Annotated in this window: 38 protein-coding genes, 2 pseudogenes and 1 riboswitch; of the genes and pseudogenes, 9 read left to right on the top strand and 31 right to left on the bottom strand. The window is 39.3% G+C overall.

From position 1 onward, the window contains the following. Nucleotides 1–138 precede the first annotated feature (138 nt). Nucleotides 139–1,251 carry a helix-turn-helix domain-containing protein gene (locus IEU71_RS04340; RefSeq protein ID WP_036067561.1) on the top strand — a complete coding sequence of 371 codons (1,113 nt, stop codon included), beginning with the start codon at nucleotides 139–141 and terminating at the stop codon, nucleotides 1,249–1,251. A 294-nt stretch (nucleotides 1,252–1,545) separates the two neighbouring features. On the opposite strand, the gene hbs is transcribed toward IEU71_RS04340, so the two are convergent. The 16 genes and pseudogenes from hbs to IEU71_RS04260 form a co-directional block, all read right to left on the bottom strand. Then, a complete protein-coding gene (gene hbs, locus IEU71_RS04335; protein ID WP_004910092.1) occupies nucleotides 1,546–1,821 on the bottom strand; it encodes a non-specific DNA-binding protein Hbs in 276 nt (91 codons plus the stop codon). A gap of 176 nt (nucleotides 1,822–1,997) precedes the next feature. Further along, complete coding sequence (gene der, locus IEU71_RS04330) at nucleotides 1,998–3,308, bottom strand: ribosome biogenesis GTPase Der (RefSeq protein WP_004910091.1); 1,311 nt, start codon at nucleotides 3,306–3,308, stop codon at nucleotides 1,998–2,000. 72 nt (nucleotides 3,309–3,380) lie between these two features. Continuing rightward, a complete protein-coding gene (rpsA, locus tag IEU71_RS04325) occupies nucleotides 3,381–4,574 on the bottom strand; it encodes a 30S ribosomal protein S1 (protein ID WP_004910088.1) in 1,194 nt (397 codons plus the stop codon). 95 nt (nucleotides 4,575–4,669) lie between these two features. After that, nucleotides 4,670–5,347 carry a (d)CMP kinase gene (gene cmk, locus IEU71_RS04320; RefSeq protein WP_036066183.1) on the bottom strand — a complete coding sequence of 226 codons (678 nt, stop codon included), beginning with the start codon at nucleotides 5,345–5,347 and terminating at the stop codon, nucleotides 4,670–4,672. Nucleotides 5,348–5,359: 12 nt separating this feature from the next. Further along, complete coding sequence (locus IEU71_RS04315) at nucleotides 5,360–5,902, bottom strand: hypothetical protein (protein ID WP_004910083.1); 543 nt, start codon at nucleotides 5,900–5,902, stop codon at nucleotides 5,360–5,362. Nucleotides 5,903–5,977: 75 nt separating this feature from the next. Further along, nucleotides 5,978–6,565, bottom strand: coding sequence for an ECF transporter S component (locus IEU71_RS04310; protein WP_004910080.1), 588 nt, complete (start codon nucleotides 6,563–6,565; stop codon nucleotides 5,978–5,980). A 90-nt stretch (nucleotides 6,566–6,655) separates the two neighbouring features. Next, nucleotides 6,656–6,796: riboswitch (FMN riboswitch) on the bottom strand. Between the two features lie 28 nt (nucleotides 6,797–6,824). Then, nucleotides 6,825–7,574 carry a pseudouridine synthase gene (locus IEU71_RS04305; protein ID WP_004910078.1) on the bottom strand — a complete coding sequence of 250 codons (750 nt, stop codon included), beginning with the start codon at nucleotides 7,572–7,574 and terminating at the stop codon, nucleotides 6,825–6,827. An 8-nt stretch (nucleotides 7,575–7,582) separates the two neighbouring features. Then, on the bottom strand, nucleotides 7,583–8,167 hold the full coding sequence (scpB, locus tag IEU71_RS04300; protein ID WP_004910076.1) for an SMC-Scp complex subunit ScpB: 585 nt from the start codon (nucleotides 8,165–8,167) through the stop codon (nucleotides 7,583–7,585). Nucleotides 8,168–8,169: 2 nt separating this feature from the next. After that, nucleotides 8,170–8,937, bottom strand: a complete 768-nt coding sequence (locus IEU71_RS04295; protein ID WP_004910071.1) for a segregation and condensation protein A — start codon at nucleotides 8,935–8,937, stop codon at nucleotides 8,170–8,172. Further along, nucleotides 8,904–9,278, bottom strand: coding sequence for a hypothetical protein (locus tag IEU71_RS04290; protein ID WP_036066185.1), 375 nt, complete (start codon nucleotides 9,276–9,278; stop codon nucleotides 8,904–8,906). Before IEU71_RS04290 ends, IEU71_RS04295 begins: the two co-directional genes overlap by 34 nt. Nucleotides 9,279–9,281: 3 nt before the next feature. Next, on the bottom strand, nucleotides 9,282–10,178 hold the full coding sequence (gene xerD / locus IEU71_RS04285; protein WP_004910061.1) for a site-specific tyrosine recombinase XerD: 897 nt from the start codon (nucleotides 10,176–10,178) through the stop codon (nucleotides 9,282–9,284). After that, on the bottom strand, nucleotides 10,175–11,038 hold the full coding sequence (locus IEU71_RS04280) for a CvfB family protein (protein ID WP_004910057.1): 864 nt from the start codon (nucleotides 11,036–11,038) through the stop codon (nucleotides 10,175–10,177). Before IEU71_RS04280 ends, xerD begins: the two co-directional genes overlap by 4 nt. 58 nt (nucleotides 11,039–11,096) lie before the next feature. After that, a complete protein-coding gene (locus tag IEU71_RS04275; RefSeq protein WP_004910052.1) occupies nucleotides 11,097–11,546 on the bottom strand; it encodes a GatB/YqeY domain-containing protein in 450 nt (149 codons plus the stop codon). A gap of 105 nt (nucleotides 11,547–11,651) precedes the next feature. After that, nucleotides 11,652–11,837: a 30S ribosomal protein S21 gene (gene rpsU / locus IEU71_RS04270; protein ID WP_004899901.1), complete on the bottom strand. Its 186-nt coding sequence runs from the start codon at nucleotides 11,835–11,837 to the stop codon at nucleotides 11,652–11,654. A gap of 78 nt (nucleotides 11,838–11,915) precedes the next feature. Then, nucleotides 11,916–13,432, bottom strand: a pseudogene (locus tag IEU71_RS04265) (carboxypeptidase M32). A 42-nt stretch (nucleotides 13,433–13,474) separates the two neighbouring features. Further along, nucleotides 13,475–14,749 carry an MFS transporter gene (locus tag IEU71_RS04260; RefSeq protein WP_036066181.1) on the bottom strand — a complete coding sequence of 425 codons (1,275 nt, stop codon included), beginning with the start codon at nucleotides 14,747–14,749 and terminating at the stop codon, nucleotides 13,475–13,477. 134 nt (nucleotides 14,750–14,883) lie between these two features. On the opposite strand from IEU71_RS04260, the gene IEU71_RS04255 reads away from it, so the two are divergent. Both IEU71_RS04255 and IEU71_RS04250 read left to right on the top strand, forming a co-directional pair. Then, nucleotides 14,884–16,431: a PucR family transcriptional regulator gene (locus IEU71_RS04255; RefSeq protein WP_004910040.1), complete on the top strand. Its 1,548-nt coding sequence runs from the start codon at nucleotides 14,884–14,886 to the stop codon at nucleotides 16,429–16,431. Between the two features lie 98 nt (nucleotides 16,432–16,529). Beyond that, on the top strand, nucleotides 16,530–17,948 hold the full coding sequence (locus IEU71_RS04250) for an amino acid permease (protein ID WP_004910039.1): 1,419 nt from the start codon (nucleotides 16,530–16,532) through the stop codon (nucleotides 17,946–17,948). Nucleotides 17,949–17,993: 45 nt separating this feature from the next. Here IEU71_RS04250 and IEU71_RS04245 read toward each other — a convergent pair whose 3' ends face one another. From IEU71_RS04245 to IEU71_RS04220, 6 genes are all read right to left on the bottom strand, one after another. After that, complete coding sequence (locus IEU71_RS04245) at nucleotides 17,994–18,860, bottom strand: YitT family protein (protein WP_004910034.1); 867 nt, start codon at nucleotides 18,858–18,860, stop codon at nucleotides 17,994–17,996. A 3-nt stretch (nucleotides 18,861–18,863) separates the two neighbouring features. After that, nucleotides 18,864–20,639 (bottom strand): aspartate--tRNA ligase, encoded by a 1,776-nt coding sequence (gene aspS / locus IEU71_RS04240; protein WP_004910028.1) that lies wholly within the window; start codon nucleotides 20,637–20,639, stop codon nucleotides 18,864–18,866. Continuing rightward, a complete protein-coding gene (hisS, locus tag IEU71_RS04235; protein ID WP_004910024.1) occupies nucleotides 20,636–21,937 on the bottom strand; it encodes a histidine--tRNA ligase in 1,302 nt (433 codons plus the stop codon). The genes aspS and hisS overlap by 4 nt, the downstream gene beginning before the upstream one ends. 349 nt (nucleotides 21,938–22,286) lie before the next feature. Beyond that, the gene (locus IEU71_RS04230; RefSeq protein ID WP_004910022.1) at nucleotides 22,287–23,969 is read right to left on the bottom strand and encodes a glycoside hydrolase family 13 protein; all 1,683 of its coding nucleotides are present in this window, start codon (nucleotides 23,967–23,969) and stop codon (nucleotides 22,287–22,289) included. A 15-nt stretch (nucleotides 23,970–23,984) separates the two neighbouring features. Further along, on the bottom strand, nucleotides 23,985–25,328 hold the full coding sequence (locus IEU71_RS04225) for an SLC45 family MFS transporter (protein ID WP_004910019.1): 1,344 nt from the start codon (nucleotides 25,326–25,328) through the stop codon (nucleotides 23,985–23,987). A gap of 70 nt (nucleotides 25,329–25,398) precedes the next feature. Next, complete coding sequence (locus tag IEU71_RS04220; protein ID WP_004910013.1) at nucleotides 25,399–27,075, bottom strand: alpha-glucosidase; 1,677 nt, start codon at nucleotides 27,073–27,075, stop codon at nucleotides 25,399–25,401. Between the two features lie 116 nt (nucleotides 27,076–27,191). Between IEU71_RS04220 and IEU71_RS04215 the strand changes: the two are divergent. Next, a pseudogene (locus IEU71_RS04215) lies at nucleotides 27,192–28,184 on the top strand (LacI family DNA-binding transcriptional regulator). Between the two features lie 50 nt (nucleotides 28,185–28,234). Here IEU71_RS04215 and pgmB read toward each other — a convergent pair. The 9 genes from pgmB to IEU71_RS04170 form a co-directional block, all read right to left on the bottom strand. Next, on the bottom strand, nucleotides 28,235–28,906 hold the full coding sequence (pgmB, locus tag IEU71_RS04210; protein ID WP_036067555.1) for a beta-phosphoglucomutase: 672 nt from the start codon (nucleotides 28,904–28,906) through the stop codon (nucleotides 28,235–28,237). 2 nt (nucleotides 28,907–28,908) lie between these two features. Then, on the bottom strand, nucleotides 28,909–29,892 hold the full coding sequence (locus IEU71_RS04205) for an aldose epimerase family protein (RefSeq protein ID WP_004910005.1): 984 nt from the start codon (nucleotides 29,890–29,892) through the stop codon (nucleotides 28,909–28,911). Between the two features lie 56 nt (nucleotides 29,893–29,948). After that, a complete protein-coding gene (locus tag IEU71_RS04200) occupies nucleotides 29,949–32,207 on the bottom strand; it encodes a glycoside hydrolase family 65 protein (protein WP_004910000.1) in 2,259 nt (752 codons plus the stop codon). 94 nt (nucleotides 32,208–32,301) lie between these two features. Beyond that, nucleotides 32,302–33,654: an SLC45 family MFS transporter gene (locus tag IEU71_RS04195; protein ID WP_004909998.1), complete on the bottom strand. Its 1,353-nt coding sequence runs from the start codon at nucleotides 33,652–33,654 to the stop codon at nucleotides 32,302–32,304. Between the two features lie 210 nt (nucleotides 33,655–33,864). Next, nucleotides 33,865–34,821, bottom strand: a complete 957-nt coding sequence (locus tag IEU71_RS04190) for a LacI family DNA-binding transcriptional regulator (protein WP_036066178.1) — start codon at nucleotides 34,819–34,821, stop codon at nucleotides 33,865–33,867. After that, nucleotides 34,815–35,810, bottom strand: coding sequence for a LacI family DNA-binding transcriptional regulator (locus IEU71_RS04185; RefSeq protein ID WP_004909993.1), 996 nt, complete (start codon nucleotides 35,808–35,810; stop codon nucleotides 34,815–34,817). The genes IEU71_RS04190 and IEU71_RS04185 overlap by 7 nt, the downstream gene beginning before the upstream one ends. Nucleotides 35,811–35,872: 62 nt before the next feature. Continuing rightward, a complete protein-coding gene (locus IEU71_RS04180; RefSeq protein ID WP_004909991.1) occupies nucleotides 35,873–36,721 on the bottom strand; it encodes a sugar ABC transporter permease in 849 nt (282 codons plus the stop codon). A 2-nt stretch (nucleotides 36,722–36,723) separates the two neighbouring features. Further along, nucleotides 36,724–38,085 (bottom strand): carbohydrate ABC transporter permease, encoded by a 1,362-nt coding sequence (locus IEU71_RS04175; protein ID WP_004909989.1) that lies wholly within the window; start codon nucleotides 38,083–38,085, stop codon nucleotides 36,724–36,726. A gap of 61 nt (nucleotides 38,086–38,146) precedes the next feature. After that, nucleotides 38,147–39,379 carry an extracellular solute-binding protein gene (locus tag IEU71_RS04170; protein WP_004909987.1) on the bottom strand — a complete coding sequence of 411 codons (1,233 nt, stop codon included), beginning with the start codon at nucleotides 39,377–39,379 and terminating at the stop codon, nucleotides 38,147–38,149. A 354-nt stretch (nucleotides 39,380–39,733) separates the two neighbouring features. On the opposite strand from IEU71_RS04170, the gene IEU71_RS04165 reads away from it, so the two are divergent. From IEU71_RS04165 to IEU71_RS04145, 5 genes are read left to right on the top strand one after another with little or no spacing between them, the layout of a single operon-like run. Continuing rightward, nucleotides 39,734–40,837: an ABC transporter ATP-binding protein gene (locus tag IEU71_RS04165; protein WP_004910350.1), complete on the top strand. Its 1,104-nt coding sequence runs from the start codon at nucleotides 39,734–39,736 to the stop codon at nucleotides 40,835–40,837. Nucleotides 40,838–40,887: 50 nt separating this feature from the next. Next, complete coding sequence (locus IEU71_RS04160) at nucleotides 40,888–42,672, top strand: glycoside hydrolase family 13 protein (protein WP_004910347.1); 1,785 nt, start codon at nucleotides 40,888–40,890, stop codon at nucleotides 42,670–42,672. A gap of 10 nt (nucleotides 42,673–42,682) precedes the next feature. Beyond that, nucleotides 42,683–44,314 carry a glycoside hydrolase family 13 protein gene (locus tag IEU71_RS04155; RefSeq protein WP_004910344.1) on the top strand — a complete coding sequence of 544 codons (1,632 nt, stop codon included), beginning with the start codon at nucleotides 42,683–42,685 and terminating at the stop codon, nucleotides 44,312–44,314. 18 nt (nucleotides 44,315–44,332) lie between these two features. Further along, nucleotides 44,333–45,976, top strand: a complete 1,644-nt coding sequence (locus tag IEU71_RS04150; RefSeq protein ID WP_004910341.1) for a glycoside hydrolase family 13 protein — start codon at nucleotides 44,333–44,335, stop codon at nucleotides 45,974–45,976. Between the two features lie 19 nt (nucleotides 45,977–45,995). Next, nucleotides 45,996–46,142 carry a hypothetical protein gene (locus tag IEU71_RS04145; protein ID WP_004910338.1) on the top strand — a complete coding sequence of 49 codons (147 nt, stop codon included), beginning with the start codon at nucleotides 45,996–45,998 and terminating at the stop codon, nucleotides 46,140–46,142. The last annotated feature ends 69 nt before the right edge of the window (nucleotides 46,143–46,211 follow it).

Genomic DNA, 46,211 nt, shown 5'->3' with positions numbered 1-46,211 from the left:
TGAAAACACTCAACTGGCAATCACCACGAAAGGTTTTTCAGCAGTTTGCAGTGTTCGGTTAATTCTTGCAATCTACCGAATACATATCTTTTAGTTTCAATTTTCTGGTCATTATAAATGAATAAACTAGGAGTGTTGATGAATAACATTGCAAAACTAGCAAAAATATTAAATGCTGATGTCATCTTTTTGGATAGTGTCCAGCATACTACAAACTTTTTATACAAAAATAATCGTGATTCCAATAATGATATTCATGATTTTTTATTGAACAAACTAGATTTAGTGTTATCCCATTCGTATACGTCAGTTGATTATGATTTAGGACACGTTGTTGTATGTAAAATTAATCCAACTCAATTAATCTGCTTCTCATTTTTATACAAAAAAAACTTCACTGATGACAACGAACTAATACATTTACACTCATTACAGAATTTAAAAACGATTGCACAAATCATTTTTACAATGTACAACACTGTGGAAGCACCCGATGAAGACATTTATATTTTAAAAATTGATAACAAAAAACCTGTTAAGACTCGTCATTTTGTACCGTTTGATTCACAATTATTTTTTGACACAGAAACTGACATTATTAAAGCAATTGTGTACTCAAAAAAAGATCAGTTGAGCACAGCATTGGACAGCTTAGCAGAATTTAATCTAGTTGCTGAACATTTAACAGCTAACAATATTATTCGAGGAGAGAAGAATACTCTTATTTCTTACATATCAATTTTAAATCGTGCAATTATCCAATGGGGTTACCCAGCTAAATTAGCTTTTCAATTGCAATATAGTTTAGTGCAGGAAGTCGAATTATCACCACAATTTTTAAACTTTTTTCAAACCATTAAGGAAATTTCATGGCACTATTTCAGTGTGATTAAACAATATCGATTCAATAATTTTCTACCATTACACCAAAGAATTAAGCAATACATTAAACAACATATCAGAGAAAATATTACTCTAGACGACATTGCTACTGGATTAAATGCTTCGAAAAAAACACTAAATCCTGCTTTTAAAAAAGAATACGGTGTCACAATCACACAATTTATTCGACAGACTAAAGTCGAAACAGCCAAAGAACTCTTGATTGCTTCCAATCTGTCACTACTAGAAATTGCTGAATTGCTATCAATCTCAACAGCTACCTATTTTGTCAAAACATTTAAAAAAGTGACCGGTGTCACACCAAATCATTTCAGAAAACATTTTATTACTAGACCGCTCGACGACTAAAGATACTAGACTACAAAAAACGCATTCAGATTAAACTAAATGCGTTTGGAATATATCATAATTCGACTGAATTTATAAATCAGCTACATACAATAAGTTACGGTATCATATTAGATATTTATCTTAGTTACTTTAAAGTTATAGCAGCTTCGGTCTAAATTGAATCAAAGACAACACTGTGAATGCAGCTATTTTTTTACCAAAATAGTTTCATGGACACACGACTTAACAATATTTTTCATATAAAAAAGAGTAAGCTTACCAGAAGCTTACTCTTTTTAATTGGGATATATATTACTTAACGGCGTCCTTCAAGGCTTTACCAGGCTTGAATGCAGGAACCTTTGAAGCAGCGATTTCGATTTCTTCACCAGTTTGTGGGTTACGGCCCTTACGAGCTGCACGATCACGAACTTCAAAGTTACCGAAGCCAATCAATTGAACCTTTTCGCCCTTTTTCAAAGCTGCTTCAATTGATGCAAAGACAGCATCAACTGATGCGACAGCATCTTTCTTTGTCAAACCAGTTGCCTTTGCAACTGAATCTACTAATTCTTGCTTATTTGCCATGTTCTTTTCTCCTGAGAGTTATTTTATGATTGGCGCAAAGCGCCGTGTGAAATTTGTCGAAACATTATTTCATGTACTTAGAATAACACAAGAAAGCGCTTATGTGTAGTGTTATCAAGGGTCTTCAGCATTTCGTAATACTTACGTTACATAATTTCAATATTAATGAAATCAAATTACTTTCTTGCACGAACGATTAGCTTAATCGGTGTTCCCGTGAAGTCAAAGGCCTCTCGTATTTTATTTTCAAGGAAACGCTCATAAGAAAAGTGCATTAGCTCAACATCATTAACAAATATAACAAATGTTGGTGGCTGAACTGCTACTTGTGTCGCATAGTAAACACGCAAGCGTCTACCATTATCCGAAGGCGTCGGATTAATTGCAATAGCGTCCATAATGACATCATTCAAGGTTGACGATCCAATTCGCTTTCGATGGTTATCATCGACATCCTTTACCAACTGAGGCAATCTGTCTAAACGTTGTCCCGTTTTGGCTGACACAAAAACAATCGGTGCATAGTCCAAAAATTTGAATTCATCCCGAATCAAATTTTCAAAATCAGACATCGTGTGATCATCTTTTTCAATTGCATCCCACTTGTTTACAACAATAATCATCGCACGGCCAGCATCATGTGCAAAGCCAGCCACATGCTTATCTTGTTCTCGAATACCAGCTTCAGCATCAAGTACCATTAAGATAACGTTACTATCATCAATGGCTTTCATCGCTCGCATTACTGAATATTTTTCAGTATTTTCATAGATCTTACCACGTTTTCTCATACCAGCGGTGTCAACCATCACGAATTCATCACCATCTGGTGTCACAAAACGGGTATCGATAGCGTCACGTGTCGTGCCTTCAATGTCAGACACAATGACTCTTTTTTCGCCCAGCATTGCATTTACAATTGAAGATTTTCCGACGTTTGGACGACCAATAATACTGAATCTGATGGCTTCATCTTCTTGTTCAGCAGCTTCATCAGGAAAATGTTTAACTACTTCATCTAATAAATCACCAAGACCAATACCGTGAGAACCAGAAACTGGGAATGGATCCCCTAAACCGAGTGCATAAAAATCATAGATATCATTACGCATTTCTGGATTATCAACCTTGTTAACCGCTAGAACAACAGGTTTGTCGGTTTTATATAGCATTTTAGCGACAACTTCATCCGCCTCTGTCAAACCTTCTCTACCAGAAACAACCATGACAATAACGTCTGCTTCATCCAGAGCCAATTCAACTTGGCCCCTGATTTCAGCTAGAAACGGTGCATCACCAATTTCAATACCACCAGTATCAATCATTCGAAAATCGTAATTCAACCATTCAGCTGATGCATAAAGTCGATCACGGGTCACGCCAGGCATATCTTCTACGATAGCGATACGTTCTCCAGCCATACGATTAAAAATAGTTGATTTTCCGACATTTGGACGACCAACAATCGCTACTATTGGTGCAGACATATTAGCACCTCCTTTTATATTGCATTATCATAAAAAAAGAACTGGCGAACCAGTTCTTTTCAATAAGAATTCTTAGAACTTACCATCAAAAATGTCGCCCAAAGTTGCAGCTGAATCGTCCTCTTGTTGCTTGTAAGCAGCAATATCGGCACGTGAAGCTGAACCATCGTTTGCATTACCGCGATCTTCGCGTTCTGGCTTTTCTTCCAAAGCCTTCATTGACAATGAAATGCGTTCTTCTGCAGGCTTAACATCAAGCACTTGAACTTTAACCTTATCACCTGACTTCAAAACGTCTGATGGGTTTTCAATGCGCTTGTGTGAAATTTGTGACACATGGACAAGACCTTCAATGCCAGGGAAAATTTCAACAAAGGCACCAAAGTCTTTAACGCGCTTTACTGTACCTTCAAGTACAGTACCGGCTGGTGCTTCTTCGGCAACCTTGTCCCATGGACCAGGTTGTGTTGCTTTGATTGACAATGAAATACGACCCTTTTCAGAATCCAATGCCAAGATTTTAACGTTAACGACTTCACCCTTTGTCAAAACGTCCGCTGGGTTCTTAACACGATCATGTGAAATTTCTGATACGTGGACCAACCCATCAACGCCACCCAAGTCAACGAAAGCACCAAAGTCAGTCAAACGAGCAACTTTACCTTCAACAACTTCTCCAACTGTTAACTTAGCAAATGCTTCTGCTAATTGTGCAGCACGTTCTTGTGCAGCAACAGCCTTACGTGACAAAATCAAGCGTGCTTTTGAAGCATCAATTTCAATAACTTGCGCTTTAATATCTTTATTCTTGAATTGATTCAAATCTGAAACGAAACGATCAGCAACCATTGATGCTGGGACAAAGCCGCGAACACCATTGACATCAACAATTAAGCCACCGCGGACCGCATTGATAACTTTTGCATCAACAGTGTCCCCTTCAGCAAATGACAAGTTTTCCCATGCCTTACGTGCTTCTAAACGCTTCTTTGATAGCAAGTACGCAACACCTTCTTTGTCGCTTGTAACATTAGAGATGACAACAGCTTCAACGCTGTCCCCAACTTTTAATTCGTCTGCCAGGTTGATGTTACGATCGTCTGAGTACTCACGTGCTGGCACAACTCCTTCTTCACCGGTATGCAAACCAATAACTGCTTGGTTATCGTTATCAATGGCTAATACCTCACCAGTAACGACATCTCCTACCTTAATTTGATCTGCACTTTCAAGAGCTGCTAAAAGCTCGTTGTTTGTTTCACTCATGACGTCAAACGTCCTCCTACAATTTACACTATGAATATAGTGTACCAAATATTTCAACTCTTGTATAGTAAAAAACACGGTTTAAACCGTGTAAATTATAAGTTCAATGAATTTTTGATGATTTCTGTAATTTCATCAACCACTTGTTCAATCGTTTGTCCAGTTGTGTCGACTAGGATTGCATCCTTTGCTTGAACCAAAGGACTTATTTGGCGATGAGAATCTTTATAATCGCGCGTTTCTATTTCTTTTCTCAGTGTATCTAAATCGGTCGCAATTCCCTTGAAAACATTTTCTCGATAGCGGCGTTGGGCACGTTCTTCGACACTAGCTACTAAAAAGATTTTGACTTGCGCTTTTGGTAATACAGTTGTACCAATGTCACGACCATCCATAATAACGTTATCATGGCTGGCAATAGCTCGTTGACGCTCAACCAAATTTTCTCTAACAGCGGCGTATGAAGAAACGAGTGACACATTGTTCGTTACTTCTGTTGAGCGAATCAATGATGTGACTTCTTGATTATTTAGGAACACATGTTGCACAGGCGTACCCGGCTCGAAACGAATATCGGTAGTGTCGAGCAGTTCGGTGATACTTTGCTCATCATCATAAGAAATTCCGGCTTGCTTGGCAGCCAATGTAATAGTGCGATACATTGCCCCTGTATCAACATACACGTATTTTAAGTTACTTGCTAGAATTTTAGCAATTGTCGACTTTCCTGCTGATGCTGGTCCGTCAATTGCAATTTGAATATTTGTCATCATCGTCATCCTTAATTATTGAATATTCAACGCAGTGCCAGCATATTGCGTGTAGTTGTCAACCGTCAAACCAGGATTCAAAGCAATAACTTGATCAGTTGTTAGACCGTGTGTGACTGCAAAATTATACAATGTTTGGCTGGTGCCCAAAACGGCTGTAGTGGTAGCACTTGATGATGCTGAACTTGATGATGAAGCGGCAGTTTCATCATCGGTTGTACTTTCGGAACTGCTGCTTGCTTCTGATTGTGAAGAGCTGGAAACACTACTGTCAGAAGAAGTTGTTTCAGAAGAAGTAGAAGTACTGCTAGATGATTTTTGGGTTGAGGATTTGTGTTGACTTGATGACGAAACGGTTTGCGGCGTAGAACCTTTGTGGTTGCTGAAGAAGCCGTAAACTGGGAAAGCTGATAGAATGACCAAACCCAATACAATTAAGGCAACTCGCAGCCCTTTATTTTCAGACTTTGAATCAGATGTTCTCGCAAACTTAGGTTCAATCTTTTTATTTTTGGGCCGATTGGATCGGCTCATGTTATTTGGGTCATAATCGTTCATATTAAACGACCTCCATATTTATTCATTCAAATAAGATTTTACCACATCCCCACATTGTTTTTTGATAACGTTTTATTAAGAAACAATTTTGTGCCATAAAGGCGTCAAACTGGCTTTTACAATTTCACCTGTCACAAACCAAATAATGCCTTGAATCAGGTTAAATGGCATTACCATACCAAATAAATAAGTTTTGATACCAATCAGACGGTTAATGTCAAAATTCGCAAAAGTTGCATACAACGGTATTGCAACTAACCAATTAATGATCATGGCTACAACAGTAATTGCAATCACGCTGATTACCATAGCAATTAATTTTTGATGCCATTGCATTTTCTGTGACATCATTAACCCTAAGGCCAGAATAAAAGTTAACACGACAGCCACATTAACAGGCAAACCCAGATAAGTGTTGACACCCTCATTTGCTAAAATGAGTTTTAAGATTGTTCTTAAAAATACAACCCAAATTGCTGCGGTCATGCCTAACCAACTTAGTGCGATTATAATTGGAACGATTGAAAAGTCTAGTTTCAAAAAATCAGCACCTGGTATTAAGGGCAATTGTGGGAAAAGCATTAACCCAAAAGAAATAGCGCTTAAAATTGCAATCAAAGTTAAACGTTGTACACGTTGAACTGGTGTTGTTGTTAGTAACATATTTTTTCCTCTTAACTTGGTGCTCATTGACCAAATCAAAAAACTGCGCAATTTGTCAGGGTACAACAAAAAGGCAGTTTTCACTTTCTTTTTAGACTTCTTTATACCCGACTGTACGGTCGGCTTTGGATTTTGACCAAATCAACTGCTTGCGCAGGTCGCGGGCTTACCATTTTTAAAATACTATGTCTCACCGCCGGTTAGGATTTACACCTGACCCTGAAGTTCATATTCAATTTGAGTAAATGATACCACGAAATTACTTGCGTCGCAACATCCGATAATCTTGTGCTTGCAGTTGTTTCACTTCAGCATTTGTTAATTTACGATATTCACCAGGTTGTAACCCAATCAAATCAAAGAAAGCATACTGCTCACGTTTCAATTTTTCAACAGGTAAACCAACTTTTGCTAGCATATTTTTAACTTGATGATTACGACCTTCATGAATTGTCAATCGCACCATGCTCGTCTTTTTATCATGATCAACTCGTGTGATTGCAACGCGGGCTGGTGCTGTTTTACGGCCCTTAATCACAACACCTTTCCTCAAAGGTGCCAGCTGTGCTTCCGTAGCAATACCTTTGACTTTGGCCATATAAGTTTTATTAACTTGAGACTTTGGGTGCATCAATTGATTGGCAACTTGACCATCGTTTGTCAGCAGCAAAGCCCCGGTCGTGTCATAATCCAAACGACCAACTGGATATACGCGTTGATCAACATCTGCCAAAATATCAAGCACTGTTTTGCGACCCTTTTCATCGTCATTTGTGGTCACGACACCTCGGGGTTTATTAAGCAAGTAGTACACGAGCTTCTCTCTACCTTCGATAGGCGCACCATCAACTTGAATGTGATCACCATGTGTGACCTTAACACCTAATGTGTTGACGGTTTGCCCGTTAACTTGCACCCGCCCCTGACTAATCATCTCTTCAGCACCGCGACGCGACGCTAAGCCCGCTTGGGCAATCACTTTTTGTAAACGTTGTGGTTCTTCAAGCATATCAAAATTCACTTTCTTTCTGGTTCAACCGCAAATGGGTTAGCAAATAATTCTCCCTCAGCATCATCATTAATGTCCAAAGAGTCCAAATCCGGTAGTGGTGGCAGATCTTGAATTGTTTTTAAACCAAAGTAGTCCAAAAAGTCGACCGTTGTGCCATATAAAATTGGTCGACCGGGTTCTTCTTTTCGTCCAACTTCTGTAATTAAATGTCGCATAGCTAATTTTTGTAATGTGCCAGAGGATCGAACCCCACGGATTTGGTCAATTTCAATTCTCGTAATCGGCTGGCGGTAGGCAACAATAACAAGCGTTTCTAATTGTGCGTGTGACAAAGTGGCATTAGTTGGCGATTCAAAATACTGTTTGACAACTGTTCCCAACATCGGCTTAGTCACTAAACGATAATTCCCATCGGTTTCTCGAATTTCTAATGCACAGCTTAAGTCATTGTCATATTTCGCTGCCAAGTCATCTATAATCCCCATCACCGCAGTCTGCTCAAATCCGGTCATCGTGACTAAATCCGGCAAAGAAATACCTTCGTCTCCAGCCACAAAGAGTAACGCTTCGATTTGACTTAAATTATTCATTTTTAATCCAAATCCTCAATTTCTACAAAAATTTCGTGTTCATAATCCATCTGATGTAACGATATTTTCTCTGCTTTTGCCATTTCTAACAAGGCTAAAAACGTCATGACTAACGGTTCACGTTCATAAACATCATCAAAAAATGTTGTAAAGGCAATCATATCACCAACCTTTTGACCCAATAGATGACGATGGATATTGAAAACGGCATCAGTAATTGTATACTTTTCAGTGACCACGCGTCGACTGATTGGCTGTTGTTGCCGCTTTTTTGCCAGCAGATGCGTAAATGCCATTTGCAAGTCCACTAGTCCTAATCCCGGTGCCAAGCCAATTTCTTGGTCAACATCTTCTGGTGCCATCATTGGCAGTCGTGGAAAAGATTGTTGATCCGATTGTTCACGTTCTCGAAGCGTTTCACTCACCACTTGAAATTGTTTATAAGTTAATAATTGCAACATCAATTCTTCACGTGGATCAGTATACTCATCATCTTCAAAATCAGTCTCTACGGGATCATTTGGCAATAAATCATAGGATTTGATTTGCAGTAACGTTGCTGCCATAACCAAATATTCGCTGGCAACATCTAGCTGCATCGCTTGCTGTGTACGTATGAAATCTAAATATTGTGTTGTAATTTCGGCAATTGGCAAGTCGAAAATATCCATTTCTGACTTTTTGATAAGATGAAGTAATAAATCAATAGGTCCTTCAAAATCAGTTAATGTAATTGTTAAGCCGTTGTTTTCGATACCGACTTTCTCCATTTGTTAATCAATTTTTGGTTATCTAAAGTTCCCATCAAAAAAACGTCAGGATGTTGGGACTGATAGTCTGAAAGCATTGCAAAATAATTCTTTACACTGCGTGATTCAGGCGATAAAGCAACATGCCGAATAATGGTAATCTCATCATCATAAATTTCAACACCTAGGACCCCTTGAACCTGACCTTGTGATTCTGATTGCCAAATATAAAGTTCTCGCGTGTCACTATTGTGATACCATGCTATTTCAGCTTTTAAATGCGGAATTTCACGCAAGCCGGGCAAGAGGGATAAAATGCCCATTACTGTTTTTTCATTTTGTTGTCTGGCTAATATAATCATCATTCAGGCCCTCGGGTGATACTCATCATAAACTTCACTTAATCTCTTTTTAGAAATATGGGTATAAATTTGCGTTGTAGAAATATCAGCATGACCCAATAATTCTTGGACAATTCTAAGGTCTGCACCATTTTCTAAAATGTGAGTCGCAAAGGAATGACGCAATGTATGCGGTGAAACATCTTTCGTGATACCGGCGTTCAAGACCAATTTTTTGATAATCTTCCAAATACCTTGCCGAGTAATTTGATGACCACGATCGTTTAAGAACACATAGGGTGACTCGTGCTCTTTTAATAAGGCAATTCGGCTTGTCTTAAAATAACGTTGTAGCCAATCAATAGCAACTTCACCAATCGGAATAATACGCTCTTTGTCACCTTTTCCAATTGTTTGAATTAAACCCAACTCCAAATGTAAATCACTCATTTTAAGGTTGACCAGTTCACTGACACGAAGACCAGTGGCATACATAACTTCTAATAATGTGCGATTTCTAACGCCAAGAGGGGTATCTTCAACTGCTACTTGAAGCAACTTGTCGATTTCCTCAACCGTTAACACAGCTGGCAAATGTTCTGCTTTTTTTGGTGGGCGTACGTCACTCATCGGGTTATGAGCCACTATTTTCTCTTGGGTCAAATAGCCAAAAAACTTACGTAGCGATGTCACCATATGAATAACAGAACTATTAGATTTTCCTTCTTGGCGCAGCTGATTTAACCACGCTAAAATCACAATATGATCGACTTGGCGCAATGTTAATTTTTCAACATTAAGATATTTACCAAAACGAACCAAATCTTGATGGTAGCTTTTGATGGTATTGTCGGATAAACCGCGCTCAATACGAATATAATGCAAATAATCTACAATTGCGTTGTCAACTTCTTGTGTCATTGTTCAACTAATTTGATGCCGCCATCGACTTGCTCTATCAAACGTTCTTTATATAAGTGACCAAGCGCACGTTTAAATTGGCTTTTACTAAAACCAAATTGACGTTTAATCGCTTCAGGATTGCTTTTATCATTGAATGGTAGGAAGTGATCGGAACGTCTTTGCAACTGTAACAACAAGAAAGTGGCATCTTCATTCATGGTTTTATATGCTAAAGGTTTCAGCGACAGGTTAAGCGTCCCGTCATCACGCACGCCAATTACACGAGCATTAACTACTTCGCCTAAACGTGGTTCATCATCACGTTGAGAAGGATGAATGAATCCCAAATAGTAATCCTCAGTTAAAACAAGCGTGCCAGCCATTTTATTTCGGTATACGGTTGCCTTAATCTGTTTAGATTTCATTTCTTGAGGTGCACGACGCGAAACAGCGTTAATGATATTTTGCTGTGCAATTTCACCCCACAAACGTCCCTTGCTGTCTTCTTTAATTGCAATCATGAGCCGATCGCCCTTTTGTGGCCAAAGTGATGTGATAGTGGGCAAATCATCTAACGAAACAACAATGTCTTTATTTGGTAAGCCAATTGCGACAAAGACACCCAAATCATGACGGTTAGCTACAACAGTCCCCCAACCGTATACATCTTTTTGTGCTGTAGGCACATTTTTGGTAATTTGTAACTTATGATCTTCATTTTCATAGGCAAAACCAGTGACAAAACCACCTAATTTGAGAGGCTTTTGAAGTTCTGACTTATCAATTTCATAAGTAAAACCATCGACTTGCGCAAAAAAGAACTGACTGTTTTCATCAGTGACTTGTGCTTTAATTGTGGTACCAACTGTTGGATTCATATCATTTTCCTTTGATGCGCGCTACTTCACGCACTAATACTGGGCTTTAGCGGATAAATTACTGGCCTGCTAATAGAGATTTTACTTGATTAGCAACAAACTTCCCATCAGCCTTACCTTTGACTTGTGGTGTCACAACACCCATAACTTTACCCATATCCTTTGGCGTTGTCGCACCGGTTTTTGAGATTGCAGCCTTAATAATAGCAATCACTTCATCTTCACTCAATTGTGCTGGCAAATACTTCGCTAGAATCGCTAATTCAGATTTGATACCTGCTGCCAAATCGTCGCGTCCACCCTTTTCAAATTCTGAAAGCGATTCATGGCGTTGCTTGACTTCACGTGACAGAACAGTTAATTCTTCTTCTTCAGTCAAATCATGTCCCAAATTGATTTGTTCATTCATGACGGTTGATTTCACCATGCGAATAACAGACAAAGCTTCTTTGTTTTTATCCTTCATCGCTTGTTTCATATCAGCATTCAAAGTTTCTAACAATGACATTATTTCTCTTCTTTCGTGACTAAAATTATTGTCGGTGACAATCCGACCTTCCTGATATCATTCTACCATAAAAAAAACGCCACTGATGTGACGTTTAGCGTCGAATTAACGACCCTTCTTTTTGTTACGCTTTTGTGCCGCTTCAGACTTCAATTTACGTGCAACTGAAGGCTTAACGTAGAATTCGCGCTTACGGTATTCTTGGAGAGTACCGTCTTTTGAAACACCGCGCTTAAAGCGACGCAATGCATCATCCAAAGATTCGTTCTTACGTACGATGACCTTTGCCATTTGATAACCCTCCTTTCTCGCATTTTATTTCGTTAAACGACATGCACTAAATACTTATTTATTATGACAGACTTTTAACTAATCGTCAATACCGTAAGCCTTTAAATACTGCTTTGTTTGTAAATCAAGCCAGTATTGTGGATTAAGTGACTCACCCGTTGCTTGTTTTAAGATAACTTGTGGATCAACTGCACCACCATATTGCCAAATATGTTCTTTTCGCCATTCAAAAATTGGTGAATAATCACCTGACTGAAAAATTGCTTCAAAATCCAATGATTTTGCCATAGTTGCTTGGAACTGTGCAGCATACAAATGACCTAATGCATAGCTTGGGAAGTAGCCAAATGAGCCACCTGCCCAGTGAATGTCTTGCAAAATACCTGTTAAATCATCCGGTGTATCTAAATCCAAGTATTCTTTATATTTCGCATTCCAGAGGGCTGGCAAATCGGCTACATCAATATTGTCATTGAAAATTGCCTTTTCAATTTCATAACGAATAATAATGTGTAATGGATACGTAAGAGGATCGGCTTCTGTCCGTGTGAATGAAGCTTGCGTTTTGAGCCAACCTGCATAAAAAGTTTCAAAATCAACGTCATCAAGAACACCCTCAAAAGCTTGTTGCATCTGAGGATATTCTTTTTCCAAAAAGGCTTTTGAACGTCCAATCATGACCTCATTAAACAAAGATTGAGACTCATGAATACTCATGCTAATTGGCAAAACAGAACGAAAGTCATCATATTTTGGATCAACATTTTGCTCAAACAGTCCATGACCAGCTTCGTGGAAAATACCTAAAAGAGCCATTTGAAAGTTATGATCATCCCAACGTGTCGTAATGCGAGCATCATCACGATTCAAAGCTTCCATAAAAGGATGAATCGTGTCATCAAGTCGACCTTTGTTCAAATTATAACCTAACCGTTGCACAGCTGACATTGCATATTGTCGTTGCTGTTCTTTCGTCACCCGTCTCTTCAAAAAAGAGTCTTCTGGCGTCGTACCTTCTTTGGCCAAACGTCGGCGTAACTCAGTCACGCCGGTTTTGACTTGGGCAAAAACTGCGTCTAATTTAGCCACTGTCAATCCCGGTTCGTATTGATTGAGCAAGACATCATAAGGTGTTGCCTCATTTGTTTGCCATAGCGGAATAAATTGCTTTAAGTAGCCAATAATTTTTCCTAAATAAGGTTGAAAAATTTTGTAGTCGTTAGCTTCGCGAGCTTGCGCCCAATAGTCTTGTGCCTGCGACAACGTTTTTTCAAAGGCTATGAAATCTTGTTCTGGGATTTTGCCCGTCATATCATAGTCTTTTTGTGCTTTTTTTAATACCAATTGGCCAAGTTCATCCAATTGACTCGTGTCAGATGAGAGCGCTTTTAATATGCTTTGTCGTTGTTCTCCTGTACTGACTGTAAATATCTTCTGCGCTAAGTAAGCATCAACATCAACGCGAAAATGTCCAGCATCTTTGGGCATACCAGTCAAAGCATACCAGTCAAAGCATCCCAGCCAGAAAGCGCTGCAATTTCAGATAATAATGTCTGTTCTTTAACGGAATCAAACAAGTCTTGTTGCGTCGTCATGATTTACCTCATTCTCCAATTAAATATTATTAATTTTATCACTTATTTATCTAATTTAGAAGTCGTTTTTGTATCAGTCATACGCCAATAAACTAATAAACTAATAAAAATCACTACTGTAACATAAATAAAAAATAGATTTTCATGATTAATTTTTCTGAGATAGAGCGCCAAATATTCAACTGTACCACCAAAAATAGCGACCGTCAGTCCGTAAGGTAAACCAACACCTAAAGCGCGGATTTCTGTTGGAAACATTTCTGCTTTGACGATGGCGTTAATTGAGGTATAGCCTGTCACAATCACCAAGCCTGCTAACATGACCCAAAACGCCTCCCAACTCGTTGTAGCATGTTGCAAGGCCACAAAAATTGGTATTGTAAAAATTGTTCCTAGTCCACCAAACCAAAATAGTAATGGCCGTCGTCCAATTTTATCAGAAATTGCACCCGCGATTGGTTGTAAAATCATAAAAATAAGTAACGCTAGAAAATTAATTCGTGTGACTGACTGGGTTGGTAATCCCACAGAATTGATCATAAATTTTTGCAAGTATGTTGTATACGTATAAAATGCAATTGTACCGCCTAAAGTCAATCCAACCACTGTCAGGACAGCCTTGGGATAACGCATTAATTCTTTCAGACTACCTTTTGACTTTGCTTTCTGTGAAGCAAATTGGTCAGATTCTGCCATGCTCAATCGCAAGAACAACACAATTATTGCCCCAAGGGCACCGATAATAAATGGAATTCGCCATCCCCACTGGATCAACTGTTCAGTTGACAATGTCATTTGCAAGATAATTTGGACACCTAATGCAATTAACTGACCACTAATTAGCGTCACATATTGGAATGAAGCGTAAAAACCACGATGATTTCGACTGGCCATTTCTGATAAATACGTTGCTGAGGTTCCGTATTCACCACCTAACGATAGTCCCTGAAACAAACGTGCCAAGACTAGAATAATTGGCGCAATAATACCAATATGAGCATAACTTGGTGTGATAGCAATCACCAGTGAGCCACTCGCCATAATGAGAACTGATAATGTCAAAGCCGCTCGGCGACCGTGCTGATCAGCATATTTTCCCAAAATGAGGCTACCTAATGGGCGCATCAAAAAACCAATCGCAAAGACCCCAGCTGTGCTTAACAATTCAGCTGTTTTGTCATGACTTGGAAAAAATGATGGCGCAAAATAAACAGCGAATGAAGCATAAACATACCAATCAAACCACTCTATCAAATTACCAAGCGATCCTTTTAAAATGTTGCTAATAATCTCTCGTTCTGAACGTTGTACTTGCATACGATTCACCCCTTTTTCCTTACTGTAACGAAATCCGAATGACTATTCACCGTCGGTTTGCACAAACAAAATCATTTTGTTTGTACAATATGTTAAGTTGTGCCATAATAATGGTAATTTTCTGGAGGCAAACTATGAAGTTTAAATCGTTATTAAATGAACCTTTGATGGGTCAATATACTGTCGCAGCTGGTGAAGAAGGATTATCTCGAGAGGTTAGTCAGGTTGGTGTTGTTGACGCGCCGGATTTTGAAAAATATTTATTACCCGGACAGTTAATTTTAACAACTGGTTACCTCTTCCATGATAATTTACCACTATTACGTAGTTTAATTATTGAACTAGATAAACACAACGCTGCTGGATTAGGCATTAAATACAATCGTTACTTCACAGAATTACCGCGTGATGTGATTGTTTTAGCCAATAAACATCGAATTCCTATTATATGGACCCCTGCTGATGAAGTAATTTCTATTACAATTCGTAATTTAAATGACGTTATCTTGAGTAAACATACGGGTGAATTACACGAAATTGTGAAAATCAATCAAGAATTATCGGCAATCAACCATAATAATACTTATCAACACTTGCTTGATTTAAGTGCCCAAATTTTAGAAGCGCCACTCTTATTATTAGATTCTCACTTTACAGCAATATATGCCAGTACATCTTTACTCAAGGAACGTGATTTTTTCACTAAATTTTTACGTGAATCTTCCGGGATTGCTTATCTGAATCTTCAAGAGAAAGTTCGTGTCACTTTTAAAGGTCAAGATTTTGATATTTTGCCCATTTTTTCTGCCTTAAAGGAAAATAAAGCTTTCGTGGCAATTGCTACTTCAGAAGATCGATTGTCTGACTTTCAATTGTTGAAACGTGAACAAGTCATTAACGCATTGGGATTTGCAAACTCTCGCACCGATCTCATTAATGAAACAGAATTCCGTAATCGCTCTGGTTTTTTTCTGAATGTCATGGAATCAGGCCTAAGCCAAGAAGCAATCAGTCACTACTTGAACGATGCCAATATTGACGTTACGGCACGCTATCGTGTTGCAGTATTAGACTTTACCACAAAGAAAACAGTCATTGAAACACGGCAATTTGAAATTCTTCAAGCACTCACTCGGTGGTTCATTCGGGAATCAAATTGGTCCGTATTAATCTTTTCTCACAAACAACAGCTTGTTTTACTGATTAATATGACCATTGACACGCGTTCTTTTTTGCAAGAATTATATGATTTTTTAACTGAACAAGATAAACTAGAATATTATTTTACCATTGGCTTTTCACGCGTTACTGGTGAAATGAAACAATTAGCGGAGCTCTACGAGCAAGCAAATAACGCTTTGAAATTAACAACTAAAACCCACCCCATTATGCGCTTTAGGCCAAAAAGTGCGCATGAACTGCTTCATCTACTACCGCCACAAGAAAGCCATGCCTTTGTTGAAAAAACACTTGGCCCTATCTTGGACAATCCTGAACTACTCAAGACACTAGAAACATATATTTTTTTACATCAAAACGTTACAGCAGTAGCTGGCGCAATGTTTGTACACCGTAATACAATCAATTATCGCTTGAAGCGTATTGCGGAGCTGTTAGATGTTAATTTAGAAATGCCCGATGTGTTAGTGGATATTCAGCTGTCATTATTGTTAATTAATTAGTCACTTTGCATAAATCACAAAAATAAGTTTGTGCAAAGAAAAATTAGTATTTGATGATAAACATGATAAAATTGTTTCCAATCAAGGAGGCATTACTTATGATCGAATACACAAATCTAGCGGTGAACCACGACGGTACCATTCGTGGTCTCAAAAAGAAGCACGTTCAAATGATCGCCATTGGCGGCACAATTGGTACCGGATTATTTTTAGGAGCAGGTAATTCAATTGCGAAGACAGGTCCTTCAATTCTGATTGTTTATGCAGTATTGGGCGCTTTCTTCTTCATGATGATGCGAGGCATTGGCGAAATGTTATATGCTGACCCGTCGCAACATACATTTGTCTCCTTTATCAGTAAGTATGTGGGCGCAGGTGCAGGCTATTTTGCTGGTTGGTCTTATTGGATTGGTCTTGTTTTCGTTGCAATGGCTGAATTAACAGCGGTTTCTACTTATGTTAAATTTTGGTTCCCCAACTGGCAAACATGGATCATTCAAGTTGCTTTTCTCTTCATTTTGACAATGATTAACCTCATCGCCGTTAAACTGTTTGGAGAAACCGAATACTGGTTTGCGATGATAAAGATCATCGCCATTGTTGCCATGATTGTAACAGGATTATTCTTGATTGCAACAGGCTTCAAGGCCCCTGCTAGTGGTGGCCACACGGTTGCCTCATTTGGCAATGTATTTTCTAACTTCACACTATTTCCAAATGGTGCAAGTATGTTCTTCGCTGCCTTTCCAATGGTATTTTTCGCCTTCCAAGGCATGGAATTCGTTGGTATCACAACAGCTGAAACACAAAACCCACGTGAGGTTTTGCCAAAAGCGATTAACACGATTATTTTCCGTATCTTAATTTTCTATCTTGGTGCTATGATTATCATCATGTCCATTATTAATTGGCATGTGATTGCTAAAACACCTGATGAAAGTCCATTCGTTATGGTCTTTCAATTAGCTGGTTTCAAAGCCGCCGCGTTAGTTATCAACTTTGTTGTTCTAACATCAGCCGCTTCGGCACTCAATTCTGCTATTTATTCAGCAGGTCGACACTTTTATCAACTGGCCGAAGAGTCTGATTCCAAGCTCATGGGGAATTTCCGAGAAATATCATCAAACGGTGTTCCCGCTAAAGCAATTATTCTGACTGCCGTGTTAGTACTGTTGTCACCTGTTATTAATTCAATTCCACAAATTACTAGTGCTTTTGGATTTATCACATCAATTTCGTCAAACATGTATATTATCGTTTATGCGATGACAATGTACGCTCATCGTAAGTTCCGTGAATCAACTGACTTTATGCCAAACGGGTTCGTCATGCCTGGTTACAAATGGACCAGTCCCTTGACACTTGTATTCTTCGCGGCAATTTATATCAGTTTGTTCTTCCAAGCTGATTCACGAATGTCAGCTATTGGTGCCATTGTCTTTACTATCATTTTTGGTTATCTCTCACATCGTAAGTTTTCATCAAAAGTTTCGACTTCAACGTCAACAGCGTCATAAACATATTAAAAGGGATCCAACATTATTGGATCCCTTTTAATATGTTTATAGTTCCGGTTCGTAAAAGCGACCGACAGTATGCTCAATTTTCCATGTTGATGAAAACGCGTGTTCATCAACTTCTTTCATTGCTTCACGCAATTCAAAGCGTTCCTGTTGCGTAATCACTGTCAGCAGTACTGAACGTTCTTGACCAGTATAACCACCGCGAGCATCGTTAATAATAGTGACACCGCGACGCATTTTACGCTGAATACCGTCAACCATTTCGTCCGGCTTCGTCGTAATAATCATGACTTGCATCTGTTGTTGACGGGTATAAAAAGCGTCAATCATACGTGAACTAATAATGACACCAACAATCGAATACAGCGCATATTTCCAGCCATAAGTTAATCCAGCACCAATCATAATAAGGGCGTTGAACGCCAAATTAATGGGTCCCATTTTGAAGCCAAAGTGTTTTTTAACTAACATGCCAATGACATCTAATCCGCCGGTTCCTACGCCATATCGTAATGCCGTTCCAACAGCCATACCATTTAAAGCACCACCAAACATGGCATTAATTAAAGGATCTGGCGTTAACACGCGAGTTGTATCAAACAGTGGCATCAAAGCTGAACTGAGAAGTACAGCCAACGTGGTGAAAGTAGCAAAACGCCAAGACAACTGCCACCAAGCAATCACCAACATTGGTAAATTAACCAACGCCAATGCGAGCGCGACCGGAATTTTTTCACCACTTAAAGTGGAAACTAACTGGGCAAATCCAGTAAACCCTGATGAATAGATATGACCAGGATGCCAGAAGTAATTCATTGCAAAAGCAACAATCACACCGTAAAATATAGCACCACCAACACGACTCGCGTATTGATTTTTCATGAAATTATGAAATATTTTTTGCATCAATCACTCGGCTTCTGGTACAAATAAACCTAATTCATTCAACTGTTTTGTTTCAACACGCGTTGGTGCTTCCGTCATCGGTTCAGTTGCTCGTGAATTTTTAGGAAAAGCAATGACTTCACGAATATTTTCTTGTCCGGCCAATAACATTGCTAAACGGTCTAGTCCAAGCGCGATACCACCCATTGGCGGGAAACCAAATTCCATGCCTTCAAGCAAGAAACCAAATGCCTCATGCGCTTTTTCAGGTGTAAAACCAAGTGCCTTAAGCATTTTTTCCTGAATGTCCATACGGTGAATACGGATTGATCCTGAGCCTAACTCATAACCGTTCAAGACCAAATCATAACTTTGCGCATGCGATTTATGTGGATCTTCACCATCATCAAGATAGTGTAAATCTTCTTCATTTGGCATTGTAAATGGATGGTGGGCAGCAATCCAACGGTCGAAATCTTCTGAATATTCAAATAATGGCCAATCAACAATCCATGCAAATGCCCAAGGATTTGTTTTGTCCACCAAATCAAGATCAGCAGCTGTTTGACGGCGGAGATAATCCAAAGTAGCTGACACAACATCATTACGACCAGCACCAAATAACAACAAGTCTCCCGTCTGACCACCAACGCCAGCTATCAAAGCTTGACTATCTTCTGGTTTAAAGAATTTGGCAATTGGACCAGTTAGTCCGTCATCAGTTACCTTTAACCATGCCAAACCTTTAGCACCAAACCGTTCAATATATTGTGCCAATTTGTCAATGTCTTTACGAGAATAGTGATCGGCACCGCCCGGTACAGCGATTGCTTTCACAACACCACCAGCTTTAACAGCGTTGGCAAACACGCCAAATTCACTATTTGAAACGGTATCAGAAAGATCATGAATTTCATAAGCAATTCGCAAATCAGGTTTGTCCGTACCAAAACGATCCATTGATTCTTGCCATGTTAGAGTCGGAATGGTGGTCGTATCAAGATCAAAGTTCACGACATCGTTCATCATTGCTTTGACCCATTCATTGACCAGTTCCCGAATTTCATCAGCAGTCATGAATGATGTTTCCACATCCATTTGTGTAAATTCAGGTTGTCGATCACCACGCAAATCCTCATCACGGAACGCACGTGCGATTTGGAAATAGCGATCAAATCCAGCCCCCATCAATAGTTGCTTGAATAGTTGAGGTGATTGTGGCAACGCATAAAACGATCCGGGGAAAACGCGAGATGGCACCAAGTAATCACGGGCACCTTCAGGTGTAGACTTAGCCAAAATTGGTGTTTCAATGTTGATAAAATCATGTGTATCCATGAAGTGCATGGCACTGGACATAATTTTAGACCGAACGCGTAGGTTCTTTTGCATTTCTGGTCGACGCAAGTCTAAATAACGATACTGCAACTTGAGTTCCTCATTAGCATTAACGTTATCCTCAATATAAAATGGTGGTGTTTTTGACGTTGCCAAAATTTTGGCTGATGTCACATCAACTTCAACGGCACCAGACTTAATTTTATCGTTAATTTGGCTAGCATCACGTTTGATGACTTTACCAGTCACAGCAACAACATATTCACTTCGCATATCTTCGGCGACAGTCAAAGCTGATTGGTTAGTAGCATTGAATGTTAATTGCACAATGCCTTCGCGATCACGTAAGTCAACAAATATCAAGTCACCAAAATCACGACGCTTTTGCACCCAACCACTCAATGTCACCGTTTGGTCAAGATAACTTTCGTCAATTAAACCTGCATATGTTGTTCGTTTCATTGTTCGTCTCCTTGTGCATCAATAATTGTTGGCAAATCTGTATAAAGATCAGCCAATTTAACAAGTTGCTGTTCACCAGTTGCCATGTTTTTAATATTAGCAGCGTGTGCTGCTAACTCTTTTTCCCCAACAGTCACGACGTACTTAGCATTGTGACGATCCGCTGTTTTAAACTGTGCTTTTGCTGAGCGATCCAGATAATCACGTTCAGCAACGAAACCAAATGACCGGATTGCTTGCACGATTTGCATAGCTGCAATATCTGTTTCATCACCGATGTTGACAACATAAAAATCAAGGTCATTATCGACTTCTGGTGCAACACCCTGCGCGTTTAACAAACTCACCAAGCGCTCCATGCCAATACCAAAACCAACGCCAGCTGTTTCAGGACCACCAAAAACAGATACCAATCCTGAATAGCGACCACCGCCGGCAATTGTTGCAGCACCTTTTAATTGCTCATCAACTGTCATAACTTCAAAGATTGTATCGTTATAATAATCCAAACCACGAACCATTGTTGGGTCAATTTCAAAGTCAAGATTCAAAGCCGTCAACAATGCTTGAACTTTTTGGAAGTGCTGTTGTGAGGCTTCAGACAAATAATCCAAAATTGAAGGTGCGTCAGCCACAAAAACTTGATCTCGTGGATCTTTTGAATCTAAAACGCGCAGTGGATTTTTCTCCAAACGCGCCTGAGAATCGGCAGATAATTCAGAACGATGTGGCGTAAGATAGTCAATCAATGCTTGGCGATAATCATCTCGTGACTGCTTATCACCCAAAGTATTAATTGCAACACGCAAATTCTTTAAACCAAGGGTTTGGAACAAATCAATTGCCATCGCAATAACTTCGACGTCAAGTGCTGGTGATGAGGAGCCAAAAGCTTCTACACCAATTTGATGAAATTGGCGCATACGCCCTGCTTGTGGACGTTCATAACGGAACATTGGTCCAATGTAAAATGATTTATAAGGCTTATCAAATTCTGGCCCATATAATTTATTCTCGACATACGCGCGGACAATTCCGGCTGTTCCCTCTGGTCGTAGGGCAATGTGGCGATCACCTTTATCATGAAAATCATACATTTCCTTAGTGACAACATCTGATGTATCACCTGCTGAACGAGAAAAAACTTCAAAATTTTCAAATATTGGTGTTCGAACTTCTTTAAAATTATAGTCACCAAATAATAAACGCGCAACATTTTCAACGTGTTGCCATTGGCTTGTTTGATCTGGTAATAAATCAGCAGTACCCTTAGGGCGCTGGAAAAGTGGTTTTGCCATCGTATTTTAATTGCTGACAGTCATATTACGACAAGTCAGTTGTTCTCCTTCTGTTTTTGACATTAAAACTGAAAAAGCGCCCTCAACGATTATTCGTTAAGGGCGCAATTGCACGGTACCACCTTAGATGTTGATGCATACACATCACTTAGATTGCTTATCGCGCTACCACGCACTGCCTTATACAACAGTGTCCTCCAAGGTGTCACAAATTACGTCATCGTTTTGCTTGCATCACCCGCAAAATTTCTGATAGTCCAGACCATAATTTTTCCAATTCATCGGCTTTAATATATGCCTTAATGATATAGTTATCTCACCTCAAAGTCAAGCCAATTACAAGACATAATTACTTATCAAAACGATATACTTTTGCTTCATAAGGACGAAGTGTTGTCAAAGCGTCATCTTCATAATTACTAATGAGGACTGACGCGTTATCTGGCACATGATAATCGCGCGTCAATGTTTCGCTGGTAAAGTTATTGATTACCAATAATGACTCATTTTGACCGACACGACGATAAGCGTAAACTTGTTCATCTTCAGGATCCAACAATTCGTATGTGCCTGTCGTTATAATTGGTAATTCATGACGTAAGCGGATGAGCTTTTGGTAATAATAAAATGTTGAGTTTAGGTCTGCTAACGCAGCTTTGGCATTAATGGTGTCATAATTATCATTCATCTTTAACCATGGTGTGCCGGTTGTGAAGCCCGCATTTCTGCTATCGTCCCACTGCATTGGTGTTCGAGCGTTATCACGACCCTTGGCATGCACATACTTCAGCATGGTTGCCTCATCAGTTAAGTGATCTTTATCAATCAAGTATTTGAAAGCATTTTTAATTTCAACATCATCAAAATCATCACGTTGCAAATTGTAGGCATTGGTCATGCCAATTTCTTCACCTTGGTAAATATAGGGCGTTCCTTGCATGAAATGAAGCAAAGTGGCTACCATTTTAGCAGATACAACGCGATATTCAGGACGGTCATCCCCATAACGACTCACAGCACGTGGTTGATCATGATTATCCCAATAAAGTGAATTCCATGCTTTACCAGCCAAATCATTCTGCCATTTTGAGAGATTTTCTTTCAAATCAACGAGGGAAACTTTTTTGTCATACCATTTTCCAAGTGCAGGATTAGGATTATTATCAAGTCCCATGTGCTCAAATTGGAAGACCATGTTTAGTTCTGAGTTGTCTTGATTGGCATACTTAATGGCATTTTCAATATCAACACCTGAAGCTTCACCGACTGTCATCATATCAGCTCTGTTTAAGACTTGTTGACGCATTTCTTGCAAGTATTCATGGACATGCGGACCGTTGGCAACGGCTTTATCTGAATTACCATACTCGCCCCCCTCTGGCACTTCACCATCAGGCAAGCCATCTGGCTTAGAAATGAGGGAAATAACGTCCATTCGGAAGCCATCAATGCCCTTATCCACCCAGAAATTCATCATGTCAAAGACAGATTGACGTACTTTAGGATTAACCCAATTTAAATCAGGTTGACCTTCGACAAATAAGTGTAGATAATATTGCCCTGTTGCCTCATCAAATTTCCAAGCTGGCCCAGAGAAAAATGAGCCCCAGTTATTAGGCTCGTGTCCATCCACTGGATCACGCCAAATATAAAAATCACGCTTATCATTATCTTTTGAACTCCGGCTTTCAATAAACCATTTATGCTGATCTGAGGTATGATTAACAACCAAATCCATCAAAATTTTGATGCCCTTATCATGCGCTTTTGCTAGCAAGCGATCAAAATCAGCCATTGTACCAAATTTGGCATTGATATCTTCATAATCGGAAATATCGTAACCATTATCTTTGTCTGGTGATGCATAGACAGGATTTAGCCATACAACATCGGCACCTAATTTTTTAATGTAATCAAGGCGTTGCTCGATACCCTGTAAATCACCGATACCATCTCCATTAGCGTCTTGAAAAGACCTAGGATAAACTTGATATACAACTGCTTTTTGCCACCATTTAATTGTTTCTGTCATGATAATTCTCCTTTTTTAATTACGATTTTCTTCTTTTACGGTCCAGATTAGGCAACCACCAATCATCAAGAAGACGCCGGCAATTGCTAACATGTGTGCCATTGATTTACCCACTGCTGGGAAAATTGCAAAACTAGCAACTGACGCCACAATTTGCGGAATGCAGATAAAACAATTGAACAATCCCAAATAGATGCCATCATGCTTACCATCTAAGGTATTCGTCAAGATGGTAAATGGAATAGAAATTAACGCAATCCAACCAATACCAATCAAAATGAATCCAATCAGTGATGAAAGATGTGTATGACCATAGGCAACAACAATAAAGCCAATGCCACCAACAATCAAGCTGAGAAAATAAGCACTTTTACGCGTTTTATTATTCAAACGCTGGAATAAAATTCCCACCACAATTGCCACAACTGAGTAAACAGCCTGTAAAATACCAAACCAATTACCAGCCGCTTGATAACCCGCAGATGCAGGATCTGAAACATGCCAAATGTTCTCTGACAAAGCACCAGTTGAGTATGTCCACATATATGGAATACCAAACCAAACAAAGAATTCAACCACACCTAGTGTCCAAAATACTTTAGGGGCATGTTTTAAAATCGTCATAAATGATTCATGCTTCTTAGTGTCCACATTGTAGCCATGATAATATGCCAACGTTTCTGGATCGTATTCTTTAACATTCATAATAGTAAAGACAGTTGAAATTAACAAAATAGCCGCTGCCACATAAAATGAAATTTTAACAGAATTTGGTACAACACCTCGGGCTGCCGTGTTAGCTACCCCAAATGATGTCAAAATAAACGGAAATACGAAGGCAATTACGCCACCTAAACTGCCCCAAATATTTTGCAAACTCCAAGCTTTATCGGTTTGCTTTTCATTAACCATGTCAGGAATAATCATCTTGAACGGTTGCATGGAAACATTAGAAGACAAATCCATGAACAAAACTGTCACTGCACCAAACCATAGTGCTGTCAGTGAACCGTACCCAAATCCAAATGATCCGGTATTTGGCAAAAGCAATAATACGATTACGGAAACTAAACATCCGCCAATCAAATAAGGCATTCGCCGACCCAACTTAGGTAGCCAAGTTTTATCAGAAAACAAACCAATTAACGGTTGCGTAATCATGCCTGCTAATGGTGGCAAAATGAAGAAAAACCCCAATTTTGTTGGATCTGAACCTAACGTTTGAAAGATTCGACCCATGTTACCAGTTTGTACTGAAAATGCGACTTGAACACCAGCATAACCAAAAGTCATCAAAAATAATTGCATGCTAGTCAGCATAGGAAGCTGACCCTTTTTTTGTGTCTTACTATTCAACATATTCACTCTCCTTTTAAGTGATTTTAGTTTACACACGCTATTTTAAAGTAACCGCTTACATTTTATGCCGTCATGTTCCTTCAAAATAAACTTTTGATTCATAGGGCCGTAATGTGTCGCCTTTATCATCACCGTAATTACTTAAAATCATATTCGCGCCATCATTCAATGGATAATGACGCGTCAAGGTTTGATTCGTAAAGTTACTGATGATTAATAGCTCAGAATCAACCCCACTGCGTTTGTAAGCATAGACTTCTGTGTCATCAATGTCCAAAACACTGTAATGACCATTAGTGATGATTGGCATTTGCTGTCGTAATGCAATTATCTTTTTGTAAAAATAAAAAATGGATTGTTGGTCAGCTAACGCTTGTGCCACGTTGATTGTTTCATAATTCGAATTAACTGCTAGCCAAGGTTTTCCCTTTGTAAAGCCAGCCTGATTACTATCATCCCATTGCATGAGCGTGCGTGCATTATCACGTGAGGAATGATGCACATAGGTCATCATCTGTTCTGGTGACACACGTTGCTGTTCAATCACTAAATCTTGATAGGCATTTAAGGTATCAATATCTTGGTATTGTTGAATTGATGGCCAATCAACATTTGTCATGCCGATTTCTTCACCTTGGTAAATGTAGGGTGTTCCCTGCATAAAGTGCAATGTTGTGGCTAACATTTTTGCAGAGACAACGCGATAAGCTTCAGAATCATCACCAAATCTTGAGACCACACGTGGCCGATCGTGATTGTTCCAATAAAGACTGTTCCAAGCTTTGCCATCAAGTGCTGTTTGCCATTTAGATAAGATTCGCTTCAAATCTACCAAATTGAACCGCTCGTCACTCCACTTTCCCAATCCTTCACGGCTATTATCAATTTCCGTATGCTCAAATTGGAAAATCATTTGTAATTCATGACTGTCAAACCCAGCATACTTAATCGCATCTGACGTTGTTACTCCGGGGGTTTCGCCAACGGTGATAATATCGTTGCGTGACAACACCTTAGCATTCATTTCCTGCAAATATTGGTGTACCTTTGGTCCATTGGCAACAAATGTCATTGACGATCCATGATTATCAGCGTTCACATTAGGATCATTTGGCAAACCTGTTTGTTTAGAGATGAGATTGATGACATCCATTCGGAACCCATCTATCCCTTTGTTCAGCCACCAAGACATTGTTTCATAGATTGCTTCACGTAGCGCTGGATTTTCCCAATTCAAATCAGGCTGTTTTTTTGAGAAAAGATGTAAGTAGTATTGTTTTGTTTTCTCATCAAACGCCCAAGCTGATCCACCAAAATCCGACAGCCAATTATTTGGCTCGTGTCCATCAACAGGGTCTCGCCAAATGTAATAATCACGATACGGATTATCACGTGACTGACGACTTTGCTGGAACCACTGATGTTCATCAGATGTGTGGTTGACAACCAAGTCCATCATGATTTTTAGGCCCAACTCATGGGCAATTGTAATCATTTCATCCACATCCGCCATCGTGCCAAATTCTGGTAAGATTTTGCGATAGTCACTGATATCGTATCCGTTATCATCATTTGGTGATTGGTAAATCGGACTTAGCCAGATGACTTGCACCCCTAGTTCTTTTAAATATGGGAGTCGTTGAATAATACCCGGAATGTCGCCAACACCATCACCATTACTATCCTGAAAACTGCGCGGATAAATCTGGTAGACGGTTGCTTTTTGCCACCATTTATTTTGATTCATTATCATGCCTCATGATTCCTAATTACCTTTTTAATATTTGAGTAAACGTTTACGCAATTAATATTGTAACCGCTTTCATTTCGTTTGTCAACTTATTTTGGGTTATAATATAACTTATGGCTATTACAATCAAAGATATTGCAAATAAAGCTGGTATTTCAGCCGCTTCCGTCTCACGTATTTTAACTAATCGTGGGCGTTTTAGTGAGGCAACAGCACAACGTGTTCGGCAATTAGCTCACGAAATGGGATACTATAAGAATCAATCAGCCGCCGATTTATCACAAAAAGAAAGCCGCGTCATTGGTGTATTAGTGCCAACCACGCATACTAACTTTGCTGATGAAATCATTAAAGGCATGCAAGCAAAGGCTTTCGAATTAGACTATGAACTGTTAATTGCTTTCGTTGAAACGGACAGCTAGCAGCAAATCAAAACTGTTAAATCATTGCTTTCCCGGCAACTATTGGCAGTTGTCATGTTAGCCATTGATATCGAAGATCCTGTTTTTGAGGTCTTAACAAAGGCTGACGTACGCTTGCTGAGTGTCTCTAACCAACTCAATAATGTGATTCCCTCTATTTCCTCTGATAACTACGCTATGATGCACACTATCGTGGATTATTTATACAATCAAGGACACCGCAAAATGGCCTTAATTGGCGCGTCCAATCCAGATCCTATTGTTGCAGTTTTAAGGCGAAAAGGTTTTATTGATGCACTGTTAGATCATGGTATTACCTATAATCCCGAATTCATCTGGGGCGTTGATAATGATTATCAAACTGGCTTAGACGCTATCAAAAAATTCGGTGCGCCTTTACCTTTTACTGCTGCTATTGGCTCAGCGGACATTATTAGCATTGGCTTACTCAATGGTGCAAAAGATGCTGGCATTGCTGTCCCTCAAGATCTATCAATTGTGACCATCGATGGGACAGAATTAACCCAATTAACACGTCCTATCTTAACGGCTGCGCAGCAAAACTTTGCACAAATGGGAGAATTAGCTATTATGGCTCTCGCTGATCACACCCTCTCGCCGCATACCGTCACTTTTACTGATATCACAATTAAACAAGGTGGTACAGTGGCAAACATTAATTAAAACAACAAAAGAGTGTCAGTGTATAAAAACACTGACACTCTTTTCATCATCTATTGCATTTTAGCTTCAATATTTGCCAACGTCACTTCTGAAGTTGACTCAAAATTCAAGTCCGCTCCTGACAAAACATCTGCGTTACCAATGGCTAATGATGTCTCACCTGCCCCATTGATTGACGCAATACCAGCAGTTGAATCTTCCAATCCAATGACATTTTCTGGATCTAAATGTAAGACCTCCGCAGCACGAACGAAGATTTCAGGATCAGGTTTTCCCTTTGTCAAAGTGGCGGGATCAACAATGCCAACAAAATACTCGGTCAATCCCAAATGATCTAGAATCATTGGTGCGTTTTTAGAAGCTGATGCCACCGACATTGTATAGCCAGCTGCCTTAGCTGATTGAATGAAATCTTTCATGCCAGGCAAAATATCATCTTCAGTCAATGTTGAAATGAGTTGTTGATAATTATGATTTTTCTTTTCTGCTAATGCTTCTTTATCTGCTTGAGAAAAATCATTGGCATGATCTCCAGCATCCAAAATCATTTGCAAGGAAGCCATGCGACTGATGCCCTTCAAACCTTCAGCCAATTCTGGTGTCCAAGTTGTGCCAACCTCATCAGCTGTTTGATGCCAAGCTTCACCATGAAAGCGCGCCGTGTCAGCAATAACTCCATCTAAATCAAAGGCAAAACCTTTAATATCTGAAAATTTAGCCATTTTTATTTATCCTCACTTTTTTTAATTTGGTAAGTTACAGTATATGTTTTTGTTTCATTTGCTGGCAAAACAATATCGCCAAAGCCTTCATGATTAACCGCATCAGGCAAAGTCTGCATCTCAATAGCAAGCGCTGTTTTAATGTCACTGCTATCGTCAGGATTGGCAGTGAATACAACAACACCATTGCGATCTGAATCCACTGTCAAGGTCAAACTTTCATCGGGTGAAGTTAGTCCTACACCTTCCCCTTGACGGCTTGGATCTAATACCCAAGCATCATCATAATGCTCTTGTCCCAAGGCGTGTAAATGCGCAAAATCAAATTTTGTATTTTGATTATCAATCACGTTACCGGTTGGAATCGTGTTGTTATCAACTTCAAGATGTTGACGTGACGCAATTTGTAATTTATGCTGACTAATATCTTGATCCTTGCCAACTAAATTAAAGTATACGTGCGTCATTGGGTTGAACAATGTATTCTCGGTTGAAACGCCACTAAATATAATATCTAGACGATCTTCATCGTCCAATCGATAAGTCACTTGGGCAGCTAATTGACCGGCAAATTCATCATCAAAGGTACGTGTAAAATTAATTTCCGCCGCTGTACCCAAATTTCTTGCTTCACCGTGCCAATTAACCGCGTCAAAACCATTGATGCCAGAGTGTAAAACATTGCCATGATCATTTGGCGTTAATGTAAAATGTGCCCCATTAATATCATAATCAGTTTTTGATAAACGGCCACCAACACGACCAATTGTGTTTCCAAAATGTAATGGATTATCCAAATACGCGGCTAAATCATCAAATTGTACTAACAATTCTTGTTTGACACCGTCACGTTCAACGGAAAACGATTGCCAAGTTGCCCCGTATGAAATCGCAGTAATCTGTGTGTGATTGATATTTTCTAGGGTAAACGCCGTCACGACTTTTCCGTCAGGTAATTGCCCAAAATCCTTCTCTACTACTTTCATGATATCCTTTCCTGCTATACAGCAAATGAGCGATTCCTCGCTCATCATCATGCTTATTACTTTGTCAATTCGACATCTTGCCCTGATAGGTCAATCACTAATGGTTCACCTGAAATCAAGTCAACATGTGCACCTTGACCATCGACTGACACTTCCAAAACATGACCGCGGAATACCAAACGGAAAGCATATTTTGTCCAATTCTTTGGTAAGAATGGCTTCAAGTGGAGTTTACCATCACGAACACGCATGCCGGCAAATCCTTGCACAATCGCTAACCATGAACCTGTCATAGCGGTTATATGCAAACCATCTGACGTATCATTATTATAATTATCTAAGTCCAAACGGGCCGCACGTTCGTACATTTCAACTGCTTTATCTTCCATTTGTAAGTCAGCAGCCAAAATTGAGTGAACAGAAGGCGACAATGATGACTCATGCACTGTCAATGGTTCATAGAATTCAAAGTTGTTACGCTTTTCTTCTTCTGTAAACGCGTCTGGGAAATAGAACATAGCATGTAATGTATCAGATTGCTTAATATATGGCGAGCGCAAAATGCGATCCCATGACCAGTTTTGGTTAATTGGACGAATGTCTTGTGGCATATCAGCGATTGGTGTCAAATCTTTATCCAAGAATGTATCATGTTGAACAAAGATATGCTTTTTACCTGTCTTGGTATCAACATCAGCCTCTGGCAAATACATTTTATCAACAATTTCTTGCCACTTTGCTAATTCTTCATCCGTCAAAGCCAACTTAGCTTTTTCATCAGCATTAATTTCATCGTAGTGTTCAAGTGAGTATTGCAAAACCCACTTAGCCATCCAATTTGTATAGAAATTGTTATTAACATTGTTTTCATACTCGTTGGGACCCGTAACACCATGAATCATGTACTGATCGTTTCGGGCAGAATAGTGGACACGATCTGCCCAGAAGCGTGCGATATTATACAAAACTTGTGCGCCATCACCATCAAGCCATGAGTGATCTCCTGTGATGTTTGTATAATTATAAATCGCATAAGCAATTGTCGAATTACGGTGAATTTCTTCAAAAGTAATTTCCCACTCGTTGTGTGACTCAATACCATCAAAGGTCACCATTGGGTACAAAGCACCCTTTAAGCCTTGTTCTTTGGCATTATGGAATGCACCATCCAACTGATCAAAACGATATTGTAGCAATGAACGGGTCACAGACGGATCAGCAACACCAAGGTAAACAGGAATGGCAAATGCTTCGGTGTCCCAATACGTGGCACCACCGTACTTCTCGCCAGTGAAACCTTTTGGTCCGATATTCAAGCGTGGATCATTACCATAGTAAGTTGAGAATAACTGGAATAGGTTGAAGCGAATACCTTGCTGCGCCGCATCATCTCCTTCAATTTGAACATCAGCTTTTTCCCAACGATTAGCCCATTCTTGCGCATGTGCAGTATAGATATCGTCGTATGTTTGTGTGGCAAGATCCGCAGTTAGTGTTTCACCTGCTTTAATCACTTGAGCTAGGCTATCATAATCACGCGAAGTTGTCACAATCACGCGCTTTTCAAAACTAACTGAACCTTTAGCTGGTACTTCAATGTCAAAGTTATCAGTCACTTCTTTTTCAGAACGGTTCACACCATGCTTTTCACCGCCAACAAAGCTCTGACGGGCAACAACTGTAAATTGTGGCACACCAAACGGATTTTCAATCGTTTGCGTAGCGATAAATGATGAATTAGTGTCATTCCCTGCATCCAAAACTTGCCAAAACTTTTCATCATAATTTGAATCTTCATTGACAACGTCAGCGTCGATACTAGCATCAAAACGAATTGTGTGCGTTTGACCATCAGCAGATGACAACTCATAGTGAATATCTGCCAATTCCTTCACTGCTGCTGAAACTAAGCGCGTGATTTTAAACGTTACGCCAAACACAGTAAACGTTCGATTCAAAACACCATTTTTCATATCCAATGATACTTCAAAATCAGTCACATCATTCTTAGCTAGATCAACTTGATTGCCATCAACGTAAATGTCTGCTTTGACATAGTTTAGCGCATTGATAGCTTTTCCAAAGTAAAGTGGATAACCATTTTTCCACCAACCAACACGTGTTTTATCTGGGAACCAAACACCACCAACGTAAATTCCTTGATGTGTGTCACCGGAATAGACTTCTTCGAACATGCCACGCATGCCCATGTATTCGTTGCCCAAACTCGTCATAGATTCTTGGAGACGTTTATCTTCGGGATTCAAATCATGTGATGTAACTGTCCAAGGATCAACTTCAAAAATTCGTTTCATAAGACTTTCTACCTCTTCAATTTTTCTAATGCTTAGCTTCAGCGCTAATATCTACGACGACCGATCGCACATATTAACGCCGAAGCGTTAGCCATTATTGTGCATCTACTGGATTACTGTGAATTTCATTGATAAACCCAACACTAACAGCACCAATTAACATTAAGATTCCGGATACTAAGATCATTGATGGGAAATGTGAACCAAGTGCGGGGAATAGTGCAAAACTAGCAACCGAGGCTACAATTTGTGGTAAGCAAATTGAGCCGTTAAACAGTCCTAGATAAGTCCCCATGTGATCACCAGGCAATGCGTTGGTTACCATAATGAATGGGTATGCCATCATACCTGCCCATGAAATACCGATTAAAATAAATGAGCCAATCAACAAATACTGTGAGTGAATAAAGAACACTGATGTGAAACCAATTGCCCCCAAAAATAGTGACAAAGCATAACCTGTTTTGTTTTTGTTTGCTGGAATCTTTGATAATACTAGCGACCACACGACGGCTGCAATGGCATAAACCGCTGACATGATACCAAACCAGTTTCCACCATTTTGGTAACCAGCCGTTGTTGGATCAGTTGCATGGAAAATATTGTCTGCCACAGCACCAGTACCGTATGTCCACAAATATTGGAATGCCATCCAGCAAAAGAACTGAGTCAAAGTAACCATCCAAAATGTTTTTGGCGCGCGCTTTAACAAAGTTAAGAAGCCACCTTCACCATCATTTGGTGTGTTCAAAGCATAGCCATGATATAACTCATAAGTGGCATCATCGTATTCTTTTACGTTAAAGACCGCAATCAGTGAAAAGACAACTAAGACGATTGCACCAACATAGAATGAAATAATTACAGATGCTGGCACTTGACCTTTAGGCGCTGTGTTAGCAACACCAATCGCTGTCAGCAAGAATGGGAAAATGGTTGCCAACACAGATCCTGTATTAGATAAGAAGCTTTGAATTGAGTATGCGTATGACTTTTGGTCTTCATTAACCATGTCACCAACAACCATCTTGAAGGGCTGCATCGCAACGTTAGAACTCAAATCCATGAACAAAATTGTGATAGCCCCAAACCATAACCCAGCAGTAGTTGAAAAACCAAAACTACCTGAGTTAGGCAACAAGAACATCACGATGACTGACACAAGAGCGCCAACCAATAAATAAGGCATACGACGACCAAAACGTTTTGTCCATGTGCGATCTGAGAAATAACCAACAAGTGGTTGTACGAACAATCCTGCCAACGGTGGTAGGATAAAGAAAAATCCTAACTTAGTGGGATCAGCACCCAATGTCTGAAAAATACGTCCCATTTGGGAACTCTGCAATGAGAATGCCATCTGCACGCCCAAAAATCCAAAACTCAGCATCCATATGGTTCTCAGCGGCAAGTTGGGCAGCCCCTGCCCTTTTTGCTTATCTGCCATAATTACTTCCTCCAAAAATTATTTTGAAACATAACTTGTTTGCTCTAATCATGCACCAATTCTTTGAACAATTCGCGATAAAATTGTATCTTCTTCATTAGAATTTGGACACATGTTTGAAACAACATTATATGTAACCGTTTACATTTTATAGTATAAAACATTTTAATAATTAATGGAAGCGTTTGTACAATGTTAACGGTAACATCATCACAGACTTGTTGTCTCCCGAACAACAATATCTGGCGAAACGCTGACATTGTTTGTTTCTAAGGTAGTTTCCGATTCAATCTGAGAAATGATTTGTGCGACAATTTTTTCAGCAATTAAGGCAAACGGTTGTCTCACAGTGGTTAATTGTGGCTGAGTCAGCTGATCAATGAACACACCGTCGAATCCGATTACGCCACATTCACGCGGAATATGATAAACACGCTGAACCGCACGTAACACACCAAGTGCAATCCGATCAGTCGCACAAACAATCGCAGTTGGTAATTGAAAATTGTGCATTAAGTTCGTTACTAATGTGTCCGCTAAGTGGGCATGATTTTCAGTTTGATAAACGCTAACGCGACCGCCTTTTTGTGCCATAACTGCTCGATAGCCAGCTTCACGTTGCTTAGCAAAGGGTAAATCTAACGATAAACCAATATAATAAATATCACGATATCCCTGCCGCCACATATATTTAGTTGCTTTTTCAATCCCAGCCTGATTATCCACGTCAACAGATGATAAGGGACAATTTGTTGGCGCTGCGCCATAAAGTGTGACTGGTACGTCAAGCGCTTGCAATTTCGACAAATCTTCTTGTCGCCAGCCGCTGACAATGATGCCGTCAATACTTTTCGTTTCTGCCGTAATATCTAAGCTAATTTCCAGCGTGTAGCCTTTTTGTTGTAGATTTTGAGCTAATCGAATCAATAATTTGGCATAATTCGGTTCAACTGTTGCAACATCTTCTAAAAGTAAGAAACGAATGACATAATGGCGTTGGTTGACTAATGCCCGTGCGACTTGATTTGGCACATAGCCGACTGCTTCAATTGCTTGTTGTACTAGCGTCATCACTTCAGGTGATACTTGATCTGGATGATTAATTACACGGCTAACTGTCATTTTTGAGACATGCGCCTTTCGCGCAACATCGTTTAAATTCACCATGTCTCATCACCAAATTCAGGTAAACGATAGGGCACAATCACGTTTGTTGCCTTAGTTTGCTCCAGCACAGAACGCTGATCGTTAAACAATAATCGGACCGCTTCACTGCCCAAACTACGCGGTAACACATCAACTGAATAGAAATCCTTACCACCAAGTCGTGCATATTCAGAACGATTAAAAGCAATCGTTGGCAATTTTGGATGTGTGGGCAAATGTGCTTGTGCTTGATTACGTGCCAGATAACCAATTTTGTCATCGCTAGCAATAATGCCGTCGATTTCATGATGCAATTCAAAGTAGCTCTCCAACACCTGCTTTTGAGCATGAAAATCAATTGGTAATGATAAGACTTGACCCTCTGGTTGTGCAAGATGAAACCCAATTTCACGATTTCGCTCATAACGCCAATCAGCCAACGTACGAACAAAAAGTGGTGCTTTTAGATTAAATTGATGAACTAGCTGTCTAGTTGCCTCTTCCCCAGCTCGTCGATTATCATTATCAACATATAAAACATCATTAGCTTGCTCCGGCTCACCAGTGACAACAACACGGGCGTTGTTTTCTCGTAATAATTCAGAAATCGGATCATTTTCAACAGTGTAAAGTAGTATAAACCGGCGAACTTGTCCGGCTTCCACCATCATTTTAACGGCATTATAGACTTCAGACCAATTGCTGCCCGTCGCAGTAGTCAACAAGTATTGCCGCGCAACGAGTTGAGAATTAATCCCAAATAGTAATTGCATGGCAAAATCATTTTCAGCACTATCTGCGGCCTGTGGTTGAAAAACAACACCCACCGTGTTGCTTTCACCTTGTGTTAAGTTCCTTGCAGCAAAATTTGGCGTATAGCCCATATCTTGTGCAATTTTTTTAATACGTTCCTTTGTTTTAACACTAATTTTCGGTGAATCAGCCAACGCGCGCGAAACCGTTGAAATAGCAACTCCAGATTTATTTGCAATATCTTGTATTGTTACCATAGCGACCTCCTGTACACGTTATTTTAACATGAAAAAGATTGGGACTGACGCCCCAATCTTTTTTAACCTTTGACCGAGCCACTCGTCACACCAGAAACGTAGAATCGTTGCAACACAATAAACAAAATCGTAATTGGGATCGCAATAATCACTGCCCCCGCAGCGAAACTCATGAACAATGAATTAGCCGTTTCTTTAGTCATCATCGAATATAATCCGATTGCAACTGTATAATTTTTAACATTGTCACCCATAATAACCTGAGCAAAAATGAAATCCATCCAAGGACCAGTAAAAGCTGTCAATGCCGTAAAGACAATGATTGGTTTAGATAATGGCAAGGTAATTTTGGTGAAAATTTGCCATTTAGTTGCCCCATCTAACATGGCACTTTCATCCAATGAATACGGAATCGTATCAAAAAATCCTTTTTGGATGTAAAATCCCAAACCAGCGCCAGATACATAAACTAATATTAAGGTAAATAAACTTTGCGTCAAACCAGCTGCTTTCAAAATATAATAGATAGCAAACATTGCCATAAAGCCCGGAAACATGTTCAAAACTAAGGCAACCTTCAAAAAAGGACCCTTTAACTTAAATCGTAAGCGACTCAATGAGTATGCCATTGCTAACACTAAAGCTGTGGAAATAAAGCCGCTCACAATCGACACAAATAACGTATTCAAGAACCAGCGACCAAAAGGGTATTGTGAGTTGGTAAAAAGTTGTACGTAGTTATGAAAGGTGTAGGTTTTTGGCCAAAAATAGTTTACAAACGCGCCACCTTCGCCACGGAAACTAGTCAGTATAATCCAGAGAATGGGCACGACCCAAACAATCGCCATGACAGTCAATAATAGATACAAAATCATTGTATTACGGCGTTTTACGCCTTTTAAGCTATGCATTGTTATGCCTCCATTCCAGAATTTGATATTTTCTTATAAGCAATCAATGAGAATGTTGCGGACAAAATGAAGATTAAGATACCAATTACCGAAGCTAAGTTATAATCAGCAGTATTCAAAGTTAAATTGTATAACCAAGTAATCAGCAAATCTGTTGATCCAGCGCCGTAATAATTAGAATTAGCTGGTCCACCACCTGTTAACAAGTAAATCACGTTAAAATTGTTCACATTACCAATGAACTGTTGAATCAAACTCGGTGCCATCACAAACACAATTTTCGGAAATGTGATTGACTTGAAAATTTGAAATTTATTAGCGCCATCAATTTCTGCTGCTTCAATTTGTTCTTCGGATTGATTTTGTAAGATCCCCGTTGTCACCAACATTGTAGCTGGAATACCAATCCATAAGTTGACAACAATAATTGTAAACTTGGCAAACAATGGATTTGTGAAAAATGGTAACGATGTTTTAATCAGACCAGAGTTGATCAATAATGTGTTAACTAGTCCGCCGTCAGCAAACATATTGTTCATAATCAGTAAACTAATGAAGGCTGGAATTGCCATTGTTAAAATGAAGATAGTTCGAAAAACTTTTTTACCTTTGATGCCCTTAGCATTGATCATCATCGCCAAGATAACGCCAAAGAAAAATGAGGTTACTGTTGCTGCAACAGCCCAAATTAACGTCCAAGCCAATACTGGGAAAAAGGTATTGGCCATTTGCCCTGAAATAACATTACCAAAATTCGCAAATCCGACCCAACTAAATAAATTTTTGGGTGGCAAGTGGTTGTGATCGTATGATGTAAAAGCAATCGCAATCATATAAATCAATGGCAAAATGGTAAAGAACAAAACACCTGTCATCGGAATTGCCATCAAAGTCACATGCATTTTTTCGTCAAGCAAGGACGCTAAGTCTTGCTTCAACGTTGGCAGTGTCTCACCGGCTTGTTTCAATTCCCATATTTTACGCGCCGATCCCAAATTAGCACGATATAAGAGAATAAACAGTACCGTAATGATAACCGCTAACATGCCCCACAGTAGCAAAAGCATCGAATTATCACCCGCTTTTAATACAGAAATCCCTAACTTTTTGTCATAAACCAAACCCTGTGCATGTGTTCCCAGCGTTATCATGTTGTGATAAGCTTTTAATCCTGTCGTGAATAACCACGCCACCCAAGATATTTCTAGTAATAAAAAGATGAATCCTTTGAGATATTGCTTATTGGCAATGTTGGCAGCTCCCATAATTATATAAGAAGCCTTAGTTGCACCATCTGCTTTTTTAAATAACTTTGTTAGTGGTATATGCTCTTCAAAAGTCGAATGCTTTTTTCTTTTAAACATCTTTCTTTCCATCCTTCATAAGTATGTACACAGTGAGTGATAGCCACTCACTGCTTTACTTTTATTTAACTGATTTTGAGGCATTTTTAACCAGAGTGGTTAGCTTTGGCAACATTTGACTGTCTGAAATCTTGCCCTTGTATGTGTCGTTAAACAAGGCATCAGCTGATGTCCAGAAATTAGCCATGGCCGGTGAATTAGGCATTGGTGTTGAATAACCTTTCTTCGACATGTCAACAACCGCCTTTGCAAGCGCATCATTTTGAATATTTTGAGAGGCCTGAACTTTTTTAGATGATGGAATGTAGTGCGAATTTTTGAAACCAAGCTTTTGTACCTTGTCACTTGACAAGTACTTGGCTAACTTCATCGCTGCCAACGGTTGCTTAGTATCTTGTTTAACACCAAACAGCTTCACACCCAAGAACGCTTGCATCTGTTTTTCACCAGAACCCAAGTCAACTGTTGGATATGGTGCAATTCCTAAGTTGTCACCGAGTGCTTTTTTATAGTCATTGTATGACCATGGGCCAGACAAAGTTGCCGAAATTTTACCTGATTGTAGCAAACTTAATGTGTTCGTGCTGGATTGAACAACACCCGGATTGTCTTTTTGAGCTTTCATCCACTTCAATACGGATACACCTTTTTTATTGTCAATATTTGTACCCTTTGCTTTTTCACCATTAGCGCCATACAAGGTGTCTCCGGCAGTGTAAAACAGTGGTGAGAAAATGTAGTTAGCACCGGCTGAGGCTAAATTGGTACCCATCTTACCCTTGGATGTCAAACTAGTCCAAGATTTAATATCATCATTACCGAGTTGCGTTTTGTTATAATACAAGACTTGTGACTCAATACCGTAAGGATAGCCGTACACCTTGCCCTTATAGGTTGCAGCTTTCATCGCATTAGAAATTTGTGTTGATTTAAGGCTTTTAGCATATTTGGTGTTTTGATAAATTAATCCCTGAGAAGCTAGCGATCCAATTTGATCATGTGGAAACATGAATACATCTGCAGCAGCCGATGGGTCTTTTTGCAAATTCTTCAATGCATCTGTTGAGCTCGTGTACTTAATAGTGACCTTGACACTAGGGTTCGCTTTTTCAAAATCCTTGACAGCCTGAACGTAGGTTGGTTTTGTATCCGTGTCCACCCACAACTTTAACTTTTTCGTCTTGGCAGCACTTACTGTCGGTGTGTCAATTGAAACACTTAATAATCCAACGGCAGTTGAAGCCGTCAGCAATGTTACCATTGCGCCAGTCGTCACGCTCATCATTTTTCTCATGATGTTTTTCCTCCAGAAAAATTCTCTTTGTATTTTTGATTACGCAATCATCATAAAACATTTACCCGATTAATGCAAGCGCTTACATTTTTATTTTTTAAGAATTGGTCTAGACAAGCTATGATATTTTTATTGATAATAATTGAGCATATTAAAGAAGTATTTTTTTATTAAGTATGAATTATCTGTGATTTTATTACTAACTTAATCATATTTTTCACAAGCATATAAATTTTGGTATGACACTTTTGTGGAAACGCTTGCATTTATTTTTAAATATGCTAATCTAATTTATGTAAGCGCTATCATTTTTTATAGTTGCGATACCCGATATTAAAAAACGAGGAAGAAAAAATGGCTGAAATTCGTTTGGAACACATCAATAAAACATATCCACACATGACAACGCCATCCGTGGCAGATTATAATCTTCAAATTCACGATAAAGAATTTATTGTGTTTGTCGGTCCGTCTGGTTCCGGTAAATCAACTGTTTTACGCATGATCGCCGGCTTGGAAGAAATATCTGGTGGTGAATTTTTCATTGACAATAAATTAATGAATGATGTTCCACCTAAAGACCGAGATATTGCGATGGTTTTTCAAAATTATGCCCTCTACCCACATATGAGCGTGTTTGATAATATTGCTTTCGGCCTCAAATTGAGAAAAGTACCCAAAGCTGAAATCACACAGCGTGTTCAAGACGCAGCGAAAATTCTTGGCATTGAAGACTACCTTGATCGCAAACCCGCTGATTTATCTGGTGGTCAAAGGCAACGTGTGGCGATGGGTCGCGCAATCGTTCGCGATGCGAAAATTTTGTTAATGGATGAACCGCTATCTAACCTCGATGCAAAATTACGTGTTGAAATTAGAGCAGAAATTACCAAAATTCACAAGCGGATTGGTGCCACTACTATTTATGTGACGCATGACCAGACAGAAGCTATGACACTGGCTGATCGCATTGTTATTATCGACCACGGTGATATTCAGCAAGTCGGTACACCACAAGAACTCTACAATGAACCTGCTAACATTTTTGTTGCCACATTCATTGGTATGCCATCAATGAATATGATTTCTGGTCAGTTCAGTCATGATATATTGACCACAAAAGATGGCTTTAGTCTGAAAATTCCGCTTGGTATGGCTAAACAACTCACTGCCCGTGGCTACGAAGGCAAACAAGTTGTCTTTGGTGTCCGACCGGAAGATATTCACTCCGAGCAAGTATCACTCGACACCTATCCCGAAAGTAAAGTTACAGCAACTGTTACCATTGCAGAACTAATGGGCGCCGACTCAATGTTGTATACGCAAGTTGGTTCACAACAACTGATCGCTCGTGTCAATGCTCGCGATTACAATCAACCCGGTGCCTCAGTTGAACTCGCTATCAACACCAATAAAGGACACTTTTTTGATGCCGATACGACACAGCGTATTGTCTAAGACTGTCGCAAATCCCCTGACATTTTAATCCATTAACGAGGCAATTATTTATGAATGAAGCAGCAATTTATCACCGCCCTGAATCTGAATACGCTTATTTATATAAAGCAGATGAACTAAGATTACGCATCCGAACAGCAAAAAATGATATTCAATCAATTAGCGTCGTTGCTGGAGATCCTTATAATTGGCAGAACGGTACTTGGCAAAAATCGGCCAATGTTGTCATGAAAAAAACACTTGTCACTGAAACACATCAATATTGGCAAGCATCATTAACAGCGCCTTTCAATCGCTTAAACTATGGCTTTATTTTAACTGACAATCTCGGCGATTCCATTTTTTATGGTGATCAAGGATTTGAAACACTCACATCCTCTTCAAATGATGACAACAGTTTGATGGGTGCTAATAATTATTTCAAAATGCCCTATTTTCAAGAAATTGATCGTTTTAAAGCACCAGAATGGGTCAAAAAAACTGTATGGTACCAAATTTTTCCTGAACGGTTTGCCAATGGTGACACATCAAATGATCCATCTGGAACATTACCTTGGCGGTCAGGTGATCATCCCACCGCTGAAAGCTTTTATGGCGGGGACTTGCAGGGTATCATAAAGCATTTAGATCACTTCAGTCAACTTGGTATTAACGGCTTGTATCTCACACCTATTTTTAAAGCACCTACTAATCATAAATATGATACGCAAGATTATTTTGAAATCGATCCACATTTTGGTACAAAAGAAGATTTTAAATTATTGGTTGAAAGAGCACATGCGGCCGGAATTCGAGTGATGCTTGATGCCGTGTTCAATCATATCGGTGATCAAAGTCCTCAATGGCAAGATGTTATTGCTAATGGTCGTCAATCAAAATACGCTGATTGGTTTCATATTCATGACTTCCCTGTGCGTTATACGCCGACTGATAATTTTGAATATACTGCAGACGCAAATTATGATACATTTGCATTTACGCCGCACATGCCAAAACTTAATACCGCTAATCCAGAAGTACAAGATTATCTGATTGACATCGCGACCTACTGGATAAAAGAATTTGATATTGATGGCTGGCGTTTGGACGTGGCAAATGAAGTTGACCATCATTTCTGGAAAAAATTCCGCGCAGCAACTACGGCCATCAAGCCTGATATTTATATACTTGGTGAAATTTGGACAAGTGCACAATCATGGCTGCAGGGCGATGAATTTTCGGCCGTCATGAATTATGCTTTCACAGGATCAATTGTTGACTTTTTTGCCAAACAACAAATTTCGCCCTCCCAGATGGTCCATAAACTCAATGCACAACTTATGCTAAATCGTGATCAAACCAATCAGGTGATGTTTAATCTACTTGACTCACATGATGCGCCACGCATTCTAACCGTAGCACACAATAATAAGGCAATTGTGAAACAAATGTATACTTTTACATTTTTACAGCAAGGTACGCCTGATATCTATTACGGTAGCGAATATGCAATGAGTGGTCAACAAGATCCAGATAACCGCCGGCCTATGGTTTGGCAAAGTGATCAACAAGATGCAACGATGTATGACTTTTTGAAGCAACTGATTCGGCTACGTCATGATTATCAAACTGTCTTGTCTGAGGGAACACTGTCCTGGGAGACGGATGATAACAAAAACATCGTTGGTTTCACACGTCAGCTAGGTCAAACAAAGATATTCGCAATATTCAATGCTGGGAATACAAATTACGAAATACCAACATCAATTGATATATCTCACATCATTTCAGAGCAGTTGTACAACAGTCACATCATTCAGCCTAATGGCTTTCTTGTGACGATTTCTAATCAGTAAGGAGTTTTTTATGACAGCACCTTGGTGGCAATCAGCCGTTGTTTATCAAGTCTATCCCCGTTCATTTCAGGACACTAATCATGACGGCATCGGTGATCTTAGAGGGATTATTTCACATCTTGACTACTTGCAAAAACTAGGCGTTGATGCAATATGGTTGTCACCAGTCTATGCTTCTCCAAACGATGATAACGGCTATGATATCAGTGATTATGAAAATATCATGGCTGAATTTGGTACCATGACCGACATGGAAGCTTTAATTCATGATGCTCGTGAAAGAAATATCAAAATCGTGATGGATCTGGTATTAAATCATACTTCTGATGAGCATGTTTGGTTTATTGAATCAAAGCGAAGTCGTGATAACGATTATCGTGATTTTTATGTCTGGCGAGATGGTACTCATAATGCTGAACCAAATGACCTACATTCTGCATTTGGTGGTAGTGCCTGGACATTAGATCCACTCACGAATCAATATTATTTACATCTATTTAGTCCAAAACAACCAGACTTAAATTGGACCAATCCTGACGTCAGACAAGCAATCTATGACATGATTAATTTCTGGATTGACAAAGGCGTTGGTGGTTTTCGTTTAGACGTCATTGATTTGATTGGTAAAATACCAGATGACAAAATAACCGCTAATGGGCCTAAGCTCCATGACTACTTAAAAGAAATGAACCAAGCAACGTTTGCTAATCATGATTTGATGACAGTTGGCGACACTTGGGGTGCGACACCTGACATCGCCAAATTATATACGCGTCCTGACCGAAAAGAACTATCAATGGTTTTTCAATTTGAACACATAACTCTCGATCAAGAATCTGGTCAAGACAAATGGTTTTATATCCCATTAGATGTTAGCAAACTCAAGGTTGTCATGACCAAATGGCAAACACAGCTCAACAGTGATGATGGTTGGAATTCACTTTTTTGGAACAATCATGATTTACCTCGGATTGTATCGCGATGGGGTAATGATACAACTTACCGCGTGGTGTCCGCAAAAATGTTGGCAATTCTACTGCACATGATGAAAGGCACACCCTACATTTATCAAGGTGAAGAAATTGGGTTAACCAATACACCTGTCAAAGATATTTCTGCCTTACGAGATATTGAATCATTAAACTATTACCATGATTCACTTAAGGATGGCTATTTATCAGCTGATGTGATACTTGATCAAATTAATCATAAAGGTCGTGATAATGCAAGACGACCTATGCCTTGGCGCAACAGCCTAAACGGTGGTTTCTCTGATGTTGACCCCTGGATTGATGTCAATAGCAATTACCCTGATATTAATGTTGAAGCTGCTTTGAATGATTCCAACAGTATTTTCTACACTTATCAAAAATTAATTACGCTTAGACATCAAAACCCAATTGTTGTCTATGGTGATTTTGAGCTCATTGATACAGTTGATCAAGTTTTTGCCTATTACCGACACTATCATGATCTAACTTGGCTAGTTGTGACTAATTTCAGTAATCAGACCAATACGTTTACAAGTGAAGATCACATAGAAGCTACCATAATTGCAAATTATGACGCACCCAAAAATTTGCATAATAAAACACTTCAACCTTACGAAGCATTTGTGGTTCAAGTCACGACAAAATTGTAATTTTGGAGGTATTTATTGATGACAAAAAATAATCCACTGTGGTGGCAATCAGCGATTGGCTATCAAATTTATCCACGCTCCTTTCAGGATACAAATCATGATGGTATCGGCGATTTGCAGGGTATTATTAAGCGCCTACCCTATCTTAAATGGCTTGGTATTGATTTTATTTGGCTAAATCCAATTTATACCTCACCAAATGTCGACAACGGTTATGACATTGCTGATTTTCAAAACATCGCTTCAGAGTATGGTACGTTATCTGATTTCAAAACGCTTATTGCAGCTGCTCACAAACAAGATATCCGCGTCATTATGGATTTAGTTGTCAACCATACATCAAACCAGCATGCTTGGTTCAAAGCAGCCAAAACCAGTCGTACTAACCCTTACCACGATTTTTATATTTGGCAACCAAATTATAATCACCAGCCACCAAACAATTGGACTAATTTTACTGGAGATAGTGTTTGGACCTATAATCAAGCAACTGATGAATGGTATTTCCACTTGTTTGCGCCAGAACAGCCTGATTTAAATTGGGAAAATCCATCTGTACAAACCGAAATTATCAATATGATTACTTGGTGGTCTGAACAAAATATTGATGGTTTTCGTCTGGATGCGCTCAGTCATCTTAAAAAGGTTTCATTTGAGATACCACAACCCACTGGTGAACATCAATTTGATATTTTTGCTAATAATCCAGGCATCGAAAAATTTTTAAAACGTTTGCATGATACTTTTAAATCACTTCATTTGATGACTGTTGGTGAAGCTGGTGGTGTTCATGCTGACACTGCTAGAAATTGGACGGGGCCACAGGGTTTCATTGACATGATTTTTGAATTAGAACATCAATCTCGTCAATCAGATGTACCGCCGCGCGCCGACATCAATCATTTACTTGCTAGTTTGATAACGTGGGAGGAACAACTAAATTCACAGGGCTGGCTAGGCATCTATTTAGAAAATCATGATCAGCCTAGATCATTGACTGTTTATGGTGACAACAATCCTTTAGCAGCAAAAAGCTTGGCAACTTTGTTGCTCACATTGCGAGGCACACCTTTTATTTATCAAGGCGAGGAATTAGGCATGATCAATATCCCCTTTACCTCGCCAGACCAAATTGATGATCCACCAACTTATCATGATTTTCAACGCTTCAAGTCGGCTGGTATTGCAACAGATTTAGCTTTAAAAAAAGCAACAAGTTGGTCGCGTGACAACGCTCGAACCCCCATGCAATGGACGAAATTCGGCTTTTCCGACAATGCAGCAGATTCTAAAAAGACATGGCTAGTGACTAATCCTAACACGACAACGCGTAATTACCAAGAAGACAAAGAAAATCCTGACTCAATACTGAATTACTATCGTCGTTTAATCGATCTCCGTCGACATGATGACACATTAAAATCAGGTGATTTTAAGTTAATCACTATGGAAAAAACTAACATTTTAGTATTTACACGAAATTCAACAGATAGCCAACGATTAATTGTCATCAACTTGTCAGATACCCCTCAAACAATTTCCCTACCCGAACAACTACTCAATAAAGGCTGGCAGCCATTGATAGCGACTATTAATCCTATTCCAGAAATATCACAATCTATCCACTTGCAACCTTTTCAATCTATTATCTGGTATAATTAACGTTTTAAAGGAGCAGATCATGGGTAGATATCAAATTGATTTTAAACAAAAACAAGCCGATGCTAAATACAAATCGGGCCAACAAACACAAACAACGAAAGCTGACAAAATTGCCGAAATTAGAGCAAAAATGGTCGCTAACAAAAAGCAATCCAAACTGAAGTGAACCCCAATAGTTGGACAAAATAAAATTAATTAACTAACAGACTCAGTGGTGAGTTGTCGATATTGAACC

The organism is Leuconostoc falkenbergense, assembly GCF_014634805.1.
In the GTDB taxonomy this organism is placed as follows: Bacteria; Bacillota; Bacilli; order Lactobacillales; family Lactobacillaceae; genus Leuconostoc; species Leuconostoc falkenbergense.
The sequence above is the reverse complement of the archived record's forward strand: the minus strand, read 5'-3'. Positions and strand labels throughout refer to the sequence as shown.

Coding starts and splice junctions, on each gene's coding strand:
- IEU71_RS04260 (WP_036066181.1), bottom strand. CDS start 14,749: ATGCAAGTACAACGTTCAGAACGAGAGATTATTAGCAACATTTTAAAA.
- IEU71_RS04155 (WP_004910344.1), top strand. CDS start 42,683: ATGACAGCACCTTGGTGGCAATCAGCCGTTGTTTATCAAGTCTATCCC.
- IEU71_RS04190 (WP_036066178.1), bottom strand. CDS start 34,821: ATGGTGAATTTAAACGATGTTGCGCGAAAGGCGCATGTCTCAAAAATG.
- IEU71_RS04250 (WP_004910039.1), top strand. CDS start 16,530: ATGATCGAATACACAAATCTAGCGGTGAACCACGACGGTACCATTCGT.
- IEU71_RS04295 (WP_004910071.1), bottom strand. CDS start 8,937: ATGGAGAAAGTCGGTATCGAAAACAACGGCTTAACAATTACATTAACT.
- IEU71_RS04180 (WP_004909991.1), bottom strand. CDS start 36,721: ATGCATAGCTTAAAAGGCGTAAAACGCCGTAATACAATGATTTTGTAT.
- rpsA (WP_004910088.1), bottom strand. CDS start 4,574: ATGAGTGAAACAAACAACGAGCTTTTAGCAGCTCTTGAAAGTGCAGAT.
- hbs (WP_004910092.1), bottom strand. CDS start 1,821: ATGGCAAATAAGCAAGAATTAGTAGATTCAGTTGCAAAGGCAACTGGT.
- IEU71_RS04310 (WP_004910080.1), bottom strand. CDS start 6,565: ATGTTACTAACAACAACACCAGTTCAACGTGTACAACGTTTAACTTTG.
- IEU71_RS04200 (WP_004910000.1), bottom strand. CDS start 32,207: ATGAAACGAATTTTTGAAGTTGATCCTTGGACAGTTACATCACATGAT.
- IEU71_RS04205 (WP_004910005.1), bottom strand. CDS start 29,892: ATGAAAGTAGTAGAGAAGGATTTTGGGCAATTACCTGACGGAAAAGTC.
- IEU71_RS04220 (WP_004910013.1), bottom strand. CDS start 27,075: ATGAATCAAAATAAATGGTGGCAAAAAGCAACCGTCTACCAGATTTAT.
- IEU71_RS04315 (WP_004910083.1), bottom strand. CDS start 5,902: ATGAACGATTATGACCCAAATAACATGAGCCGATCCAATCGGCCCAAA.
- IEU71_RS04275 (WP_004910052.1), bottom strand. CDS start 11,546: ATGTCATTGTTAGAAACTTTGAATGCTGATATGAAACAAGCGATGAAG.
- IEU71_RS04175 (WP_004909989.1), bottom strand. CDS start 38,085: ATGTTTAAAAGAAAAAAGCATTCGACTTTTGAAGAGCATATACCACTA.
- IEU71_RS04245 (WP_004910034.1), bottom strand. CDS start 18,860: ATGCAAAAAATATTTCATAATTTCATGAAAAATCAATACGCGAGTCGT.
- IEU71_RS04340 (WP_036067561.1), top strand. CDS start 139: ATGAATAACATTGCAAAACTAGCAAAAATATTAAATGCTGATGTCATC.
- IEU71_RS04290 (WP_036066185.1), bottom strand. CDS start 9,278: ATGATTATATTAGCCAGACAACAAAATGAAAAAACAGTAATGGGCATT.
- IEU71_RS04195 (WP_004909998.1), bottom strand. CDS start 33,654: ATGGCAGATAAGCAAAAAGGGCAGGGGCTGCCCAACTTGCCGCTGAGA.
- aspS (WP_004910028.1), bottom strand. CDS start 20,639: ATGAAACGAACAACATATGCAGGTTTAATTGACGAAAGTTATCTTGAC.
- hisS (WP_004910024.1), bottom strand. CDS start 21,937: ATGGCAAAACCACTTTTCCAGCGCCCTAAGGGTACTGCTGATTTATTA.
- IEU71_RS04150 (WP_004910341.1), top strand. CDS start 44,333: ATGACAAAAAATAATCCACTGTGGTGGCAATCAGCGATTGGCTATCAA.
- IEU71_RS04255 (WP_004910040.1), top strand. CDS start 14,884: ATGAAGTTTAAATCGTTATTAAATGAACCTTTGATGGGTCAATATACT.
- IEU71_RS04165 (WP_004910350.1), top strand. CDS start 39,734: ATGGCTGAAATTCGTTTGGAACACATCAATAAAACATATCCACACATG.
- IEU71_RS04230 (WP_004910022.1), bottom strand. CDS start 23,969: ATGACAGAAACAATTAAATGGTGGCAAAAAGCAGTTGTATATCAAGTT.
- scpB (WP_004910076.1), bottom strand. CDS start 8,167: ATGAATAATTTAAGTCAAATCGAAGCGTTACTCTTTGTGGCTGGAGAC.
- pgmB (WP_036067555.1), bottom strand. CDS start 28,906: ATGGCTAAATTTTCAGATATTAAAGGTTTTGCCTTTGATTTAGATGGA.
- IEU71_RS04170 (WP_004909987.1), bottom strand. CDS start 39,379: ATGAGAAAAATGATGAGCGTGACGACTGGCGCAATGGTAACATTGCTG.
- IEU71_RS04185 (WP_004909993.1), bottom strand. CDS start 35,810: ATGGTAACAATACAAGATATTGCAAATAAATCTGGAGTTGCTATTTCA.
- IEU71_RS04280 (WP_004910057.1), bottom strand. CDS start 11,038: ATGAATCCAACAGTTGGTACCACAATTAAAGCACAAGTCACTGATGAA.
- der (WP_004910091.1), bottom strand. CDS start 3,308: ATGTCTGCACCAATAGTAGCGATTGTTGGTCGTCCAAATGTCGGAAAA.
- IEU71_RS04305 (WP_004910078.1), bottom strand. CDS start 7,574: ATGCTTGAAGAACCACAACGTTTACAAAAAGTGATTGCCCAAGCGGGC.
- IEU71_RS04145 (WP_004910338.1), top strand. CDS start 45,996: ATGGGTAGATATCAAATTGATTTTAAACAAAAACAAGCCGATGCTAAA.
- xerD (WP_004910061.1), bottom strand. CDS start 10,178: ATGACACAAGAAGTTGACAACGCAATTGTAGATTATTTGCATTATATT.
- rpsU (WP_004899901.1), bottom strand. CDS start 11,837: ATGGCAAAGGTCATCGTACGTAAGAACGAATCTTTGGATGATGCATTG.
- cmk (WP_036066183.1), bottom strand. CDS start 5,347: ATGATGACAAATATTCAAATTGCAATTGACGGACCAGCATCAGCAGGA.
- IEU71_RS04160 (WP_004910347.1), top strand. CDS start 40,888: ATGAATGAAGCAGCAATTTATCACCGCCCTGAATCTGAATACGCTTAT.
- IEU71_RS04225 (WP_004910019.1), bottom strand. CDS start 25,328: ATGTTGAATAGTAAGACACAAAAAAAGGGTCAGCTTCCTATGCTGACT.